45 protein-coding genes and 1 pseudogene (2 of these 46 only partly in view) are annotated in these 57,671 nt (G+C 70.0%); 30 read left to right on the top strand and 16 right to left on the bottom strand.

Features of this window, described 5'->3' with window-relative positions; genetic code table 11:
- The 4 genes from OHA03_RS24585 to OHA03_RS24600 form a co-directional block, all read left to right on the top strand.
- Nucleotides 1–664 carry the 3' portion of an NtaA/DmoA family FMN-dependent monooxygenase gene (locus tag OHA03_RS24585; RefSeq protein WP_267005949.1) on the top strand. It extends 641 nt beyond the left edge of the window, so 664 of the gene's 1,305 nt are visible here — the last part of the coding sequence; its start codon lies off the left edge, out of view; the stop codon is at nucleotides 662–664.
- A gap of 4 nt (nucleotides 665–668) precedes the next feature.
- Entirely contained in the window at nucleotides 669–1,484 is an 816-nt protein-coding gene (locus tag OHA03_RS24590) for a DUF1684 domain-containing protein (RefSeq protein WP_267005950.1), read from the top strand.
- 274 nt (nucleotides 1,485–1,758) lie between these two features.
- The gene (locus OHA03_RS24595; protein ID WP_267005951.1) at nucleotides 1,759–2,658 is read left to right on the top strand and encodes a S1 family peptidase; all 900 of its coding nucleotides are present in this window, start codon (nucleotides 1,759–1,761) and stop codon (nucleotides 2,656–2,658) included.
- A 208-nt stretch (nucleotides 2,659–2,866) separates the two neighbouring features.
- A complete protein-coding gene (locus tag OHA03_RS24600; protein WP_030977230.1) occupies nucleotides 2,867–3,346 on the top strand; it encodes a hypothetical protein in 480 nt (159 codons plus the stop codon).
- Between the two features lie 52 nt (nucleotides 3,347–3,398).
- On the opposite strand, the gene OHA03_RS24605 is transcribed toward OHA03_RS24600, so the two are convergent.
- Nucleotides 3,399–4,325 (bottom strand): DUF4231 domain-containing protein, encoded by a 927-nt coding sequence (locus OHA03_RS24605; RefSeq protein WP_267005952.1) that lies wholly within the window; start codon nucleotides 4,323–4,325, stop codon nucleotides 3,399–3,401.
- A gap of 212 nt (nucleotides 4,326–4,537) precedes the next feature.
- Between OHA03_RS24605 and fxsA the strand changes: the two genes are divergently transcribed.
- From fxsA to fxsT, 4 genes are all read left to right on the top strand, one after another.
- On the top strand, nucleotides 4,538–4,705 hold the full coding sequence (gene fxsA, locus OHA03_RS24610; protein WP_267005953.1) for an FxSxx-COOH cyclophane-containing RiPP peptide: 168 nt from the start codon (nucleotides 4,538–4,540) through the stop codon (nucleotides 4,703–4,705).
- Between the two features lie 30 nt (nucleotides 4,706–4,735).
- Entirely contained in the window at nucleotides 4,736–7,009 is a 2,274-nt protein-coding gene (fxsB, locus tag OHA03_RS24615; RefSeq protein WP_267005954.1) for a radical SAM/SPASM protein FxsB, inactivated metallohydrolase extension form, read from the top strand.
- 212 nt (nucleotides 7,010–7,221) lie between these two features.
- Nucleotides 7,222–8,577, top strand: coding sequence for an FxsC protein (gene fsxC, locus OHA03_RS24620; protein WP_267008147.1), 1,356 nt, complete (start codon nucleotides 7,222–7,224; stop codon nucleotides 8,575–8,577).
- On the top strand, nucleotides 8,561–12,496 hold the full coding sequence (gene fxsT, locus OHA03_RS24625; RefSeq protein ID WP_267005955.1) for an FxSxx-COOH system tetratricopeptide repeat protein: 3,936 nt from the start codon (nucleotides 8,561–8,563) through the stop codon (nucleotides 12,494–12,496). The genes fsxC and fxsT overlap by 17 nt, the downstream gene beginning before the upstream one ends.
- A gap of 54 nt (nucleotides 12,497–12,550) precedes the next feature.
- Here fxsT and OHA03_RS24630 read toward each other — a convergent pair whose 3' ends face one another.
- Nucleotides 12,551–13,426 (bottom strand): alpha/beta fold hydrolase, encoded by an 876-nt coding sequence (locus OHA03_RS24630; protein ID WP_030918025.1) that lies wholly within the window; start codon nucleotides 13,424–13,426, stop codon nucleotides 12,551–12,553.
- 391 nt (nucleotides 13,427–13,817) lie between these two features.
- Here OHA03_RS24630 and OHA03_RS24635 point away from each other — a divergent pair, with 391 nt between their 5' ends.
- Nucleotides 13,818–14,903: a S1 family peptidase gene (locus OHA03_RS24635; protein WP_267005956.1), complete on the top strand. Its 1,086-nt coding sequence runs from the start codon at nucleotides 13,818–13,820 to the stop codon at nucleotides 14,901–14,903.
- A 128-nt stretch (nucleotides 14,904–15,031) separates the two neighbouring features.
- Here OHA03_RS24635 and OHA03_RS24640 read toward each other — a convergent pair whose 3' ends face one another.
- The gene (locus OHA03_RS24640; protein ID WP_267005957.1) at nucleotides 15,032–15,544 is read right to left on the bottom strand and encodes a hypothetical protein; all 513 of its coding nucleotides are present in this window, start codon (nucleotides 15,542–15,544) and stop codon (nucleotides 15,032–15,034) included.
- A gap of 268 nt (nucleotides 15,545–15,812) precedes the next feature.
- Nucleotides 15,813–15,950, bottom strand: a complete 138-nt coding sequence (locus tag OHA03_RS24645) for a hypothetical protein (protein WP_267005958.1) — start codon at nucleotides 15,948–15,950, stop codon at nucleotides 15,813–15,815.
- A 544-nt stretch (nucleotides 15,951–16,494) separates the two neighbouring features.
- Here OHA03_RS24645 and OHA03_RS24650 point away from each other — a divergent pair.
- From OHA03_RS24650 to OHA03_RS24665, 4 genes are all read left to right on the top strand, one after another.
- Nucleotides 16,495–16,848, top strand: a complete 354-nt coding sequence (locus OHA03_RS24650) for a hypothetical protein (RefSeq protein ID WP_267005959.1) — start codon at nucleotides 16,495–16,497, stop codon at nucleotides 16,846–16,848.
- Nucleotides 16,849–17,423: 575 nt separating this feature from the next.
- Nucleotides 17,424–20,921 (top strand): DNA polymerase III subunit alpha, encoded by a 3,498-nt coding sequence (locus OHA03_RS24655; RefSeq protein ID WP_267005960.1) that lies wholly within the window; start codon nucleotides 17,424–17,426, stop codon nucleotides 20,919–20,921.
- The gene (locus OHA03_RS24660) at nucleotides 20,918–21,925 is read left to right on the top strand and encodes a hypothetical protein (RefSeq protein WP_267005961.1); all 1,008 of its coding nucleotides are present in this window, start codon (nucleotides 20,918–20,920) and stop codon (nucleotides 21,923–21,925) included. Before OHA03_RS24655 ends, OHA03_RS24660 begins: the two co-directional genes overlap by 4 nt.
- Before the next feature lie 190 nt (nucleotides 21,926–22,115).
- Nucleotides 22,116–23,009, top strand: coding sequence for a triacylglycerol lipase (locus OHA03_RS24665; RefSeq protein WP_267005962.1), 894 nt, complete (start codon nucleotides 22,116–22,118; stop codon nucleotides 23,007–23,009).
- Between the two features lie 19 nt (nucleotides 23,010–23,028).
- Here OHA03_RS24665 and OHA03_RS24670 read toward each other — a convergent pair whose 3' ends face one another.
- A complete protein-coding gene (locus tag OHA03_RS24670) occupies nucleotides 23,029–24,063 on the bottom strand; it encodes a lytic polysaccharide monooxygenase (protein ID WP_267005963.1) in 1,035 nt (344 codons plus the stop codon).
- Between the two features lie 245 nt (nucleotides 24,064–24,308).
- Between OHA03_RS24670 and OHA03_RS24675 the strand changes: the two genes are divergently transcribed.
- The 4 genes from OHA03_RS24675 (at nucleotide 24,309) to OHA03_RS24690 (ending at nucleotide 30,841) form a co-directional block, all read left to right on the top strand.
- Entirely contained in the window at nucleotides 24,309–25,700 is a 1,392-nt protein-coding gene (locus OHA03_RS24675) for an IS1380 family transposase (protein WP_266999817.1), read from the top strand.
- 1,069 nt (nucleotides 25,701–26,769) lie between these two features.
- Complete coding sequence (locus OHA03_RS24680; protein WP_267005964.1) at nucleotides 26,770–27,195, top strand: hypothetical protein; 426 nt, start codon at nucleotides 26,770–26,772, stop codon at nucleotides 27,193–27,195.
- A gap of 742 nt (nucleotides 27,196–27,937) precedes the next feature.
- Complete coding sequence (locus OHA03_RS24685) at nucleotides 27,938–28,705, top strand: hypothetical protein (RefSeq protein WP_267005965.1); 768 nt, start codon at nucleotides 27,938–27,940, stop codon at nucleotides 28,703–28,705.
- 657 nt (nucleotides 28,706–29,362) lie between these two features.
- Complete coding sequence (locus OHA03_RS24690) at nucleotides 29,363–30,841, top strand: trifunctional class I SAM-dependent methyltransferase/NUDIX hydrolase/VOC family protein (RefSeq protein WP_267005966.1); 1,479 nt, start codon at nucleotides 29,363–29,365, stop codon at nucleotides 30,839–30,841.
- Here the strand turns inward: OHA03_RS24690 and OHA03_RS24695 are convergent.
- Nucleotides 30,838–31,347: a DUF402 domain-containing protein gene (locus OHA03_RS24695; protein WP_267005967.1), complete on the bottom strand. Its 510-nt coding sequence runs from the start codon at nucleotides 31,345–31,347 to the stop codon at nucleotides 30,838–30,840. The two genes, OHA03_RS24690 and OHA03_RS24695, sit on opposite strands and share 4 nt — an antisense overlap.
- Nucleotides 31,328–32,248: a GNAT family N-acetyltransferase gene (locus OHA03_RS24700; RefSeq protein WP_267005968.1), complete on the bottom strand. Its 921-nt coding sequence runs from the start codon at nucleotides 32,246–32,248 to the stop codon at nucleotides 31,328–31,330. The genes OHA03_RS24695 and OHA03_RS24700 overlap by 20 nt, the downstream gene beginning before the upstream one ends.
- A 69-nt stretch (nucleotides 32,249–32,317) precedes the next feature.
- On the opposite strand from OHA03_RS24700, the gene OHA03_RS24705 reads away from it, so the two are divergent.
- Complete coding sequence (locus OHA03_RS24705) at nucleotides 32,318–32,692, top strand: GntR family transcriptional regulator (protein ID WP_267005969.1); 375 nt, start codon at nucleotides 32,318–32,320, stop codon at nucleotides 32,690–32,692.
- Between the two features lie 152 nt (nucleotides 32,693–32,844).
- On the opposite strand, the gene OHA03_RS24710 is transcribed toward OHA03_RS24705, so the two are convergent.
- A complete protein-coding gene (locus tag OHA03_RS24710) occupies nucleotides 32,845–33,948 on the bottom strand; it encodes a DUF5925 domain-containing protein (RefSeq protein ID WP_267005970.1) in 1,104 nt (367 codons plus the stop codon).
- A 255-nt stretch (nucleotides 33,949–34,203) separates the two neighbouring features.
- Here OHA03_RS24710 and OHA03_RS24715 point away from each other — a divergent pair, with 255 nt between their 5' ends.
- Nucleotides 34,204–35,013: an SGNH/GDSL hydrolase family protein gene (locus tag OHA03_RS24715; RefSeq protein WP_267005971.1), complete on the top strand. Its 810-nt coding sequence runs from the start codon at nucleotides 34,204–34,206 to the stop codon at nucleotides 35,011–35,013.
- 19 nt (nucleotides 35,014–35,032) lie between these two features.
- Here OHA03_RS24715 and OHA03_RS24720 read toward each other — a convergent pair whose 3' ends face one another.
- Nucleotides 35,033–36,676, bottom strand: a complete 1,644-nt coding sequence (locus OHA03_RS24720) for a serine/threonine-protein kinase (RefSeq protein WP_267005972.1) — start codon at nucleotides 36,674–36,676, stop codon at nucleotides 35,033–35,035.
- A 278-nt stretch (nucleotides 36,677–36,954) separates the two neighbouring features.
- Between OHA03_RS24720 and OHA03_RS24725 the strand changes: the two genes are divergently transcribed.
- The gene (locus OHA03_RS24725) at nucleotides 36,955–37,218 is read left to right on the top strand and encodes a hypothetical protein (RefSeq protein WP_267005973.1); all 264 of its coding nucleotides are present in this window, start codon (nucleotides 36,955–36,957) and stop codon (nucleotides 37,216–37,218) included.
- Nucleotides 37,219–37,296: 78 nt separating this feature from the next.
- On the opposite strand, the pseudogene OHA03_RS24730 reads toward OHA03_RS24725, so the two are convergent.
- Nucleotides 37,297–37,463 (bottom strand): annotated as a pseudogene (locus OHA03_RS24730) (CoA transferase); the annotation flags it as partial.
- A 220-nt stretch (nucleotides 37,464–37,683) separates the two neighbouring features.
- Here OHA03_RS24730 and OHA03_RS24735 point away from each other — a divergent pair.
- On the top strand, nucleotides 37,684–39,429 hold the full coding sequence (locus tag OHA03_RS24735; RefSeq protein WP_267005974.1) for an amidohydrolase: 1,746 nt from the start codon (nucleotides 37,684–37,686) through the stop codon (nucleotides 39,427–39,429).
- Between the two features lie 98 nt (nucleotides 39,430–39,527).
- Here the strand turns inward: OHA03_RS24735 and OHA03_RS24740 are convergent, their stop codons facing one another.
- Nucleotides 39,528–40,355, bottom strand: a complete 828-nt coding sequence (locus tag OHA03_RS24740; protein WP_267005975.1) for an ABC transporter permease — start codon at nucleotides 40,353–40,355, stop codon at nucleotides 39,528–39,530.
- Nucleotides 40,352–41,329 carry an ATP-binding cassette domain-containing protein gene (locus tag OHA03_RS24745; protein WP_267005976.1) on the bottom strand — a complete coding sequence of 326 codons (978 nt, stop codon included), beginning with the start codon at nucleotides 41,327–41,329 and terminating at the stop codon, nucleotides 40,352–40,354. Before OHA03_RS24745 ends, OHA03_RS24740 begins: the two co-directional genes overlap by 4 nt.
- Nucleotides 41,330–41,393: 64 nt before the next feature.
- Between OHA03_RS24745 and OHA03_RS24750 the strand changes: the two genes are divergently transcribed.
- On the top strand, nucleotides 41,394–42,101 hold the full coding sequence (locus tag OHA03_RS24750; protein WP_267005977.1) for a TetR/AcrR family transcriptional regulator: 708 nt from the start codon (nucleotides 41,394–41,396) through the stop codon (nucleotides 42,099–42,101).
- Nucleotides 42,102–42,122: 21 nt separating this feature from the next.
- Here OHA03_RS24750 and OHA03_RS24755 read toward each other — a convergent pair whose 3' ends face one another.
- From OHA03_RS24755 to hmgA, 3 genes are all read right to left on the bottom strand, one after another.
- Nucleotides 42,123–43,340 carry a type ISP restriction/modification enzyme gene (locus OHA03_RS24755; RefSeq protein ID WP_267005978.1) on the bottom strand — a complete coding sequence of 406 codons (1,218 nt, stop codon included), beginning with the start codon at nucleotides 43,338–43,340 and terminating at the stop codon, nucleotides 42,123–42,125.
- Between the two features lie 72 nt (nucleotides 43,341–43,412).
- The gene (locus OHA03_RS24760; RefSeq protein WP_267005979.1) at nucleotides 43,413–44,180 is read right to left on the bottom strand and encodes a GntR family transcriptional regulator; all 768 of its coding nucleotides are present in this window, start codon (nucleotides 44,178–44,180) and stop codon (nucleotides 43,413–43,415) included.
- A gap of 63 nt (nucleotides 44,181–44,243) precedes the next feature.
- A complete protein-coding gene (hmgA, locus tag OHA03_RS24765) occupies nucleotides 44,244–45,581 on the bottom strand; it encodes a homogentisate 1,2-dioxygenase (RefSeq protein ID WP_267005980.1) in 1,338 nt (445 codons plus the stop codon).
- A 177-nt stretch (nucleotides 45,582–45,758) separates the two neighbouring features.
- Here hmgA and OHA03_RS24770 point away from each other — a divergent pair, with 177 nt between their 5' ends.
- The 8 genes from OHA03_RS24770 (at nucleotide 45,759) to OHA03_RS24805 (ending at nucleotide 57,552) form a co-directional block, all read left to right on the top strand.
- A complete protein-coding gene (locus tag OHA03_RS24770; RefSeq protein WP_267005981.1) occupies nucleotides 45,759–47,933 on the top strand; it encodes a right-handed parallel beta-helix repeat-containing protein in 2,175 nt (724 codons plus the stop codon).
- On the top strand, nucleotides 47,930–48,796 hold the full coding sequence (locus OHA03_RS24775; RefSeq protein WP_267005982.1) for a hypothetical protein: 867 nt from the start codon (nucleotides 47,930–47,932) through the stop codon (nucleotides 48,794–48,796). The genes OHA03_RS24770 and OHA03_RS24775 overlap by 4 nt, the downstream gene beginning before the upstream one ends.
- A complete protein-coding gene (locus OHA03_RS24780) occupies nucleotides 48,793–50,076 on the top strand; it encodes a hypothetical protein (RefSeq protein WP_267005983.1) in 1,284 nt (427 codons plus the stop codon). The genes OHA03_RS24775 and OHA03_RS24780 overlap by 4 nt, the downstream gene beginning before the upstream one ends.
- Before the next feature lie 46 nt (nucleotides 50,077–50,122).
- Entirely contained in the window at nucleotides 50,123–50,743 is a 621-nt protein-coding gene (locus OHA03_RS24785) for a TetR/AcrR family transcriptional regulator (RefSeq protein WP_267005984.1), read from the top strand.
- 202 nt (nucleotides 50,744–50,945) lie between these two features.
- A complete protein-coding gene (locus tag OHA03_RS24790; RefSeq protein WP_267005985.1) occupies nucleotides 50,946–53,225 on the top strand; it encodes a molybdopterin oxidoreductase family protein in 2,280 nt (759 codons plus the stop codon).
- 121 nt (nucleotides 53,226–53,346) lie between these two features.
- On the top strand, nucleotides 53,347–54,771 hold the full coding sequence (locus tag OHA03_RS24795; RefSeq protein WP_267005986.1) for a CitMHS family transporter: 1,425 nt from the start codon (nucleotides 53,347–53,349) through the stop codon (nucleotides 54,769–54,771).
- 3 nt (nucleotides 54,772–54,774) lie between these two features.
- On the top strand, nucleotides 54,775–56,040 hold the full coding sequence (locus OHA03_RS24800) for an MFS transporter (RefSeq protein ID WP_267005987.1): 1,266 nt from the start codon (nucleotides 54,775–54,777) through the stop codon (nucleotides 56,038–56,040).
- A 138-nt stretch (nucleotides 56,041–56,178) separates the two neighbouring features.
- Nucleotides 56,179–57,552, top strand: coding sequence for an ABC transporter ATP-binding protein (locus OHA03_RS24805; protein WP_267005988.1), 1,374 nt, complete (start codon nucleotides 56,179–56,181; stop codon nucleotides 57,550–57,552).
- Between the two features lie 37 nt (nucleotides 57,553–57,589).
- Here the strand turns inward: OHA03_RS24805 and OHA03_RS24810 are convergent, their stop codons facing one another.
- A protein-coding gene (locus OHA03_RS24810) for an IS1182 family transposase (RefSeq protein ID WP_267004641.1) crosses the window boundary here: on the bottom strand, nucleotides 57,590–57,671 show its 3' end. 1,487 nt of this gene lie beyond the right edge of the window; the window shows 82 of its 1,569 coding nt (coding positions 1,488–1,569); its start codon lies beyond the right edge, outside the window — the gene reads right to left on this strand; its stop codon occupies nucleotides 57,590–57,592.

Consider the following 57,671-nt stretch of genomic DNA (forward strand, 5'->3'; position numbering starts at 1 on the left):
GTTCGCCGCGTCCGCCGCCGACGTCATCTTCACCCGGCACGGCACCCTGGAGGCAGGCCGCACCTTCTACTCCGACGTCAAGGCGCGGCTGGCGAAGTACGGCCGGCAACCCGACGATCTGAAGATCATGCCCGGGGTCACCTTCGTCCTCGGCGACAGCGACGCCGAGGCCCAGGAGCGGGCGGCCGAGATCCGCCGCCAGCAGATCTCCCCGCAGAACGCGATCCTTGCCCTGGAACAGGTCTGGGGCCGCGACCTCTCCTCGTACGATCCGGACGGGCCGCTCCCCGAGATCGACCCGGACCCCGATTCCGGGCTGGTCCAGGGCCGGGTCAGGATCGGTGACCCGCTCGCCGTCGCGGCTCGCTGGCGCGCGCTGTCCGAGGCCAAGGGGTTGTCCATCCGGCAGACGGTCATCGAGACGACGGGGCGGCAGTCGTTCATCGGCAGCCCGGAGACGGTCGCCTCGGAGCTCGTCGAGTTCGTCTCGACCGACGCGGCCGACGGCTTCATCCTCGTACCGCATCTCACCCCGGGCGGCCTCGACGACTTCGTCGACCGGGTCGTCCCGCTGCTCCAGGAACGCGGAGCCTTCCGCTCCGAATACACCGGTCTCACTCTCCGGTCCCATCTCGGGCTGGCCGATCCAGTAGGGAAGGATTGATCGCATGAGCATGGACACGCAGCAGGCGCAACAAGTGGGACAGGCGGAGCAGGAATGGATCCGCTGGCACGAGGAGCGCACCGCCACGGTCTCGGCACCGCACGGACCGCTCTCCCTCACCGGCACGCACTGGCTGTCCGACCACCCGGAGGGTCGAATTCCGGCCGTCCCCGGGCAGTGGCGGGAGGACGGCGACGAGGTGGTGCTCACAGCCGTGGCCGAGGACGGGCTCACCGTCGACGGGAAGCCCTTCACCGGCGAGGTGCGGCTCACCGCGGACGGCGGTGCGATCGAAACCTCCCGCGTCGCACACGGCGAGCGGCGACTGGTTGTGCTGAGCCGTGAAGGGCTGTGGGCGGTACGGGACTTCGACCCGGACTCCGCGGCGCGAAAAACCTTCCGGGCCATCGAGGCGACGCCGTACGACGCCCGCTGGGCGCTGACGGGCACCTTCCGTCCGTACGACACCACCCGCTCGGTCCGGGTCGGGAACGCCGACGGAGTCGAGCGCGGACTCGGTCTCGGCGGTGAGATCGCCTTCGAGGTGGACGGAACGGAGCGCACCCTCCAGGTCACGGTCGAGCAGGACGGCTCGCTCTGGGCGGTCTTCGCCGACGCCACCAGCGGGAAGAGCAGCTTTCGCTTCCGCTTCCTGCGGCCCGCGGCGCCGGCCGAGGACGGCGGTGTGACGGTCGACCTCAACCGCGCCGTGCTGCCGCCGTGCGCCTTCGCCGACCACTTCATCTGCCCCTTCCCGCCCCCCGGCAACGCCCTTCCCGTCGCCGTCGAGGCGGGGGAGCGGAACCGGATCGACAACTGACGTACCGCTGACGTACCGGCGACACACCCTCGTATTTCATCCGGGCGGGCCCCGGCAGCTCACGTGCTGCCGGGGCCTGCCGCAGGCGCAGGGCGACGACCTCAGGCCAAAAGGCCCTCTTGCGCCAGAAGTTGACGCCTTGAATACTCCCGAGCAGCGCTTGTCAGGGGCACGTCGTATCCGGAATGCGGACCACGGCCGTGCGCCCGACTGCGCCTCACGGGTCCGACCACCCCACGGGCGGACCCCCGTTTCCCCTTGGGAGGAATCAGAAGTGAGGATCAAGCGCACTACCCCCCTCAGCGGCATGGCGAGACGAAGCAGGGTCGTCGCGATCTCCGCAGGCCTTGTCGCTGTCGCCGCTCTCGCGGTGCCCAGCGCCCACGCCAACTCCACCGGGACGTTCAGCGCCAACCAGCTCACCGCCGCGAGCGACGCCGTGCTCGGCGCGGACATAGCCGGAACCGCCTGGAACGTCGACCCGGCGACCAAGACCCTGCGGGTCACGGTCGACAGTACGGTCTCCCAGGCCGAGATCAAGCAGATCAAGAAGTCCGCCGGAGCCAACGCCGGCGCACTGCGGATCGAGCGCACGTCCGGCACCTTCAACAAGCTGCTCTCCGGCGGCGACGCCATCTACGCGCCCGGCTGGCGCTGTTCGCTGGGCTTCAACGTCCGCAGCGGCAGCACCTACTACTTCCTGACCGCCGGTCACTGCACCGACGGCAACCCGCCGTGGTACACCAACTCGTCGAACTCCACGAGCATCGGGCCGACGGTCGGATCGAGCTTCCCGACCAACGACTACGGCATCGTGCGGTACGACAACGCCTCGGTCGCCCATGCGGGCACCGTCGGCAGCCAGGACATCACCAGCGCGGCCAACGCCACGGTCGGTATGTCCGTCACCCGCCGCGGCTCCACCACCGGCATCCACAGCGGAACCGTCACCGCTCTCAACGCCACGGTCAACTACGGCGGCGGCGACATCGTCTACGGCATGATCCAGACAAACGTGTGTGCGGAGCCCGGCGACTCGGGTGGCCCGCTCTACTCCGGCACCAGGGCGATCGGACTCACCTCGGGCGGCAGCGGCAACTGCAGCTCCGGTGGTACGACGTTCTTCCAGCCGGTCACCGAGGCGCTCAGCGCATACGGCGTCAGCGTCTACTGACGCCCGGCACTCCACGCACCCTCTCGAAACCGCGTTCGGCAACGCCAGAGCCCCCGCCCGAATTCCGGGCGGGGGCTCCCGTTCACCCCGCGGCTTTTGAGAGGATGTGGGGAAGGATGGTCGCGCAGGAGCAACGGGGGCGGATGCTGTGCCTTCCGGAGGGATGCCCTCCGGGACCCCCGGCAGACACCCCAGGGGGTTCCAGTCCGTGAAACGCATCGGAGTGACCGGACATCGCAGCATCCCCGAGGAAGCGCATGCCCATGTGATGGCCGGGATACGAGCGGTGCTCTGCGGCTTCGACGGCTCCCTGGAGGCCCTCTCCAGCCTGGCTGTGGGAGCGGACCAGCTCTTCGCCGACCTGGCACTCGCCTGCGGGGCGGAACTGACCGTGGTCATCCCCAGCGGTGACTACGAGGCCTGCTTCGCCGACGGGCCCGAACTGGCCCGCTACCGAAGCCTCAAGGGCCGCGCGGCCCGCGAGGTCCGGCTGGACTTCCCGCACTCCACCGACGAGGCGTACTACGCGGCGGGCGCCTACATCGCCGACCACTGCGACCGGCTGCTCGCGGTGTGGGACGGCCGGCCGGCCCGCGGCTTCGGCGGCACGGGCGACATCGTGACGTACGCCCGGACGCTCGGCCGCCCGGTGACGGTGATCTGGCGCGACGGAGTCGAGCGCGCCTGACCGGTCGTCGCGAACCGCTTCGTATACGGGCGGGCCACTACGGACGGTTCCGTCACATCTGGTGTCGGGCGAGCCAGTCGGTGTGCTGCGGGGAGACGATGCGCTCGGTCTCGAAAACCGCCCGGGGCCACTGCCGTTCGGTGAGTGTGGTCTCCATCGCGACCTGCATCGACTCCAGATCCTTCTCCACCAGTGAATGGGCGGAGATCAGGGGATGGTGGCGGCGCATCTCGCTCCATGCCAGACAGGCCGCGGCAGCCGCGGACAGCGCTCCGGTCGTGGCGAAGGACTGTCCGACGGAGAACATCCTCAACAGGGCAAGGACCAGAGCGAAGGCGGTCAGCGCGGCGATCGTGGTCGACCAGACCAGGGTGGCGCGCCGGGACACCTCCTGACGGCGGCGGTACCAACTGCGCTGTTCGATCAGCCGATCCCGTACATATGTCTCCTTGCGTACGGTGAACGCTTTGTCCCGTAACTCGCGCATGGAATCCGTGATGAGTCCGCCCGAATCTGTCATACGCTCACGGGGGTCCGGCCACCCCACCTTCCGGAGCTCCTGCAGTCCCTCTTCGAGACGATTTGCGAACACTGCTTCGGGGTGCTGGGTGCCGGTGTCGAAAGGGGAACCGTGCACCGAGTAACGCCAGCACATCGACTTGATGAACTCTGCCGCGGAGCGGTTTAATTGCCAATGCGACTTTGCTTTGCGGCGGGATGAGAGGTAGGTCGTGATCAGGACACCCAGGTAGGCCAACACGCCGACGGAGTCGGTCAGTTGGAACGTGTCAGCAACCTCCCAGTGCCAGGGAAGCGCTGCCGGTATCGCGCCCGCGACCAGCAGGATCAGCTGCCAGCGGGTGGTATTCACCGCCTCCCGCTGCCGTGCGATCGCGATGGCGTCCGTGTGGTGAAAGAGCGCCGGTAGATCAGCGTTCCGGAAGACCAGGCTCTGCAGTGGTCCGGGAATCGCCGTCATCTTCACTCCCGTCTGCGGTTTTGTCTTCACTCATATGGCGGAATGGGTGGTTCCGTTGTGTTCGGGGCGGTCCCACGTGACGCTCGCGTTGCAAGAGGGCGTCCTCAGTTGCCAACCGAGGCCATGAGAGTAAAGTCGTGCCGCCGGACACTGCAATGGTGCAGCTGGCCGGTGCAGTTTCCGTGTCCGGAACAATCCCCTCAAGGACGGCCGTGAAAAACTCTGAATTCTCCCTCTCCTTCGCCGTTGCGAAGAAGAGCCGTGTGCCGCTCGCCGAGATCGACGCGCGTGGCAAGGAAGCCGCCAGCAAGCTCGGGCGGGTGTTTGCCGCGTCCACCGGTCGCCCGACCCAGGCATCGACCTTCAACTCGGCTCTCTAGTCGCCCCTCCGGGCTGGCTAGACTGGTGGAATGACTGGACCCCTGGTCCCTTTCCGCGAAATCGTTCTCAAGGTTCACAGCAGGTGCGATCTTGCCTGCGACCATTGCTATGTCTATGAACATGCAGATCAGAGCTGGCGTACCCGTCCGAAAACTCTCTCTGACGAAGTCATCTTCCGGACTGCTCAGCGCCTGGCTGAGCATGCCAAGACACATGCACTGCCCTCCGTGTCAGTGATCCTGCACGGAGGGGAGCCTCTGCTGGCGGGGCCCGCGCGACTGAGGCGCATCTGCGAAGAGCTCACCGCCGCCTTCGACGGCGTCGCCGAGCTCGACCTCCGTATCCATACCAACGGTCTGCAGCTCAGCCCCCGCTATCTCGACCTCTTCAGCGAGTACGACGTCAAGGTGGGCATCTCCCTCGACGGTGACCGCGAAGCAAACGACCGGCACCGCCGGTTCGCCGACGGACGCAGCAGCCACCCCCTGGTCCTCAAGGCCGTCGAGCTGCTCCGTCAGGAGCGGTACCGCCACCTGAACCTCGGTCTCCTGTGCACGATCGACATCGAGAACGACCCGCGCGCGGTACTCGACGCCCTTGTCGAGCTCGATCCGCCGCTCATCGACTTCCTTCTTCCGCACGCCACCTGGGACGAGCCCCCGCCGCGCCCGGACGGCTCGCGCACCGCCTACGCCGACTGGCTCCTCGCGGTATTCGACCGCTGGCAGGAGCAGGGGCGCCCGGTGCCTGTGCGGCTCTTCTCCTCGGTCCTGTCCACACTGAGCGGTGGTCCCAGCCTCACCGAGTCCCTCGGGCTCGCCCCCACCGACCTCGTCGTCGTCGAGACTGACGGCCAGTTGGAGCAGGTCGACTCACTCAAGAGCGCCTACGAGGGCGCGGCGGCCACCGGGTTCGACGTCTTCACGCACGCCTTCGACGAGGTCGCGGCCCATCCCGGGGTCCGCGCCCGGCAGCTCGGGCTGGACGGCGTCAGCGAGACCTGCCGCAGCTGCCCCGTCGTGCGTTCGTGCGGCGGCGGTCTGTACACCCATCGCTACAAGTCGGTGGATGCCGTGGATCCCGCCCGGGCGTTCGACCACCCTTCCGTGTACTGCGACGATCTCGAGGCGCTGGTGCGCGGCATCGAGGAGCGGACGTCGGCCGCCGCCGTACCGGCCGCGGTGGCGGACCCCGCCGAGCTGGGCGCCGAACAGCGGGACCTCACCCGCACCGCGCTCGCCGTGCTCCACAGCGACCTGGACGGACACGGCGGCGACCACTGGGCGGCCGCCTGGGAGCTGGCGTCGACGGTCGAAGGCTCCGAGGGCGGATCGCGAGGCCTGGACGAGGCGCTCGCGCACCCCTACGCCCGCAGCTGGCTGCATGACGCACTCTCCGCCGTGCACGAGGAGAGGCCGGGCGCCGGGAGGGTCGCGTGGCGGCTGTCGTCGTACGTCGCGGCCGCCGCGGTCCGCGCCGGGCTCGATCTGACCGTACCGGTCGCCTACCGGGACGGCATGCTCGCCCTGCCCGGCCTCGGCTCGCTGCGGATCGACGGGCCGCAGGACGGCACGGCCCAGGTCCGCGTCACCGACGACGGCTTCCTGGTGCGCCGCGCGAGTGACGGCCGTCAGGGTGCTTTCGAACGGCGGATCGTGCGGGACGGGGCGGCCGGTCGGGACTGGTTTCCGGTACGCCGGCTCGGTGGCGGAGACGCGCCCGGTGCGGCGCCCGGTTCGGCTCCCCGTTGGGTGCTCGACGACCTGGACCCGTACCGCGACTGCTTCCCAGCCCGCCCGGCCGCCCGGCTCCGGCAGGACGAGGCCGACCGCCTCGGCGCCGGACTGGACCGGGCCTGGGCACAGATCGCGAAGCGCGCTCCGCGGCACGCCGCGGAGATGGCCGAAAGTCTGACCACGGTGACGCCACTGACCGGCCCGGCGCCGGGGGAGCCCTCGGTGGGACGGCACGGGTACGGCGCGCTGGGCATCCGACCGGACGGCAGCGCCGAGCAGTTGCCGCACGCTCTGCTGCGTGGCTTTCGCCGGGCCAAGCTCCGGGCGCTGCTCGATGTCACGGATCTTTACGCGGCGGACGGCGCCTGGGAACATCGGACGCCGTGGCAGGAGGAACTGGTTCCGTTTTCCCGGCTGCTGGCTGAAACGTACGAACGGGTGGCGCTCGGGGCATTCGAGCCGCATTATCTCGACGGCGTACCGCAGGCCATCGAAACGCTGGAGCGCGCGGCCGAGCTCACCGTCAGCGGAAAGCAGCTGCTCGACCTGATGAGAAAAGAGGTCTGAGGCGAGGATTCCGGTTCAGGCCGGACTCCGGCACACACACGGGACAACCGGGAGGGGATGACCCACGAGCGAATTCGATCAAGGACGCGATCGATGGCGTCGGGCACGGATGACTGAAAAGGGGCGTTGAATGACCGAACGCCATGGGGGTGGAGCAAGGTCCGCTCCGGAATGATGAATTCGCTCGCATTCTTTTCACTCCTCGGGTGCGGGTGCTCACACAGGACGGGGGTCGTGTGCACGCAACAACGCAGCAGCGAGCGGCGGACCATCGGCCGTACTTCTTCTTGAGTTACGCACATACACCGGGGTACGGCGGTGGAACGGACCCCGATATGTGGGTCGAACGGCTCTTCCAGGATCTCTGTGGCCATGTGATGGCCATGACCGACCTGCCCGCGGGCGCGCCCGCCGGCTTCATGGACCGCGAGATACGCTCCGGCGAGGGCTGGTCGGAACGGCTCGGCGAGGTGCTCGCCACCTGCCGGGTGTTTGTCCCGCTGTTCTCGCCCCGCTACTTCGCCAGCGAGATGTGCGGCAAGGAGTGGTACGCCTTCGCCCAGCGAGCCATCCACTACCGGGCCCGCCACAACCAGCCCGCCGAGGCCATCGTCCCGGCCCTGTGGGTGCCGGTGCCGCCCAGCCAACTGCCTGGCCCCGCCGAGCGGTTACAGTTCAACCACCGCGACTTCGGGGACCGTTACGTCAGTGACGGGCTGTATGGGCTGATCAAGCTCAGACTCTTCGCCGAGGAGTACGAGCGGGCGGTGTACGAACTCGCCAAACGCATAGTCAACGTCGCCGACACCATGCGGATCGGCACCGGCCGTCCCGTCGACTACCGCCTCGCCCCCAGCGCCTTCGGCTCACCGAGCAGCGGAGTGACCGGCCCCCGCCCCATGCAGGTGACTATTGCGGCGGCCACCCGCCACGACCTCCCCGAAGGGCGCAGCGTCGACTACTACGGCGACAACCCGCAGGACTGGAACCCTTACCACCCCGCCTCGGCACGGCCCCTGGCCTATGTCGCCGAGGACCTGGTGCGCTCCCTCAACTACCAGGCCACCATCGCCTCCTTCGACGAGGAGTCCGGGCCCCCGGAAGGCAAACAGCCGCCCAGCAGACCGGAGATCCTGCTCGTCGACCGCTGGGCCCTGCAGGACGAGGACCGGCGCCGGCGGCTCGCCGCCTTCGACGCCGAGAATCGCCCGTGGGTGACGATGGTCGTGCCGTGGAACCGCGAGGACCCCCAGAGCAGAGCCGCCGAGGCCGAGCTGACCGCGAAGCTCGAACAGACGATGCCGACCAAGATGCGCCAGGGTCGGGCCTACTGCCGCGCCGCCGCCCGGGGCGTACCGAGCATGGAGGCTTTCGGCCAGGTCCTGCCGCAGGTGGTCGAGGCGGCGGCCCAGCAGTACCTGAGACATGCCGCGGTCTACCCACCCGCGACGGGTGGCGGACACACCGAACGGACCCGGCTGACCGGGCCGATGGCACAGACGCACTTCATACCGGAGACACACCACCCTGCGACGGATGCGGAGGACACGGATGACGGCCAGTCGTGACGGGCGCATCGTCACCTTCTACTCGTACAAGGGCGGTACGGGGCGCACCATGGCCCTGGCCAACACCGCCTGGATACTCGCCGCCAACGGCAAACGGGTACTGGCCGTCGACTGGGACCTGGAGGCGCCGGGACTCCACCGGTTCTTCCACCCGTTCCTCGACCCCTCGACCCTCGGCGCCACCACCGGCGTCATCGATCTGATCACCGAGTACGCCTGGGCCGCGACCAGCCCGGTCCAGCGGGCCGACGACTGGCACCGCGACTACGCCCGGATCCAGCCGCACGCGGTCTCCCTCACGCCCGAGACGCTCGGCTGGGAGTTCCCACAGGGCGGAACGCTCGACTTCGTCTCCGCCGGACGGCAGAACCGCGAGTACTCCGCGACCGTCTCCACCTTCGACTGGGACAACTTCTACGACCGGCTCGGCGGCGGCCACTTCTTCGACGCCCTGCGTGATGACATGAAGGCCAACTACGACTACGTCCTCATCGACAGCCGTACCGGCCTCAGCGACATCGCCGACATCTGCACCGTTCATCTGCCCGACGTCCTCGTCGACTGCTTCACCCTCAGCGACCAGTCCATCGACGGTGCCGCTTCCGTCGCCCGGCAGATCTCCGAGCGCTACACCGGCCGCCCCATCTCGATCTTCCCCGTCCCCATGCGTATCGACGAGGGCGAGAAGGAGAAGGCCGACGCAGGACGGGCGCTGGCCCGGCTGAAATTCGACCGGCTGCCGCGCGATCTGTCCGGCGACGAACTCACCGCCTACTGGGGTGCGGTGGAGATTCCGTACCGTCCCTACTATGCCTACGAGGAGACCCTGGCCACCTTCGGCGACGAGGCCGGTCTCACCAACTCGCTGCTCTCCGCCTTCGAACGGCTCACCTCCGTCATCACCGACCAGCAGATCACCTCGATGCCGCCGGTCGGCGAAGAGGTACGGCTGCGCATCCGCGACGCGTTCACCCGGCGCAGGCCCGCGCTGCCCGCCGACCTGTTCCTCAGTTATGTGGCGGAGAACCGGATGTGGGCCGACTGGATCGAATCAGTCCTCACCCGGGCCGGGTTCCGTGTTGTACCGCGCGACGTGTCCGCCGAGCGGGAGGCCCTGGAACCGGTGTCCTCGGTCGCCGAGAACGCGACCCGTACCGTGGTGCTGCTCTCCAGCGCCTACCTCAAGTCGCAGCGTGCGGTGACCCTCTGGGACCGGGCCGTCGCCGATGACCCCGGCGCCGCCCGGCGCCAGTTGCTGCCGCTCAGGGTCGGTGACGTACGGCTGTCGGCGCCGTACATCGACCGCAACCCGGTCGACCTCTTCCGGCTCGACGAGGTGCACGCCACGACCGCGCTGCTGCGCGCCCTGGACCGGCCCGTCCAGCTCACCGACGGTGTCTCGCCCGGACCGCGCTTCCCCGGGACCGTCCCGAGGATCTGGAACGCACCCCCGCGCAACCCCGGCTTCACCGGCCGCTCGCTGGTCCTGGAGCGGATGCGCGACCAGCTCGGCGGCGGGATGGCCGTCGTACTGCCCCAACCGCAGACCCTGTACGGGCTCGGCGGCGTCGGCAAGACCCAGGTGGCCCTGGAGTACGTGCACCGCTTCATGGCCGACTACGACCTGGTGTGGTGGATATCGTCCGAGCAGATCGACGACGTGGTGGCCGGGCTCGCCGAGCTCGCCGTCCGCCTCGGCGCCCAGGGCGGCGATGACATGGCGGCCGCCTCCCAGGAGGCCGTCGATCTGCTGCGGCGCGGGGTTCCCTCGGACCGCTGGCTGCTGGTCTTCGACAACGCGGACGACCCCGAACGGCTGCGGCGCTACTTCCCGCAGGGCGGCTCCGGCCACATCCTGGTCACCTCCCGGAACCAGGCATGGTCCCAGCACGGCGATGCGCTACCCGTCGATGTCTTCCTGCGGGAGGAGTCCATCGAGCACCTCCAGCGCCGCGCCCCCGGGCTGAGCGACGAGGACGCCGCCCAGGTGGCCACCGCCGTCGGTGACCTGCCGCTCGCCGTCGAACAGGCGGCCGCCTGGATTGCGGAGACCGCCACCCCGATCGACACCTATCTGGAGCAGCTGGCCCAGCAGGCCCCCGAGGTCCTGGCGCTCAACCAGCCCGCCGGCTACCCGGAGCCGGTCGCCGCGACCTGGAACATCTCCATCGAACGTCTCAAGGAGCGTTCACCGGCCGCGGTGCGGCTGCTGCAGCTCTGTGCCTTCTTCGCCCCAGAGCCGATCTCGGGGAACCTCCTGTACAGCAAGGAGATGATCGAGGCGCTCAAGCCGTACGACGCCTCGCTCCAGGAGAAGCTGGTGCTGGGCCGGGTCATCCGGGAGATCGGCCGGTTCGCCCTCGCCAAGGTGGACCAGGTCTCCAACTCGATCCAGGTGCACCGTCTGGTGCAGGCCGTCATCCGGGCGCAGCTCAGCGAGGAGGAGCAGCAGGATGCCCGGCATGTCGTGCATCGCATTCTGGCGGGCGCCCGGCCCGATGACGACGAGCCGATCGATAACCCGTCGACCTGGCCGCAGTTCGCCACCATCTGGCCGCACCTCGGCCCGTCCGACGCGCGCAACTGCAAGGAGCCCGAAGCCCGCAGGCTCCTGATCGACCGGGTCCGCTATCTGTGGAAGCGCGGTGACTTCAGGACGGCCACCACCCTCTGCGAGGAGCTGCGCGCCCTCTGGAAGGAGACGCTGGGGCAGCGGGACATCCAGTACCTCTACCTCTGCTTCCACCTCTCCAACATCTACCGCTCGCGCGGCCGTTACGTGGAGGCGAGGGAGCTCGACGAGATCACCCTCAGCCGGCAGCGGGAGATGCTGGGACCCGAGCACCCGCACACGTATATGAGCACCAGCAGCCTCGCGACGGACCTCGGCACGCTGGGGGAGTACACCAGGGCGATCGAGCTGGCGACCGAGGCCACCGAGGGATTCAGCCAGATCTTCCACGATTCGCACCCGAGGACGCTGGCCGCGGCCAACAACCTGGCGTTCACCCTGCGGGTCGTCGGCCAGTACGCCAGGGCCCGCGAGATCGACCAGGACGTGTACGACCGGCGCGTGGAGGTGCTCGGCGCGGAGCATCCGTACAGCTTGTCCTCCGCAATGAACCTGGCCCGCGATCTGCGTGACGTCGGACGGTACGAGGACTCCGTCTCCATCCTCAGCCGTACATACGACAGCTACAAGGCGACCCTCGGGCGCGCCTTCCCCGGCACGCTGAGCGCGGCGAAGAGCCTCGCGGTGTCACTGCGCAGGGCGGGCAGACTGGAGGATGCCCGCAGGCTCACGGTGGCCACCCGTGCCAGGTACCGGGCCAAATACACCTCGGCCAACCCCGAATCGCTGGCCTGCGACCTCAATATGGCGGCCGACCTGTTCGCGGCGGGCGAGGCGACCGAGGCCAGGGACGCTGCGCAGGAGGTCGTCGACCAGTACATGAAGGTGCCGGGGGAGAGGCACCCGTACACCCTGGCCGCTCTGAACAACCTCGGCGTCTACCACTCGGGGGCCGGAGCGGCGGAGGAGTCGGAGAGAGTGCTGACCCGGGTGGTCGCCACGATGCGGGAGGTGTACGGACGCGAGCACCCCAACACGCTGTTCTGTGTGATGAACCTGGCCAACGCGACGGCCGAACGGGGTGATCTCGAACTTGTGCTGGAGACCGAACGGCGGGTGGCCGGACAGCTCCGGGACGTGCTCGGGGCGCACCACCCGGAGACCCTCGCGATGATGTCGAACATGGCGGTGACGCTCGACGCGCTGGGACGCAAGGACGAGGCGCTGCGGGTCAGGTCGGAGACCGTCGAGGAACTGTCCCGGCAGCTCGGTGACGACCATCCGCTGACCCGGATCGCCCGGGAGGAGGAACGCTTCCAGCGCGAACTGGAGCCGCTCGCGGTGTGAGCCGTGGGAGCGTCCGGCCACCGCCGGACGCTCCCGGTCTCCCGGTCCCGCCTCTCACTCGGCGGGTGTGTCCAGCAGCCAGGTGAGGATCCGGGGGAGCGCGTGCAGCGCGTCGAAGTGCGCGGCCGCCGGTTCCAGCACGACGGTGGCGTGCGGGATGCGTTCAGCCAGCCAGCGTGAGTGACCGACCGGTGAGAACACGTCCTTCTCACCGTGCCACAGCAGCACCGGACCCGTGATGTCCGCCGGGTCGAACCCCCACGGGCGGCTGAACGCGATCGCGTCGTCGATCCAGCCGTACGCCGAAGTGCGCAGTCCTTCACGGTAGTTGTTCAGCAGCATGGAGCGGACCCCGGCGTCGTTCACCACCATCCGGTCGGAATCCGTCAGCTCCCGGCGCAGATCGTCGATGAGCCGAACCGGATTCTGTCTGATCACCGCGGACCGGGAGATGAACGACTCCGCCAGTCCGTCCGGGTCGGCCGCCGCCGTGGAGTACGCCAGCACATTGGAGGCGGCCATCCCGTCGAACCAGTCGAGGCCGTCCGCGCCCCAGGGGGCCAGCCCGACCAGTGCGGCGGTACGGGTGACCCGCTCGGGCATCAGCGCGGCGCAGGCCAGCGCGTGCGAGGCGCCGCCGGAGCGGCCCACCACGGCGAACTTCTCCAGCCCGATATGGTCAGCGATGGCCCGTACGTCCTCCACGACATCGGCGACACGGCGGCCCGGCAGCCGGTCGGAGCCGCCGTATCCGGGCCGGTCGTAGGTGATCAGCTGTGTCTTGCGCTGGTACAGCACCATGCCGCGTGGAGCCGGACCGAGCCGGCTGCCGGGTGTTCCGTGCAGCAGAAAGACCGGTCTGCCCCGCGGATCCCCCAGACGTTCCACCAGCAGATGCCGCCCGTCCGCCGCGCGCACCCGACTGCGCACTCCGTGCCTCCTCAGCTCGGTGCGGGCACCGCGTGCCCGGCTTTTCCTGACGATTCGATGATTACCCATCAGTGGCCTTATAGAGGCCCCCTGTTGAGGTAAACCCTGGGCGCCTGTCCGGCGGTGGCGTGAACCGGACGCACAGGGGCCAATACCGGACAGGTCCAGTCCTCACCCGCTGCCGACCGGCTGGTTGCACGCGGTGTTCGCAAACGGAACCGACATGGTGTGGCATCGGGTAAGTGAACACGACGCGGCGAAACGGTGGTGTCGTGTGTGCGTCCTGAAGTCGACCTTGTGTGCTATCGGCCCGGTCGGAATAGTGGGCGGCTCCATCCTCCGTACACAGGCACCCCACTTGTTTGTGTGCGGCCCCCACAGGAGGTCGAAGTTGAAGCATCGGCGCATATCCAGGAAGCGTGCGGTGATGGCCGGATCGGCCGTTGTCGCCCTGGTCGCAGCGGGAGTCACGTTCCAGAGTGCGAACGCCAGTGACGACGTACCGCAGTTCACCGCCCGGACCCTGACGGCGAACGCGGCCGGAAAGCTCGCCACCGCTCTCGGGCAGGATCTGGGCGGCGACGCGGCCGGCTCGTACTACGACGCCAAGTCGAAGAACCTGATCGTGAACGTGGTCGACCGGGCCGCCGCCGAGCAGGTGCGGCAGGCGGGCGGCAGGGCCAGGGTCGTGACGAACTCGCTCGCCGAGCTGACGTCGGCCCGGCAGGCCCTCACTGCCAAGGCCACGATCCCCGGCACCTCATGGGCCGTCGACCCGGTCAGCAACAAGGTGGTCGTCACTGCCGACCGTACGGTTGACGGTGCGGCCTGGGACAGACTCGGCGCGGTCGTCGACGGGCTGGGCGGCAAGGCCGAACTCAAGAAAACCGCCGGGGAGTTCAAGCCGTTCATCGCGGGCGGCGACGCGATCTGGGGCAACGGCGGGCGCTGTTCGCTCGGCTTCAACGTGGTCAAGGACGGTGAGCCGTACTTCCTGACCGCGGGACACTGCACCGAGGCGATCAGCAGTTGGTCCGACTCGCAGGGCGGCGCGGAGATCGGTACGAACGCGGGATCCGAATTCCCGGGCAACGACTTCGGGCTGGTGAAGTACACCTCCGACGCGCCGCACCCCAGCGAGGTCGACCTCTACAACGGCTCCACCCAGCCGATCACCAAGGCGGGCGAGGCGACCGTCGGCATGACGGTGACCCGCAGCGGTTCCACCACCCAGGTGCACGACGGCCAGGTCACCGGCCTGGACGCCACGGTGAACTACGGCAACGGCGACATCGTCGAAGGCCTCATCCAGACGACGGTCTGCGCGGAGCCGGGCGACAGCGGCGGCTCGCTCTTCGCGGGCGACACCGCGATCGGCCTGACCTCCGGCGGCAGCGGCGACTGCTCCTCGGGCGGCGAGACGTTCTTCCAGCCGGTGCCCGAGGCGCTGGCGGCATTCGGGGCCGAGATCGGCTGATCGGTCGGTCCTCGGGGCGCCGTCCCCTGTTCGTCGGCCGGGTCCGATTCCGGACCCGGCCGACGAACGAGTCCGGGCATGCCGCAGAACGCCAGGCCGGCGCCGGACTGCTCGCAGAGCGGCCCTGATCAGGAGGCCGTTGACTCCAGGTGGTAGGTCGTGTCGACCCAGAAGCCGTTCGCGGCCCTGGCCTTGATCTCCAGCACGTACTGGCCGGGAGTCAGCGGCGCGATGCTGCCCCAGATGCCCCACGCGTAGCGCTGGGTCAGCCCCGTCCTGAACGGTGCGGAGAACTCCTGCAGCGGCAACGGAATGCTGTTGAGCGACGCCGTGGCCTCTGCCACCGTCATGGACCGAGGGATCCTCGAGTACGACCTGGTGTGCTGCATATTGAGCACCGGGAAGAAGACCGGCCGGTCCGAGGGAATCGCGCAGCGCCGCACCACGTGGCCGCCGTAGGTACCGGCCAGGAACCAGAGGTCGTCCGGCTGGTTCCAGGCGGCGTGCTCACCTGTTGTGTCCTCGACCGGGCTGCGGTCGTCAGGGGCGGACAGCGCCCATTTCCACCAGCGGCCCGCGAGGTCTCCGCCCTCTTCGTTGCTCAGCTTCCGGACACTGTCGACCGATTCCGCACCACTCATGACGCTCCTCCCGCGTGCAGCCCCTGGCTCGGGGCTCGATTCGAACAAGCGGACAGTACCCGGGACGGATGAAGGGCTCGAAGGCGACCTTTGAGGCCGGTGGCGCCGGCTCGCTGGGACCCGGGTCGCCGCGTCGCACGCGAGGACGGTGACCAGGTCGCGACGGCCGCCCACGGCACGGGAGACCGCGGCAACTTCGAGGAGCGCACTGCGCAGTTCGGCGTGACCGACCGATCCGGACGTGTCGACGACCGCGGCCCGCTCGAGCTCAGCTCACCGTACTGAAGAGGGCCGGCCCCTCCTGCGCGCGGGCACGCGAGATCTCGATCACGGCGACCGACGCGTGCTCGCACTCAAGGGTGTTCTTCTGCTTGTGCCCGTCCGGACCGTTGGTCTGCGCACGCAACACCGAAGGTGACAACGACCCATCTGCAACCCGGCGACTTCGTAACGGGCCAGGTGGAGTGCTTCCGGGCAGCGATTCGGATGAGAGGGGGCTGTTAGATTCCAACTCCCGTCTGACCGCGGGAGCATAGACATCATGGGGGGAAGAGCTTCGTGCTCACCAAACGAAGATTTCGTGCTGCCCTCATAGCCGCCTGCGCTATGAGTCTCATCGGCACCACAGTATCTGCCGCCACCGTCCGGGCCGAGCGGAACGCGACCGACCACGCGCCCGCGACCGTGCCCGTCGACGGTCTGGCCGAGGCACAGCAAGCCGCAGCCCGGTCCGGCCACCAGGTCGAGGCCGTCAGCGAGCGGACCGAAACCACCACCACCTGGGCGAACGGTGACGGCACCGTGACGGTGGACTACCACGCCGCCCCGATCCGTCTGCCCGGCGAGGACGCAGCGGACGGCTGGCGGACCGTGGACGCCGATCTGGTGCGCGCGGCCGCGGGATCGTACGCGGCCAAGGCCCAACCATCCCCGCTCAGTCTGGATTGCCCATGTCACTCCGCGTTGGTAAGCGGGCCGCCACCCTCACCGGGGTGGCAGCGGCCCTTGTCGTCCTGTGCGCGACCTCCTTCTGGTGGTTCCACCGCACGGACGACACCCCGTACTCCGTCGCAGCCGAGCCGAAGGTGAGCGTCACCTACAAGGGCGAGTCCCCGTCCAAGGAGATGCGTACCTTCCTGACCGTGTTCGTCCAGCGTCTGGCAGACGGTGACGTGAAGGGCATCGACGCGCTGTCCGACGGTTACCCCGACGGTGCGGCGGCGGCCAGGGAGTCCTCGGACTTCCTGCGCCCGCTCGCACCGCGGCCGGTGGTGGCCCGGTCATGGCACACGCCGGACCGGTGAGCGACAGCCGTTCATTCCTGCAGCGCATCGAGGCACCGCAGGGCGGTACGGCCGAGGCCGAACTCACTTTGTCCAACGGTAAGCATGTGCACATCCAACTGGCCAGGTAGCACGGTGTGTGGTGGGGCTACGCACTCGCTCCGGCCGACTGATACCGGTCACGGCCCGGGGCCGGATGCTCGTACGGCGCGAGCGTCCGGCCCTTCCGTCTGCGTACGCGTGATCGATGCGCCACTCCCCAGGAGGTTTTCATCTGCACCGTGGCTCACGCGAAGAGCACCGGGGCGGTCGCCGCTCCCTCGGTGTCGTCCGGCACGCCGACGCAGGAGGCGATGGACAGCAGCTGCAGTGCCTGCGCCGACGACCAGCAGCGCCGCCCGTGCGGTGACGGCGTTCCTCACCTCGTCGGCGAAAGTCATGCCCCCGCGGTCCGAGGAGTCCGGCATTCGCGCAGGCGGGGGCGGGTCGAACGGCGGAGGAGTGGGCGCCGCCTCGATTATCGTACGCATGTTCGAAACTTGGTCTATGGTGGAGAGCGAGGGGGTGGTGAGTACGGATCGGTCCAGGAGGTGCGGGTGCCCGGGTTCACGCATCTGCACACCGTTTCCGGGTTCTCCCTGCGCTATGGGGCCTCGCACCCGGAGCGGCTGGCGGAGCGCGCTGCCGAGCGGGGGATGGATGCCCTCGCGCTGACCGACCGCGACACCCTCGCAGGCACGGTCCGCTTCGCCAAGGCCTGCGACAGGGCCGGGGTGCGGCCGCTCTTCGGGGTGGGGCTCGCGGTGGGGGCGGAGGGTGCGGAGCGCACGCCGGAGGGCGGGCGTACGCAGCGGCCGCGGACCCCGGTCCGTGGTGGCGCCTTCGTCGATGAGTCGGCGCCCCGGGTCACCTTCCTCGCCCGGGACGGCGCACGCGGCTGGGCGGAGCTGTGCCGCCTCGTCACCGCCGCGCATGCCGTGACCGGCGACCTGCGGACCGGTGCCGGGCAGCCCCTGGTCGAGCGGTCCGCGCTGCCCGCCGAAGGGCTCACCGTGCTGCTCGGGCCGGCCTCCGAGGTCGGCAGGGCGCTGGCCGCCGGACGCCCCGACCGGGCCGCCGCGCTGCTCGCGCCCTGGCGGGAGATCTACGGCGACGACCTGCGCCTCGAAGCCGTCCACCACGGGCGTGAAGGCACCGGCCCCGGGTCGCTGCGGCTCGCCGCCCGTACCGTCGGCTTCGCTGCCGAACAAGGGGTACGGGCCGTGCTGACCAATGCCGTCCGGTATGCCGATGCCGGGCAGGGCCCGGTCGCCGATGTGCTCGACGCCGCCCGCAGGCTCGTCCCCGTCGATCCGCGCCGTGCCCCGCTCGACAGCGGTGAGCGCTGGCTCAAGGACGACCGTGCGATGCGGGAGACCGCCGAGCGGATCACTTCCGCCGCCGGACTCGGCCGCGATGCCGGAGCGCGGCTGCTCGCGGAGACCCGGCGCACCGCCGACGCCTGCGTCGTCGACCCCGAACGCGACCTCGGCCTCGGCACCGTCCACTTCCCCGAGCCGCATCTCGTCGGTGCGGGCCGCCGCACCGCCCAGCGCGTACTGGCCTCCCGCGCCGCCGCGGGCATGGTGCTGCGCGGCTACGACCGCAGGCGCGACTACTGGGAGCGGATGCATCACGAGCTGGACATCATCGACTACCACGGCTTCGCCTCCTACTTCCTGACGGTCGCCCAAGTCGTCGATGACGTAAGGGAGATGAAGGTCAGGGTGGCTGCGCGTGGCTCGGGGGCCGGCTCGCTGGTCAACCACCTCCTGGGCATCGCCCACGCCGACCCCGTCGAGCACGGGCTGCTGATGGAGCGCTTTCTCTCCAAGCGGCGCTTCGTTCTGCCCGACATCGACATCGACGTCGAGTCCGCCCGCCGCCTCGACGTCTACCGCGCGATCATCGAACGGTTCGGCGCCGAGCGGGTCGCGACCGTCGCCATGCCCGAGACCTATCGGGTGCGCCATGCCATCCGGGACGTCGGCGCCGCGCTCTCCATGAACCCGGCCGAGACCGACCGGCTCGCCAAGGCCTTCCCGCACATCCGGGCCCGCGACGCCCGCGCGGCCATGGAGGAGCTGCCCGAACTGCGCGAGGTGGCGCGGGAGAAGGGGAAATACGGGCGGTTCTGGGAGCTGGTGGAGGCGCTGGACGCCCTGCCGCGCGGCATCGCCATGCACCCGTGCGGGGTGCTCCTCTCGGACGCCTCGCTGCTGCGCCGTACGCCCGTCATGCCCACCAGCGGCGAAGGCTTCCCGATGGCGCAGTTCGACAAGGACGACGTGGAGGACCTCGGGCTGCTCAAGCTCGATGTGCTGGGCGTGCGGATGCAGTCGGCGATGGCGCACGCGGTCATGGAGGTGAAGCGGGCCTCGGGTCAGGAGGTCGACCTGGACGCCGTGCCGCCCGGCGACCCGGAGACGTACCGGCTGATCAGGACCGCCGAGACGCTGGGCTGCTTCCAGATCGAATCGCCGGGTCAGCGCGATCTGGTCGGCAGGCTGCAGCCCGCCACCTTCCACGATCTGGTGGTCGACATCTCGCTGTTCCGGCCGGGGCCGGTCGCCGCCGACATGGTGCGTCCGTTCATCGAGGCCCGGCACGGCCGGGCGCCCGTCCGCTACCCCCACCCCGACCTGGAGGGACCGCTGCGCGAGACATATGGCGTGGTCGTCTTCCACGAGCAGATCATCGAGATGGTCGACATCATGACCGGCTGCGGCCGGGACGAGGCCGACCGGGTGCGGCGCGGGCTCTCCGACCCCGAGCTGCAGGGCCGGATCAAGGACGGGTTCGCGCAGCGGGCGGCGGCGAAGGGCTACAGCACCGAAGTGATCGCCCGGACCTGGGAGATCATCGAGGCGTTCGGCTCGTACGGCTTCTGCAAGGCGCACGCGGTCGCCTTCGCCGTACCGACGTACCAGTCGGCGTGGCTCAAGGCGCACCACCCGGCGGCTTTTTACGCCGGGCTGCTCACCCATGACCCGGGGATGTACCCGAAGCGGCTGCTGCTCGCGGACGCACGGCGGCGCGGTGTGCCGGTGCTGCCGCTGGATGTGAACCGGTCGGCGGCCGCCCATCGAATCGAACTGGTGTCCGGTGAGGAGGGGGATTCCGAGGTGTGGGGGCTGCGGCTGGCGCTCTCGGACGTCCATGGCATCAGCAAGGCCGAGGTCGCCCGGATCGAGGCCGGGCAGCCCTACACCTCGCTGCTGGACTTCTGGCAGCGGGCCCGACCGGGCAAGCCGGCCGCCGAACGACTGGCCCAGGTCGGCGCGTTGGACGCCTTCGGTGCCAACCGCCGTGATCTGCTGCTGCATCTCTCCGAGCTCCACCGCGCCCAGCGGGGAACCGGGACGAGGTCCGGATCCGGTGGCGCGCAACTCCCGCTCGACGACGGCCGGAAGACCGGCTCCATCGGCCTGCCCGACCTCAATGACGCGGAACGTCTCAGTGCCGAGCTCGGCGTTCTGAGCATGGACGTCTCCCGCCATCTGATGGGTGATCACCACGCGTTCCTGAAGGAGCTCGGTGCGGTCTCAGCCAAACGGCTGCGCGAGGCGCGGCACGGGGAGACCGTGCTGGTCGCGGGCGCCAAGGCGGCCACTCAGACCCCGCCGATCCGGTCCGGCCGCCGGGTCATCTTCACCACCCTGGACGACGGTACGGGCCTGGTCGACCTGGCCTTCTTCGACGACAGTCACGCCGCCTGCGCGCACACCGTCTTCCACTCCTGGCTGCTGCTCGTGCGTGGAGTGGTGCAGCGGCGCGGGCCGCAGAGTCTCAGCGTGGTCGGCGAGGTCGCCTGGAACCTGGCGGAACTGGCCGAACTGCGGCGTACCGGCGGACTCGAAGCGGTCGCGGCCCGGCTGGCGGAGGACGCCGCAGCGGAGGAGGAGCCCCCGGGCGACCGGGTGGCCGACGACGGCCGCCGCATCCATCTGCCGACCGGATACGAGATGAACCCCTGGTCCGACCTCCAGCCGCCCGGCGAAGGCGTCGCCACCGGAAGGAAGCTGTGGCACCAGTCCCCGGGGAGTGCGGGATGAGCGACACGTACGAGGAGCCGGGGATCCTGTACCTGCGGTTCCGCAAGGTCGGCGGTGGCCTTCCGGACAGTGCCGGTTACGCCGGGCTGCTCGCTCTCCTCGGCGCATTCACCCCGGTCGTCGAGGCGGCGCCGCCGGACGGGGCGCTCGCCGATGTGCGCGGTGCGCTGCGCTACTTCGGGCGGGACGCGGCAGGGCTGGCGGCGGTGATCCGGGTCCGTGCGCTCGCCCTGCACGGGGTGGACTGCGCGATCGGGGCGGCCGAGAACCCGATGCTGGCCCGGATGGCGGCGCGGCGGGCCGCGCCCGGGGCGACTTCTGTGGTGCCCGGCGGCGGGGGCGCCGCATTCCTCGCGGCCGAGCCGGTCGTCGCACTGGACGGTGTCGGGGCGGCGACCGCCCGCACACTGTGCGGATACGGGCTCGACTCCGTCGGCCGGATCGCGGCGGCTCCGCTCGCCACCCTGCAACGGATCACCGGTGTACGGACCGGGCGCGAACTGTGGGAGCGGGCGCGCGGCATCGACCGTACGAAGGTCGTGCCGAACGCCGCCGCCCGGTCGGTCGCCGCCGAGCGGTCCTTCCCGCGCGACGAGCTGGACCCGGAGCGACAGCGCCGCGCGCTCATGTCGCTCGCCGAGGAGCTGGGGGCCCGGATGCGCGGGGACGGCCAGGTGTGCCGGGCGCTCGCGGTCTCCGTGCGCTACGCCGACCGGACCGGCTACTCGACGCTGACCCGCAGCCGTACGCTCCGTGAGCCCACCGCCCACTCCGCGGCGCTCACCGGACTCGCCTACCGGATCCATGACTCGTTCGGGCTGCAGCGGGCCCGGGTGCGGGGGATCGGGCTGCGCGCCGAGGGGCTCACGGACCGCGAACGGGCCGCCCATCAGCTGTCGTTCGACCCGGTGGACGAGCGGGCGCGGCGGATCGAGGCGGTGGCGGACCGGCTGCGGGCCAGGTTCGGTCCGCAGGCCGTGATGCCGGGCCGACTCGCTGCCTGACCTGCCGTCATGTCGATCGACCTGGATCTTGGGTGATGCTGCGTCAGTTTTTACCGACGCGTAACTTCCCCCGCTACCTTACTCGCGCGTAATTTGGCATGAGCACATAGAACGTCGGTACAGAACTTGTGGTCCGGGCCGCAGGGCGCAGTGACATCGCAACTCCCTTGAGCCGCAAGGAGACCACACGATGCTGCCCTGGACACGTGCACCGCGCACCCCACGTGCGCGGAGAGGACTCGCCGCACTGCTCCTCGCCGTCGCCGCGTTCGCCACCCCCACGGCGACCGCCACCGCAGCCACCCCCGCCGCCGCCACAGCCCCCTCCCGTGGCTGGAACGACTTCTCCTGCAAACCCTCCGCAGCCCACCCCCGCCCCGTCGTCCTGGTCCACGGAACCTTCGGGAACTCGGTCGACAACTGGCTCGTCCTCGCCCCGTACCTGGTCGGCCGGGGCTACTGCGTCTACTCGCTCGACTACGGGCAGCTGCCCGGCGTGCCGTTCTTCAACGGCCTCGGCCCGATCGACAAATCGGCCGGCCAGCTCGACACCTTCGTCGACAAGGTGCTCGCCGCCACCGGAGCGCCCAAGGCCGACATCGTCGGTCACTCCCAGGGCGGCATGATGCCCAACTACTACCTGAAGTTCCTCGGTGGCGCCGCCAAGGTGAACGCCCTGATCGGACTCGCCCCCGACAACCACGGCACCACCCTCCTCGGGCTGACCAACCTGCTCCCGTACTTCCCGGGCGCCGAGGACCTGCTGAACGCCCACACGCCCGGCCTCGCCGACCAGATGGCCGGATCCCCCTTCATCACCAAGCTCAACGCGGGCGGCGACACCGTGCCCGGCGTGCGGTACACGGTCATCGCGACCAGGTACGACGAGGTGGTGACCCCGTACCGCACGCAGTACCTGGACGGGCCGAACGTACGCAACGTCCTGCTCCAGGACCTGTGCCCGGTCGACCTGTCCGAGCATGTGGCGATCGGGACCGTGGACCTGATCGCCTACCACGAGGTGGCGAACGCCCTGGACCCGGCGCACGCCACCCCGACCACCTGCGCCTCCGTCCTCGGCTAGGCCAGGCTCGAACCGCCTCTCAGTGTCCGCGTCGGGCCGCACCGCCGGCCCGGCGACGGACCGAGGCGAACAGGGCGGCCGCGCCGACGGCGAGCGCGGCCGCACCGCCGACCGCAAGGTACGGGGTACTGCCGTCGCCCCCCGTCTCGGCGAGGCTCTCGCCCGCCGGGGCGGGGCCGGTGGCGCTGTCCGGCTCGGGTGCGTTCGCCTCGGACGGGCCGGCCGACGCCTCGGCGGCCGGAGCCGCCTGGGTGACCTTCGCGCCCGTACCGGCGTCGTCGTCACCATGACCGCCGTGCTCCACCGACGACTTGTCGGCGCCCCCGGCGATCTCCTGCTCGGACGGCGCGGACGCGGTCGGCGCAGGGACCGCGCCCACCGAACCACCGCCACCGGCACCGCCGTCGGCGCCCCCGAAGACCACATCGGAACAGGCGTAGAACGCCTCGGGGGAGTCCGAGCGCTGCCAGACGGTGTAGATCAGCTGCCGTCCCGAACGCCTCGGCACGGTCCCGTCGAACACATACGATCCGTTCTCCAGCTTCGGATCGGTGGCCGTGGCGAACGGCTCGGACTCCAGGTCCGACCACTTCAGCGGCTTCGTCGGGTCGTAACCGGCCTTGGTGAGATACAGCTCGAACGAGCCCTTGTGCGGCGCGGTGGCGCGGAAGCGGAAGGTGTGGCTGCCGGCCGCCATCTTGGTCGACGGCCAGTCGGCGCGCGGCAGATCGAGCCCCTTGAACTTGTCGTTGCCGGCGCTGCACAGCTTGCCGTCCGGGATCAACTGCCGGTGATTTCCTGCCGCATTGGCGATGTTGACCCCGTTCCAGTCGTACAGCGCCTGTGTCCCGCCCGCCGCGACCGCGGCCACGCACGCCGCCGACTTCGGATGTTCGGGCCCCTCCGCGAAGCAGGCGGAGACCCGGCTGACCGGATCCGTCAGCGAGCCATGTGCGGCGGCCGGAGTCGCGGACAGACCGGTCAGCGCGAGCGGTGCCACACCGAGCGCGACGATTGCGGCGGCCTTGCGGCGAGCGGTCCTGATCACGGTCATGGCGCGTCTCTCCTTCGGCGGTTCACGTCTGCGTCGAGGAGAAGCTAGCCGCCCGCCGGCCCGGAAACGGCTGCTGGAAGGGGTGCTCGGCGATCTTTATGGCGGGCTTAAGGAGCGTCTAAGCCTTGATCCACCGATCTGATGGCTGTGGATGACTCTTCGGGAAACAAGGAAGTGCCTTGTGACCTGCGATGATGGGAGTTCTTGAGGCTTCCAGCACGCACGATCGGCAAGGCACTTCCGAGATGCAAGTTTCCCATACTCCAGCGGCGGTCTCCGCTGCGTTCGATGACCCGAATCTGGTCGCGCTTGCCGGGCTGGTTCCGGTGATGCGGCTGGCCGAACGGTGTGGGCTGTCGGGCCTGGTGACGCAGAAGGTGGAGCTGAGCGGGACGACGAACGGCGCGGGTGCGTCGGCGGGCGCCAAGGTCAGCAGCATCGTGGCCGGCATGGCGGCGGGCGCGGACAGCATCGACGACCTCCACGTGCTGCGGCACGGCGCGATGCCCGCCCTGTTCCGAGGGGTTCGTGCGCCGTCCACGCTGGGCACGTTCCTTCGCGCGTTCACCCACGGTCACGCACTCCAACTCCACGCTGTCCACCGCAGGTTCCTCGGTCAACTGGCCGCGCACACCCCGCTGCTTCCCGGCGCCGATCAGATGGTGTTCATTGATGTCGACTCCACCCACAAGCGGGTCTACGGCCGGGCCAAGCAGGGCGCCGAGTACGGCCGGTTCAAGGGCATCCGCACCCTGCACCCCCTGCTTGCCACGATCTGCACCCCCACCTCCCGGCCGGTGATCGCAACAGTACGGATGCGCCGCGGCAAGGCAGCCGATTCCCGTGGGGCCCCGAAATTCGTCAGTGAGGCGCTGGCCACCGCCGTCGAGGCGGGCTGCACCGGCACCCGGATCCTGCGAGCGGACTCGCAGTTCTACAACGCCGGGGTGATCGCCGCCTGCCGCCGGGCCGGAGCCCACTTCTCGATCACCTGCGGGATGAACCCCTCCATCAAACGGGCCATCCACACCCTCCCCGACCAGGCCTGGCAGCAGATCACGTACCCGACCGCGGTGCCCGATCCCGCAACCGGTGAACTCATCTCGGACGCCGAAGTCGCCGAGATCCCCGCCTACACCGCGTTCGCCAGCCGCACAAAAGCAGAGCGGGTCACCGCGCGGCTGATCGTGCGCCGGGTCCGCGACCTGGCCAAACCCGCCGTTGTGGGTGAGCAGGGCGAGTTGTTTCCCGTCTGGCGCTACCACCCGTTCTTCACCGACCAGCCCGCACAGACCCTCCAGGCCGAACGCGAACACCGTCACCACGCGGTCATCGAGCAGGTCATCGCCGACAGCAAAGCCTCTGCCCTGGCCCACCTGCCCTCCGCACACTTCCACGCCAACGCCGCATGGCTCACCCTGTGGGCGATGACCTACAACCTGCTGCGGGCCACCGGCGCACAGGCCTCCGCCTTCCACGCCAGGGCCACCACCGCCACGATCCGCACCCACCTGGTCCACGTTCCGGCCCGGATCGCCCGCTCCGGCCGCCGCATCACCCTGCACCTACCGCACAACTGGCCCTGGCAGCACGCCTGGACACACCTGTTCTCCACCGCCCACGGACCGGCCGGCTGATACGAACAGCCCCTGCCCGCCCCGCCCGCAAGGGCCCGACCGGAACCGAACCGTGGAAATGCTGGGCAGACCAGCGGACACAAGCTGCCCTCACCCGGCCACCCGACCCGAAGCCGATCAAAAGACCACTCTCAAACCACCTCGGTGGATCAAGGCTAAGAAGGGGCTCAGGAAAGTGCACCAGTGAACCCCTGCGAACAGCCTTGATGCTGGATGGGCTGTCCGTGGTCGTCCGGGGCAGACCGTCTGATGTCGTGCTGGGTGGCTCCCAATCTGGCTCCCAGCAGCCACCCAGCGGCCCAGACTCCCCTGAGAACCAGACCAGACTCCACCAGAGGCTGGAGCGTCGGGCGTCACGCCAAGAAGGTCCGCGGCTGCTTCTTGTTGCGCAGGAACTTACGCGACTGCCAGGCGACCTCGGAGAATGCGAGCTGAGGGTGCAATGACCAGCGACTTCAGGGCAGTTCATGGTCGTCGTTGGCCAGTGTGGGCCGACCTCAGACGGCCCGGCACAGGTGCGCGAGACGTAGGGTGAGCAGCTTTACAGAGGGCTCCCCTTAACGCCTCTCACCTGCAGCTTCTCCGTTGCAAGACACTCCTGGGGCACACCTGGGGGAAGGGGCCCCGAGAACACCGCTTCAGGAGTTCGATCCGACGACCTCAGTGCCACCTGAACCGCGGCGCGTTGGCGCCACCGTAGGTCGCTCGCGTTCCCCTTCGTTCAGCGCCGTCGATGTCAGCCGTAGATGTCATCCGCGCCGCTTCTCACTGCCGTCAGCGCTCGCGGTGCCGCTTCACGCACTCCAGGGGGACTGTCGACAGGGCGGTCGGCGCTGTGCTCCCCGGGACGCACGCGGCGACGTGGATCAAGCCACGGCGGCGGCCAAGCAGGACCTCGGCGAGGCCGTCTTCTCGGCGGAATTGAAGCTGGGCACCGGCCTGGGGCGGGCGACTGTCATGCGCTGATCATCTCGAAGTGGTCACAGAGCGGCGCAAGCCTTCCGCGCGTTCCTCTGCAGCGGCAAGATCCACCTCCATAACCCTACGCAGTGACGGAGAAGTCAACTACATGCGAACCCTGAGCAATTACATGCGAACCCTGAGCAAACTCGCGCTCGTCGGTGCCCTCAGCGCCAGCTTCGTCGGTCTGATGCCCGCAAACGCCTTGGCCCTCGAAGCGAACTGCTATAGCGCAGCACCCGCGGATCCGGACGGCGTCTCCTGCGTGATCTACCACGAGAACGCGGCCGGGTCTCACGTGGACCGGGTCTACTTCGAGGCATACGGCGAGGTGCTGCACCTCAGCGATTACTGGGCCAACGGCGAGGGTGTGGTTGCTTACGTCAACGGCGTGTCTTACTACCTGACCACGGGCGCCGACACGACGAAAGACGTGAACCTCAGCTTTACGGAAGGCGCCAGGGTCCAGATCACGTCCTGCCAGACCGACAAGGGCACTGAGTACGACTGCCACACGGAGTACGCCACGGCCTGATCCAGGCCGCTGGATCCAGCACTGACATGGGCCTTCCCGGGACCGGCGAGCACGAGGCGCTGGCACCGAGGGGCCGCGTGCATTCCAAACGGAACCGCCAAGCATCAAGCGATGCAGGACAGAGGTGCTGCGGCCGGCTCAGATTCACGAATCCGCCGGCACTCGCCAACGGCACCCCGTCCATCCCGGAGTCTGAGCGCCCCCGCCGGAGGCATGTCCTTGATCCGCGGATTGGTTCTCGACTCAGGGCCGTAGCAGTTGCTGCGGCCCCAGGAGCCCGGCCTGGGCGCCGAAGGCGCGGAGGACCGGGCACCAGGGGCCAGCCCGCGCTTGCGCGGGCACTTGATGAAGTAGGGAAAGTTCTACCGCGCTCGTACAGTGACGGTTTTCAGGACCGTTCTGTGAAGCGTCCCTGCAAGCCTGTGCCCTCGACGTGCGAGCCGGGCCGGGCCTCCATGCTGGCCTCCTGGCCGCAGGTTGGCCGAACGTACCTGTCGGCGACCTCTTCGTCCCGAACGCGATCGCGGGCCCAAGTGTCCTTGTCCGTCTGCTGTTTCACCTGGACGGAGCCGCAAGGTTCCGTCCGTAGTCGTCCCATGGGGGTACGAGGAAGGCTGCCGCGGTTGGCCCCCGGCCGATCACCGGCTTGGTTGGTGCACCCCTCCAACTTCATGGCACGGAAGGCCTGTTGTCAGTGCCAGCCTCTATGGTTCCTAGCAGGCTGCCGAGCGGAGGAGGACACATGACCGAGGAGCCTCACAGGAGGTACGACAACACCACCATTGCCGCGCTGATGACCTTAGCGCGGGGCGGCTGCTACGCCCCCCGCTGCGGAGCACCGACGGTGCGCATTATCGACGGCAAGCCCGTTCTTAACCTGGACATCGCCCACATTCGTGCGCTGAAGGCGGGCGGGAAGCGGTACGACCTCTCGTGGAGCGTGGAAGAGAGGAACAGCTTCGCCAACCTGCTGTTGTTGTGCAATGTGCACCATAAGCGCGTGGACGGTGTGGACGGCGAGAAGTACACCGTTGCCATCCTTGAGGGGTGGAAGCGTGTTCGCGAAGCCGAGGGGCAGGATGCCCTAGCAGGGCTGAGCGGACTGACCGAAGCCCGACTGGTCACGATGATCCAAGAAGCACAGGCACAGTACGTCGATCGGCTTGCTCCGGTGCTGGGCACTGTCGCGGACCGAGTACCAGAGTTGTCGTCCCTCCTCAAGGTCCTCAAGTCAGATCTTGAGCGCATGCAGGGACGTGCGCCCGGCATTTCGGAGGACACAGCCTGGATGGCTTACGAGGCCAGCCGAAACCTGGCGCATCTCCAGGACAACGCGCCTTTGCTGATGGAGGCGGGGGACGACCTCGCGCACCTGCAAGACAACGTCCACTTGCTGGCCTCCGCCGCTCGGGCCTTGATGCGCGTGGCAGACCTGCCGGCAGCCCTCAATAACGCAGCCGACAACATGCGGAGTGCTGCGGCTTCCCTCTGGGACGCGAGGAGGCGCTGAGTAAGGCAAGCGCCAGATCACAGCCACAGAGACACCTGCATTTTCCAGACGTTGTCCTTCGAAGCTTCGTCCGCGGACCTGCACGAACGGTTGAGGCGCGGAGTCGTCGGGCGCGGCTTCCTTCATGGTGATTCCCCGCTGATCCACGCCAGATCTAGTGCGCTTGTGGTGCGAGTGATGGTCACCTAAGACGATGTCCTATGTGGTGAGGCGGACGAGTCGCTTGTAGCAACACAGAGCGGCGGCGAGGCCGAGAAAGGCCAGGAAGTGGCTCAGGAAACTCCACCGGTGGGCCCCTGCCAGGGGCCTTGATGCGGCTGGGCCGTCCCGTCCGCGGTCGTCGGGGGGAGACCGTCTGCGCGACGCCTCTTGTTGCGCAGGAAGTTGCGCACAGCGGAAGCCACCTCGGCCCAGGCGCACGTCAGGCCCTGTGATCTGTATGCCAGCGGTGGGAATTGGTCGTTGCCGGCAGACATCAGCCGCCCCTTGACGGCCCGGACACGGCCCACCGACAGCCTCAAGAGAGCGATTCCCGCAGGGTCGCAGGTGAGGCCCGGCCCGGGAGTGCCGGCGCCCTACCGACACCCACCCCTTCCACCACCGCGAGCGGTCGGTCTGCTGATCGACTGTGTCGGTGGTGGCTGGGACGATCGGCGCATGACGACGATCGACTGGGACTCCGCCGCCGACTCCTTCGACGAGGAGCCCGACCACGGGCTGCTCGATCCGGTGGTCCGGCACGCATGGGCGCAGCGGCTGGAGAGCTGGCTGCCCGGCGAGCGCTCCGATGTGCTCGACCTGGGATGCGGCACCGGAAGTCTGGCCCTGCTCGTCACCGGGCAGGGTCACCGCGTCACCGCCGTCGACCGGTCGCCGCGCATGGTCGAGCAGGCGCGGGCCAAGCTCGTCGGGACGGGCGCCGAGGTGCTGGTCGGGGATGCGGCCCGACCGCCCGTCGGGAAGCAGCAGTTCGACGTGATCATGGTCCGTCATGTGGTGTGGCTGCTGCCCGACCCCGCGGCGGCCCTGCGCCACTGGTTCGGACTGCTGCGGCCCGGCGGGCGGCTGCTGATGATCGAAGGGGTGTGGGGCGGGGTGGGTCTCTCCGCCGAGCAGCTGACCGGGCTCCTCGCCCCGTTCACCGAGCGCATCCACCACGAGCGGCTCTCCGACGACCCGGACCTGTGGGGCAAGCACGTCGACGACGACCGCTACGCCCTGCTGGCGCGCGCCGAACCGCCGCACCGGCACACCGAGATCGTCGATGTGCATCTGATCCTCCGTCGCGGACCCGACGTCCTGCTCGCCCGCCGCGCCCGTACGGGATACGCGGACGGGCTGTTCAACGGCCCGTCCGGACACGTGGAGGACGGCGAGGACGTCCGCGAGGCGATGGTCCGCGAGGCCGCCGAGGAGATCGGTGTCGAACTGGACCCGGACGAGCTGCGGGTTGCCCTGGTCATGCAGCACCGCGGCCCCGGCGGCGCCCCCCGGACCGGCTGGTTCTTCGAGGCGGAGTACGACCCCGCCCGCCCGCCGTACAACCGTGAACCGGAGAAGTGCTCCGGACTCGCCTGGTTCCCGCTGGACGCCCTGCCCGACGACATCGTCGCGTACTGCCGTGCGGGGCTGGACGGATACCGGGCGGGGGAGCGCTTCCTGATCCACTGGCACGAGGACGGCGACACCGTGGCCTACCAGCCGCACGGCATCCGCCGCGCGGTCCCGCTGCCGTCGGGCGGGGCCCGCACCGGCGGGGTGCACCACATCGAGTTGTGGGTGCCCGACCTGGCGGCGGCCGAGGCGGGATGGGGCTGGCTGCTCGGCGAGCTGGGTCATGTGCCGTACCAGAGCTGGGAGCGCGGCCGCAGCTGGCGGCGCGGCGACAGTTATCTGGTGATCGAGCAGTCGGCCGATCTGACCCCGGGACCGCACGACCGGCTCCGCCCGGGGCTGAACCACCTGGCGTTCCATGTCCGGGACCGGGCCACGCTGGACGCACTGGTGGCGCGGGCCCCGGACCACGGCTGGCGACTGCTGTTCCCGGACCGCCATCCGTACGCGGGCGGCGAGGGGCACTGCGCCGCGTATCTGGAGGACGCGGCGGGGTTCGAGGTGGAGCTGGTGGTGCGTTAGGGGGTGTCGGCGGACGGGCTCGGCGGTGCCAGCAGTCCTGCGAGCCCGCCCGCCAGGGCCAGGCGTTCCAGTTCGTCCAGCGCCCGGCGGGCCGCATCCGCAGCCGCCGGATCGCGTGCGGCCAGGCCGCTCTCCTCGAACTCGTCCTCGTCCAGTCGCAGTACGGAGGAGCCGTCCGCCGACACCCACAGGTCGAGATCCAGGTCCTCCACGAGCAGTTCCCCGTCGCGCAGCACGGCGGGCCGGGTGATGTCGCAGTACCAGCCCTTCAGCGTCCCCCCGCCGGTACGGACCTCCTTCACCGCGAACCACCGGTCGCGCCAGTAGTGCTCGGTGAAGACATCGCCCGGCTCGAACCGTACGAAGCCGAAGTCGCGCACGCCCGGCGCGGCCCACGGGGCCGTCACCGTCACCTGGATGCCGTCGTCGCGTACGACGTCCGCCGGGTAGCGGATCTTCGTCCGGCCCGCCTTCACCAGGGCGACCTCAACCGAGCTTGCGTACATGCCGTACCTCCGTGGCGCAGATCCTGTAGCCGAACCATGTGTTGATCGCCAGCATCGGGCCGTTGTCCGCGTCGTTGCCGGTGTACGCGTCCGTGTAGCCGGCCGCGCGTGCCCGGTGCAGCGAGTCGTTCTTGGCGAGCTTTGCCAGGCCCCGGTTGCGGTACGCCCTGCGGGTGCCCGTCATCCCCGACCAGTAGCGGGTCAGACCGTCGGTGTTCGCCGCGCTGAACGCCGCCACCTGGCCGTCCACCACCGCGACCGAGGTGAGCTCCCGGTCGAGACCGGGGTTGTTCCACGTGTGCTGCAGCCAGTCCTCGTAGTCCGTGAGCTCGGCCGGGGTGTCGCTCGGCTCGTCCGCCGTGGACTCGGCGTCCGCCTCGAACAGCGGCCTCGGGTCGTCGGCGAAGTCGGCGGCCGTGCGCAGCTCCACACCGTCCGGGAGTTTTTGACGGGGCGGCAGGGAGCCGTGGGCCAGGTCGAGATGGAGGAGGTGCGCCGGGCGGCTCGGCGTATAGCCGCGCTTCTCGGCGAAGACCCGGTTCGCCGGTTCGTCGAGCACCCAGGTGTAGACGGCGACGGCCCCCGCACCGGCCAGATACTCCTCGGCGGTGCGCACCAGCAGCGAGCCCGCCCCGCGGCCCGCGCGCTGGGGGAGCGTGTAGGGATTGCAGAAGCCCTGGCCGGGCTCCGGGCTGTCATAGGCGATACCGACCTGCGCGGTGCCGATGATCTCCCCGTCCTCCTCGGCGATCAGCAGCCGGTACCGCTTGTCGGGGTGGGCGGTCGCCTGCTCGAACACGACCTGCTCGGGCGTGGTCACCATGTACGGGAGTGCGGCTCGCCGCACCCGTACCCAGGCCTCGGCATCGGTGGGCAGGAAGTCGCGCACGATGACTGTCATGCGCCGGACGGTACGCGGCGGTCCGGCCCGGTCGCCTCCGAATTTCCGCCGGTGGGGGAGAATCGGTGCGTGACCTTGAAGATCGCCCTTGATCCGGACGCCGGCACCGCCCCGTACGAGCAACTGCGCACGCAGATCTCCGAACTGGCCCGGTCCGGCGAACTGCCCGTCGGCTACAGACTTCCGACCGTACGCGGCTTCGCCGAGGAGCTCGGCCTCGCCGCGAACACCGTCGCCAAGGCGTACCGGGCGCTGGAGTCGGACGGGGTGATCGAGACCCGCGGGCGCAACGGTACGTTCATCGCCGCCGCGGGCGATACAGCGGACCGCAAGGCGGCAGCGGCGGCGCGGGAGTACGCGGAGCAGGCGAGGCGGCTCGGGCTGTCCCGCGCCCGGGCGGCGTCGCTGGTGGAGGATGCGGTGCGGGTGGCGTACGAGGGATGACAAGGCGAACCGGAGCCGTCCGGTAGCCGTTCCGACATCGAGAGCCGGACGGGGCTTCCAAGATGTCCTCAGGCACCGGACGGGCTCAACGGTTGTGCCCAAGTGCCGGACGGGCCTGATGTCGACCCTGTCCGGCGATTGAGGACCACACCTCAGAGGTACAGTCCCGCGTCCGCTCCCACGTCCTGCTTCGGTACCGACGCCGGCCCGGTGCCGCGCCGCAGTGCGTACAGCTCGGCCAGCGTCGCGCCCTCCCGGCCGAGCCCCTCCTCCGTACCCAGCCAGGACACCGCCTCCCGGCGGCTCAGTGGGCCCACCTCGATCCGGGCCAGGCAGCGGCCGGGCCTGACCACCGCCGGATGGAGCCGTTCCAGGTCCTCATTGGTCGTCACCCCCACCAGCACATTGCGGCCCTGGCCCAGCAGCCCGTCGGTGAGGTTCAGCAGCCGCGACAGTGCCTGACCCGCCGTGTGCTTGGCCTCACCGCGGATCAGTTCGTCGCAGTCCTCCAGGAGCAGCAGCCGCCACCGGCCCTTCGCCGTGCCGTCGTCCTCGCCGATCGCGATGTCCATGAGATAGCCGACGTCGTTGAAGAGCCGCTCCGGATCGAGTACGCAGTCGACCTGGCACCAGTCCCGCCAGGACCGCGCCAGCGTGCGCAGCGCCGATGTCTTGCCGGTGCCGGGTGGACCGTGCAGCAGGAGCAGCCGGCCCGCGATGTCGTCCGGGGTCACCTTCATCAGCCGGTCCATGGCATCGGCCACCGGTGCCGTGTAGTTGTTGCGCACCTCGTCCCATGTGCCGGCGGCGATCTGCCGGGTGGTGCGGTGCGGGCCCCGGCGCGGGGAGACGTACCAGAAGCCCATCGTCACATTCTCGGGCTGCGGTTCCGGTTCGTCCTGGGCGCCGTCCGTCGCCTGATCGAGGATCTGCTGCGCCAGCTCGGGGGTGGTCGCGGTGACGGTGACGTCGGCGCCGCGGTTCCACCGCGAGATGAGGAGTGTCCAGCCGTCGCCCTCGGCGAGTGTGGCGCTGCGGTCGTCGTCGCGGGCGGCGCGCAGCACCTTGGCGGCGGGCGGCAGCAGCGTCGCCCCGGACTTCACCCGGTCGAGGGAGGAACTGTGCGAGTACGGCTGCTCGCCCGTCGCGAAGCGGCCGAGGAACAGCGCGTCGACGACGTCGGCAGGGGAATCGCTGTCGTCGACGGTGAGCCGGATCGGCAGAGCGGCCTCAGGGTTGGCAGACATGGCGCCCATGATCCGGCACGGAGGCACCCGACGCACCCAGGTTTCGCCACCTCCCGTCAACCGGCCCGCACATGGACCGTTCACTCCGCGGCAGCGGCTTTGTCCGCCGGTGCGAAGGATGCCGAATTTCGATGTGACGCAACCTCAGGAGGGCTTCAGGAAGCGCTCATCCGATCGACTTGGCATGGACACTTCCGGACCAACGATGCTGCTGCTACCACTGAGTAGGCAGAGATCCTGCCGGTTCGGTCCAAGGGAGGTTCCATGAAAATGTCCAGACTTGTGGCGTTCTCGTCCTCGCTTCTGCTCGGTGCCGTACTCGCCCTCACCGGGGCAGCCACCGCGAACGCCGCATCGTCCGTCCAGGCCATCGACTACGTTGCCCTCGGCGACTCGTACTCCTCCGGGGTCGGGTCCGGCAGCTATGACAGTGCCAGTGGTGACTGCAAGCGCAGCACCAAGGCCTACCCCAAGCTCTGGGCGAACGCCAACTCGCCCGCGTCGTTCGCCTTCACCGCCTGCTCGGGTGCCCGCACCGATGATGTGACGGCCGGACAGCTCTCCCCGCTCACCTCCTCGACCGACCTCGTCTCGATCTCCATCGGCGGCAATGACGCAGGCTTCGCCGATGTCATGACCACCTGTGTGCTCCAGTCGGAGTCCACCTGCCTCAGCCGTATCGCCGCAGCCCGCAGCTACGTCGACACCACCCTGCCCGGCAAGCTCAACTCGGTGTACACCGCGATCAGGTCCAAGGCGCCGTCCGCCCGTGTCGTCGTCCTCGGCTACCCCCGCTTCTACAAGCTCGGCGGCAGCTGCATCGCCGGTCTGAGCGAGACCGAGCGCTCCGCCATCAACAGCGCGTCCGACTACCTCAACGCGGCCACCGCCAAGCGCGCGGCCGACCACGGCTTCACCTTCAGCGATGTCGCCGGGAGGTTCACCGGGCACGAGATCTGCTCGGGAAGCGCGTGGCTGCACAGCGTCAACTGGCTCAACATCGGTGAGTCGTACCACCCCACCGCAGCCGGACAGTCGGGCGGCTACCTGCCCGCCTTCAGCTCGGCCGCCTGACCGGGCGGACCGCCCGGGTTCAGTCCTCCGCCGGGTAGGAGGCCCCGTTCGACGGGGTCTCCGTCCGGCAGGTCACCGAGAACTCCACCCCGTTCGAGGTGACCGCGACCGGACTCCTGACCTCCAGCGTGATCGTTCCGTGGTACGTGGTGTCCTGCTGATACGTCAGTTCCGTGTGCGACACCTGCTTCGCGCGCCCGTCACCGGAACCGAAGGACAGCGACTGCCAGCCGGGATCGGAACTCGTACCGTCCTTCAGTACCCACCGGTACTCGACCTCAGCCGGTGTACGCCCCACCGTGACGGTCGCCTCGACCGCAGGCGCCGATGCGTGAGGGGGAGGACAGCTGCCCTCGTAACTGCCGCGCACCGAGGTGAGATAGACCGTCACGGTCTGCGGCGGCGGCTTGCTCGTACTGCTGTGGCTGCTTCCGCCGTTTCCCGCCTTGCCCGCGGTGTCTCCGTCGTCGGTGGAGCCGCTGCCGCCCTGCGCTCCGGCGGATCCGGGTGCCTCCTGCGCGGCGGGCGTCGTGTGCGGAGCACTGCTGCTGGTCGCACCCTGGCCGCTGCCCGTGGCACCTCCCGTGTCGCCTTCGTCGCCCCGGTCCGCGAGCGTCCAGACGATCCCGCCGACCGCCAGGAGCAGCACCGCCAGGCCCACGGCGAGCAGCGTGACCGCCCGGCGCGGCGTCCCGGCGGGAGCGACTTCGGCCGTCGTGGACGGGTCCGGGGCGGGCGGCGGGGGTACCGGAAGAGGCGCCCGGGGCGTGAGGGTGTCGGCCGTCATCGTCGGACCGTACGGATCCGGCGCACCCGCCGCGGTGGTGCGTGGCGCCCCGCCCGCCGCGATGATGCGCAGTTGATGCTCGGCCTGTTCGGCGGAGAGCCGCTCGGTGGGATCCTTGCGCAACAGCCCCTCGATGACCGGGGCGAGCGGGCCGGCCCGCCGGGGCGACGGCAGCTCTTCGTCGACCACCGCCCGGAGGGTGTTCAGCGGTGTGTTCTGACGGAACGGCGAATTGCCCTCGGTCGCGGCGTACAGAAGCACGCCGAGTGACCACAGATCCGACTCGGGCCCCGGCGTGCGCCCCAGTGCGCGTTCCGGTGCGAGGAACTCCGGCGAGCCGATCAGCTCACCCGTCATGGTGAGCGCGGACGTCCCCTCGACCATGGCGATACCGAAGTCCGTCAGCACCACCCGACCGTCGTTGGCGAGGAGCACATTGCCGGGCTTCACATCACGGTGCAGCACCCCGGAGGCATGGGCGCTGCGCAGCGCGGCCAGCACCTCCGCGCCGATGCGCGCGGCCCGCTGAGGGGTCATCGGGCCCTCGGTGTCGAGCACTTCGGAGAGAGCGAGCCCCCGGACCAGCTCCATCACGATCCATGGACGGGAGTCCTCGGTCGCCACGTCGTAGACGGTCACCACATTGCGGTGCGAGACCCGGGCCGCCGCCCACGCCTCCCGCTCCAGGCGCGCGTACAGCCTTTGTACGTCGGAGGAGGCGAGCCCCGACGGGGCGCGTACCTCCTTCACGGCGACCTCGCGCCCCAGCACCTCGTCGCGCGCCCGCCACACGACCCCCATCCCGCCCTGGCCCAGGGGGCCCAGCAGGCGGTAGCGGCCCGCGATCAGTCGGTCGTCGCCCGGCACTTCGCTCACGGTGATCCCCCATCCGCAGGAGTGGCGGCAGCACGGCGGAAACCTCTCCACGCTAGCTCAGACCGGCCCGTTCCAGACCCCCTTGCGCAACAATCCGCCCCTGCGGTGCAACCGCTCCCGATCTGTCCAACTCGCCCTGGAATCGGGCGAATTATGAGCCCGATCGTCAACCTCCGTATATGTGTGCTCAATCCGACGACCGGGATACACGAGTGTCATAGTGGGGGGATAGGGTTAACCTGCCCGGGCCGGGTGCCCTCGTACGGGTGGGGAGTGACATGGAACAGATAGCGATGCGCAGCAGGCCGCGTGTGCCTGCCATCACATGTGGGAGCAGCGCGACCAGTTCGCGACTCGACCGCCATCTCGCAGTGCTCGGCGGTCCCGCCGTCCCGCAGCGCGAGAGTGCGGAAGCGACGCTGCTGATGCTCGAGCTCACCTCGCGCGACGCCGCGCACACCCGCCGGAGCAGGAGCGCGCGTGTCTCGCTCTTCGCGCCGCTGCGGCGACTGCGGCGCTCGCTCTTCGGCGGCCGCCACTGACCCGACGGCCCGTCACCACCGGTCCGGCCCCTGACCGATCGCTCGTCCCTGACTGAACCGGCCCACCGCTCGGGCCGCTCAGGCGATCACACCGTCCCGGCGCAGCGCTGCTCCCTGCTCGTCCGTCATCCCCGCGGCCCGCAGCAGCGCTTCGGTGTGCTCGCCGAGCGTCGGTACGGCTCCCGTTCCCGGCTCCCGCCCCTGGTGCCGCGCCGCCCCGGCGCGGTGATCGGCGGCAGCACGGCCGGCGGCGCCTGCCCGGATCGCCTGCCAACTCCGGCCACCCCGGCGTCTGTTCGCCGAGTCGGTGCCACTCCCGTCGTGCGTCGTGCGGACCCATGGCGGGTGCGGGCGAGCCCGTGTACGTAACAACTTTTTCATCACGAGATGTTGACGTCGAAAACTTCCCGGGCCAGGGTGCTGATCGTTTGGCACGTACACGGCACCTCACCCCCGGAGGCGTACATGTGTGACCTGCACGATCAGCACGAGCACGCGCACGAAGCCGCCATGGCGGCCGGTCCGGTCCTCAGCCGGAGACGGATCATGCAGATGCTCGGCGCGGCAGGGGTGACCACCGCAGTGATGGCGGCCGACGCCGACCCGGCGATGGCCGCGGCCTCCGAGGCGGCCGACGTCGCGACGGACGACGGTTACGCGGCTCCGAAGGGACTGGCGCAGGACAGCCCGGCCAAGCAGGCGGCGATGGGCTGGATCGACGGCAACAGCGGCCGGATCACCGCGCTCAACGCGGAGATCTGGGACCACGCCGAGCTCAGCCTGCGCGAGTGGAACTCCTCACTGGCCGAGGCGGGGTTCCTGGAGAAGGCGGGCTTCGACGTCGAGTTCGGCACCGCGGGCTTCCCGACCGCGTTCACCGCCACGTTCCGTTACGGCAGCGGCGGCCCGGTACTCGGCTTCAGCGGGGAGTACGACGCGCTGCCCGGGCTCTCGCAGAACAAGGGCGTCGGCCACCACGACCCGCGCGAGTACATCCACGATCCGTTTGCGCCCGGTTACGGCCCCGGACACGGTTGCGGGCACAGTGCGCTGGGAACGGCCGCGGCGGCCGCCGCGGCCGCTGTCGCCCAGGCCGCGAAGAAGCACCGGCTTCCGGTCACCGTGAAGTTCTTCGGTTCGACGGCCGAGGAGGCACTGATAGGCAAGACGTACGCCGTCAGCAAGGGCGTGTACGACGGCCTGGACGCCTTCCTGGACTGGCATCCGTCCACGGCCAACGCCACCGGCTGGGGCACCACCACCGCGATGACGGCGGTGACGTTCACCTTCCTGGGGGTCGCCGGACACGGCGGCACCCCGCTCGGCAACAAGAGTGCGCTGGACGCCGCAGTGATGATGGCGACGATGTCGGAGTTCCTGCGCGAGGAGAACCTCGCCCCGTCGGGCCGGCTCCACTGGGTGATCAACAACGGTGGTGACATCCCCAATGTCACCCCGGAGATCGCCGAGATCTCGTACTACGTACGAGAAGGCAGCCCGGCCCGCGTGCAGGTGCTGCTCGACAAGGTGATCGCGGTCTCTGAAGCGGCGGCGAAGGCCAGCCGGACCACGGTCGGACACCGGATCACCTCGGCCTGCTGGAACCAGCTGCCGTCGAAGTCCTTCGCCGAACTGCTGCACGAGAACATGACGCAGATCGGTCCGCCCGCGTTCACCGACGAGGCGCACGCGTTGGCGAAGGAACTCCAGGAGTCACTCGGACTGCCGGCCGCCGGCATGCACGACAAGGTGGGCGCGCTCACCCCGCCCAACCCGGTCTTCATGGGCGGCGGTTCGACCGATGTCGCGGACATCAGCTGGAATGTGCCGACCGTGTCGATGGGCGCGGCCCTGGCCCCGATCGGCACCAAGATGCACACCTGGTCCACGGCCGCGTGCGCGGCCGCCGCTCCCGGTCAGGCGGCGGTGCTCGCGGCGGCGAAGTATCTGGCGGCGACCGCGGTCGATCTGGTCACGCAGCCGGAGCGGCTGAAGGCGATCAAGGCCGAGTTCGCGGAACGCACCAAGGGGCTGGAGTGGAAGACGGCGCTGCCGGAAGGCTATGAGCCGCCGATGTACGAGCCGCCGGCCTGGTTCCTGAAGAAGACCGGACAGAAGTGGCCGCCGGACAACATCACCTGGCCGCCGAAGCGGGTCGTGTCGCACGAGAAGTTCTCCTCGCTGGGACCGGAGCTGACACCTCAGAAGTAGAGGGCGGGCGCCGGGGTGTGCGCGTGGCATGCCCCGGCGCCGGGTGACGCCCGCCTGGTGGCGGAATCGGTGCTCAGGGCCGCCGGAGCCGGCCCGGGTCACTCGCCGCCGCGCGCATGACGCCGTACGGCCAGTGGTACGAAGACCGCGAGCAGCACCGCCGACCAGGCGAGTGTGCCCGCCACCGGGTGGGCGACCGGCCAGGCGACGTCGGCGGGCGGTGATGCGTTGCCGAACAGGTCGCGGGTGGCGGTGGCCATGGCGCTGATCGGGTTCCACTCCGCGACCGTCCGCAGCCAGCCCGGCAGGTTGTCGGTCGGGATGTAGGCGCTGGACAGCAGCGGCAGGATGAAGGTGGCACTGCCCAGTTGGCCGGCCACCTCCTCGTTGCGGATCAGCAGGCCCAGCCAGCAGCCCATCCATGACGTGGCGAACCGGAGGAGCAGCAGCAGCCCGAAGGCGCCCAGGGCGGCGAGCGGGCCGCCCTCGATCCGCCAGCCGACCGCGAGTCCCACCAGGATCAGCGGGACCATGCCGATGGCCGTGGTCAGCAGATCGGCGGCGGTCTGGCCGAACGGTACGGCGGGCCGGCTCATCGGCAGTGTGCGGAACCGGTCCATCACCCCGCGGTGGCAGTCCTGCGCGGACTGGAACATCCCGGTCATGATGCCGTTGGCCGCCGTCGACGCGAGCAGGCCCGGAACCAGGAACGCGCGGTACTCCTGGCCGGGCATGGCCAGGGCGCTGCCGAACACGTAGCCGAAGAACAGCAGCATCGTGATCGGCATGGTCTGGGTCAGGATCACTACGCCCGGGGCTGCTTTGATCCGCTGCAGATGGCGGCCCAGTACGGCCAGGCTGTCGGCGATCGGGGTGCCCTTGGCGGGTCCGGTGCGCTGCTCGTGGGCCAGTACGGTGCTGCTCATGCTGCCGTCTCCTTCAGGGGCGGGGAGGTGCGGCCGTCGCCGCGGCCGGTCAGGCGGAGGAAGACCTCGTCGAGCGTCGGCGGGCGCAGGCTCACATCGATCAGCGGTACGTCGGCCGCGTCGAGTTCGCGGACGATACGGGGGAGGGTGAGCGTGGTGTCGGTCGCGACGGCGCCCACGGTGCGGCGCTCGTGGTCGATCACCGGTTCGGCGCCGGTGAGTTGGTCGAGGACGGCCGCCGCCGGGATGAGCGCCGACGCTCGGGGGACGACCACCTCGGCGTACGAACCGATGAGGGCCTTCAGCTCGGCGGGGGTGCCGCGGTGGGCGGTCCGGCCCCGGTCGATCAGCACGATGTCGTCGGCCAGCTGATCGGCCTCCTCCAGATACTGCGTGGTGAGCAGGACGGTCGTGCCCCGGTCGGCCAGTTCGCGTACCGCCGCCCAGATCTGGTTGCGGCTGTGCGGGTCGAGTCCGGTGGTCGGCTCGTCCAGGAAAAGCACCCTCGGCCGGGTCAGCAGACTGGCGGCGAGGTCGAGGCGGCGGTGCATGCCGCCGGAGTAGGTGCGGGCCGGGCGGTCGGCGACGTCGGTCAGCTCGAAGCGTTCCAGGAGCTCGTCGGCGCGGCTGCGCGCGGCCTCGCCGCGGAACCGTAGGAGCTTGGCGAAGAGCCGCAGGTTCTGCCGGCCGGTGAGCTCGCCGTCGACCGAGGCGTTCTGCCCGGTGACGCCGATCGCCGCGCGTACCGAGCCCGCCTCGCGCACCACGTCGTGCCCCGCGACCCTGGCGCTTCCGCCGTCCGGGGCCGTCAATGTGGTGAGCACCCGGACAGCGGTGGTCTTGCCCGCGCCGTTCGGCCCCAACACTCCGCAGACGGCACCCTCGGCGACTGCGAGATCGAGTCCGCGCAGCGCATGGACATCGCCGTAGTACTTCTCCAGACTTTCACTAAGTACGGCGTACGTAGTTGTCATGTGGCCCACCGTAGCGCACTACGTACGGTGTACGTAACTAGGATGGTGAGAGAGGTGATGATCGATGGTGGGGCGACCCGCTGTACCCGAAGTGATCTGGGCGCGCCCCGAGCGTGCGGGCCGCGGCCCCAGGCCCGCGTTCAGCCGCGCCGACATCGCGGCAGCCGCCGTCCGTATCGCCGATGCGGAGGGCTTCGACGCGGTGTCCATGCGGAAGGTCGCGGCGGAGCTCGGCTGCGGCACGATGTCGCTCTACAACTACGTGCCCCGCAAGGAGGACCTGTACGAGCTGATGCTCGACGCGGTCAGCGGCGGGTACGAGTTCCCGGAGCCGTCCGGCGACTGGCGTGCCGATCTCGTCGCGCTGGCCCATCAGGCCCGCGAGATGATGCACCGCCACACCTGGGTGCCGCGGCTCATGTCACCCGTGTACGGCTTCAGCCCGAACGCGCTGCGGTATCTGGAGTACACGCTCAGCTGCCTGGACGGGGTCGACGCACGGTTCGGCGAGAAGATGGAACTCATCGCCATGGTCAACGGCGTGGTGACCACCTATGTGGCCAACGAGATCGCCACGGCGGAGCGCAGCCGGTCGCTGCCCTGGTCCGAGGAGCAGGAGCACGCCGCGCGCACCGGCTATCTGATCAGCCAGATCGCGACCGGGAAGTATCCGCGGATGGCGGCGGGATTCGCCGAGGACCCCGGGCCGATCGATCTGGACGGGGTCTTCGACCGGGCGCTGCACCGGGTACTGGACTCGTTCGACCGTTAGCGCGGATGCGCCCCGATGCCGTCACAGCAGTGCGAACTGCCCGTCCGGCCCCTCCTCCTGGTGGTCGAGCACCGACGCGGGCCGCCGGGCCGTCGCCGTGACCGGCAGGACACCGGCCGCCCGCAGGTCGCCGGTGGTGAGCTGGGGGCCGTCGGTCAACGCCTGCTGTCGGGGCCGGAGTTCGGCGAGCAGCGCCAGCACGGTGATCAGTTCCAGCAGCTCCGAGGTCCACTCCTGGGGCCAGTCACGGGGCCGTATCGCTTCCAGACCGTCGGCCCCGTCCGTCGCTGCCCGCCGCTCGAACCACAGCTCGAGCATCCGCACCCCGCCCACCCGGAACTCCCAGGCCCCCGCCGGTACCGGCGCAATGCGTCCCGTACCCAGCAGGAGCGCCTCGTCGTCGGAGTCGTACTCCAGCGTGCCCGGCGCGGCCGGTACCGCGGCCCGCACATAGGGGCGCCGCCCGCCGGGCAGCCGAGGGCGCTCCCCGCCACGGGCGCCGCGCAGCTGCAGCCGCGACAGTTCCCGGCCCAGCTCCACCCCGGCCCACCATCGATCGGTGTCGGCGGGCAGGGGGACGACACACCCTGCGGGGGAGTGGCGGGCCGCCGTGACGATCCACGCCAGCACGGACTCCGCGCTGACCGCGTCCCCGTGCCGGGCGCGCAGCAGCCCGAGCAGACCGGGCGCCAGATTCGGTTCCAGTCCACCGGGCCGCCGGAAGAGCGGCCGGATCCGGCCGGGGCGGCCCGCCGGGGAGTGACCGTCGGGCAGCAGCGCCGTCACGGATAGGGCCGGACCGGCGTCCTGCGGTACGTACCCGTGCTCGACGGCGAAAAGTTGGTGACCGTCGGCGACGCGCCACAGCTCCGGGCGGGCGGCGTCGATCAGCCGGTGGTCGGGGATCAGCCACTGCTCGTCGAACGGGCCGTGCAGGATCCGTACTGGCTCGGGGCACGGGCCGGACTCCCGGGCGAACCGGGCGGTGGAGGTGGACTGTCCGGGCAGCGCCGCGACCGGAGTCTGCGGGGTACGGGAACGGGTGGGCCGGAAGAGCAGTTCGCGCTCGGCTCCCTCGGCGCGCACCAGCCGCGCCCAACGGGCCTTGAGGGAAGCGGCGTCCGGAGCCGTCACCCACTGGCGCCCGGTGCGCAGAGGTCGTACGGACCATGGCATGAGGTCGTCGAGCAACGGGACGTCGTCGTCCCCGCCGGCTCCGGCGCCCGCCCGTGCTGCCACCGTGTGGTCCTCCCCGTCGCCACGTCTGCCCGCCCCCGGCATCGTAACGGCGTGACGCGGGAGGGTGGCGGGTCAGTGCGCTTCCACCGTCACCGAGAAGGAGAACCGGTCCCCCCGGTACCGGATCTGCGCCACGTCCACCACCCGGCCGCTCTCGTCGTACGTCACCCCCGTGTAGAAGAGGATCGGGCTGAGCAGCGGGACCTGGAGGAGCTCGGCGGTGGCCGGGTCGGCGAGCCGCGCCTCGACCGTGTCCGTGATCCGTGCGATCCGGACGCCGACGCGGTCGCGCAGCACCTTGGTCATCGGCCAGCGTTCGAGATCGGCGGCATCGAGCCGGGCCGCGACCTCGGGATGCACGGCGTTCTCCGCCCAGTTGGTGGGCTCACCGCTGTCGCCGTCGCAGCGCAGCCGCCGGTAGCCGACCACCTCCGTGCACTCCGGGAAGTACTCCACGAGATCGCCTGTCAGCGCCAGCGGACCATGGCCGAGAACCGTGGTCCGCTCGCCCGACTGCTGGGCGACGATCGCATCGATCGAGCCGAGCAGCCGCACCGGCGACACCCGCCGGGCGCGCGGCTCGATGAAGGTGCCGCGCCGCCGGTGCCTGCTGATCAGCCCCTCCGTCTCCAGCTCCTTGAGCGCCTGCCGCATCGTGAGGACGCTGACGCCGTAGTGCGCGGCGAGCTGTTCCTCGGTCGGCAGCCGCAGCGAGGCGTCCTGGGCGCGGCCGAGTATGGAGGCGCGCAGGGACTGCGAGACCTGGTACCACAGCGGCAGTTTGCGGTTCAGGACCAGCGAGTCGGGGGCGAAGGCCGTCACCTGGGGCACCTGGGTCACTGGACTCTCCGTACTGCGACACTGCGGACGCGACGAGCGGGGGCTGGGAAGGGCGGGCTTCGCCTATGGCCGGAAGTTGCGTTCGAGACCCTGCCATACGTCGTCGTACCCGCGCTGCAGATGGTCGGCGGTTGCCGCCTGCCCGGTCGCCGTGACCGGCCAGCGGGTCTCGAACATGAAGGCAAGACCGTCGTCGATCTTCTGCGGCTTCAGCTCGGCCGCGCTCGCCCGGTCGAAGGTCTCCCGGTCCGGGCCGTGCGCCGACATCATGTTGTGGAGCGAGCCGCCGCCCGGCACGAAGCCGCCCTTGCCGGCCGTCTTCGCGTCGTAGGCACCCTCGATCAGCCCCATGTACTCGCTCATCACATTGCGGTGGAAGTACGGCGGGCGGAACGTGTCCTCGCCGACCAGCCAGCGCGGGGCGAAGACGACGAAGTCCACACCGGCCAGACCGGGGGTGTCGGACGGCGAGGTCAGCACCGTGAAGATCGACGGGTCGGGGTGGTCGTAGCTGATGGAGCCGATGACATTGAAGCGGTGCAGGTCGTAGACGTACGGGGTGTGGTTGCCGTGCCAGGCGACCACATCGAGCGGCGAGTGGTCGTAGGACGCGGACCAGAGGTTGCCGCAGAACTTGTTGATCACCTGGACCGGGCGGTCCTCGTCCTCGTACGCGGCGACCGGGGCGAGGAAGTCCCGGGCATTGGCAAGGCCGTTGGCGCCGATCGGACCGAGGTCGGGCAGGGTGAACGGCTGGCCGTAGTTCTCGCAGACGTAACCGCGCGCGGAGTCGTCGAGGAGCTCCACGCGGAAGCGGACGCCGCGGGGGATCAGCGCGACGTGGCCGGGGTCGGCGCGCAGCAGGCCCAGTTCGGTACGGAGCAGCAGACCGCCACGCTCCGGGACGATCAGCAGCTCGCCGTCCGAGTCGCTGAACACCCGGTCGGTCATGGCCGTGTTGGCGTGGTAGAGGTGCACCGCCATCCCCGTGCGCTGGGTGACGTCGCCGTTGCCGCCGAGGGTCCACAGGCCTGCCAGGAAATCCGTACCGGGCGCGGGCTCGGGCAGCGGGTCCCAGCGCAGCCGGTTCGGATCGGGGACGGACTCGGTGAAGGGGGCGGTGCGCACCGCGCCGTTGTCGATCCGGACGAACGGCGGGTGGGCGGCCGAGGGGCGGATCCGGTAGAGCCATGAACGGCGGTTGTGGGCGCGCGGTTCGGTGAAGGCCGAGCCGCTCAGCTGCTCGGCGTAGAGCCCGAGGGGCGCTCGCTGCGGCGAGTTACGGCCGTGCGGCAGCGCCCCCGGGACCGCCTCGGAGCTGTGCTCATTGCCGAAACCGGCGGAGTGCGCAAGCGCTTCCGCCGTCTTCCTCGCCTGCTCGATGCCGCTGGTGCCGCCCATGCCGCGCTCCCGGTGCCGAAGAAATCCTATGGGTCACCGTAGGAATCAGATCGGGGCACGTCAACGGTGCGGGGCGCCGGCGCGCCGCGGATCCGGGGCGGGGCCGTGCCGGAAATCTTCTGGTCCGTCGCGCACAAGGGGGTTCCAAAAGTTGAACAATGCTCTACTCTCCCGCACATGTCGTGGACACGAAGACTTCTGGTGGTCCTGGTGGCACTGGCTGCCGCACTCCTCGCGGCCCCGGCCGCCCAGGCGCACGAGGAACGACCGGTCACCCTGCCCGACGGTTCCGGCAGTGTCCCGGTCCACCGCGCCGGCGAACCCGATCTGCTGGTCTGCAAGAGCGACCGGGCCGACTTCGGACGCCGGATATCCGGCTTTCCGGCGAAGCTCCGGGCACGCAACCTCGAACTCTTCGAACGGTGCCGGAAGTCCGGCTACCGCCATCTGCAACAGGCCGTCGACAAGGTCGACAAACCCGGCATGAACATCGCGATCCTGCCCGGCCTGTACGAGGAGGAGCCCTCGCTGCCCAGGCCGACGGGGGAGTGCGCGAGGCTCAAGGCGCCCAACTCTCAGCTCGGCTACCAGATCCTGTCGTACGCGCAGCAGAAGCAGTGTCCGCACAACCAGAACCTGGTGGCGATCCTCGGCAAGAAGCGGCTCCAGATCGAGGGGACCGGGGCGGAGCGGACCGACGTCGTCATCGACGCCAAGTACCAGAAGCTCAACGCGATCCGCGCGGACGGCTCCGACGGCATCTACTTCAAGAACTTCACCGCCCAGCGCACCACGTTCAACTCGCTGTACGTGCTGGCACAGGACGGCTTCGTCATCGACGACGTCCTCACCCGGTGGAACGACGAGTACGGCTTCCTCACCTTCGCCAGTGACCACGGGCTGTACAAGAACTGCGAGTCGTACGGCAACGGCGACTCCGGCATCTATCCCGGCAGTGCGTCGGACATCAACGACGGATACGGCTACGACGTGCCGCGCTACTCCATCGAGATCACCGGCTGCCGGAGCCACCACAACATGGTCGGCTACTCCGGCACCGCGGGCGATTCCGTTTACGTCCACGACAACGAGTTCGACCACAACATGGGCGGCGCCTCTATGGACAGCGCCTTCCCGGGCCACCCCGGCCTCCCGCAGAACCACGCACGCTTCGAACGCAACCTGATCCACGACAACAACGCCGACTACTATCCGTACGTCGCCGACGGCACCTGCGCCAAACCGCCGGTGGAGCGCGGCTACGAGGACGGTGTCGTCTGCCCGCAGATCTCCATGCCGCCGGGCACCGGCATCATCACCGCGGGCGGCAACTGGAACATCTACGAGAACAACTGGATCTACGGACAGCAGCGCGCCGCCTTTTTCCTGAGTGCCGTCCCCGCCTTCATTCGCGGCGAGAACGCCCTGGCGAAGCAGGTCGACACCTCGCACCACAATCGGTACGCGGGCAACCACCTCGGCACGGACAAGGCGGGCCGTTCCCGGCCCAACCTCACCGATGTGTGGTGGGACGGCCAGGGCGACGGCAACTGCTGGCAGTCGGACACCGGGCCGTCCACACCGCGCTCGCTGCCCGAGTGCGGGGAGGCGCGCGGCGCGGTCTCCGGGCGCACTGATCGACTGGTGGGCGAACCGGTCAAACTCGCTCAATTGCTGGTCTGTGCCGACTACAACGTGCAGGCGCGGCGGCTGCCGGCCGGCTGCGACTGGTACGGCGCACGCGGCATCGAGCGCATCGAGGTACAGATCGCGCTGGGTGTCGCCCTGGTGCTCGTGCTGGTCGGCGGGGTGCTGTGGTGGCGCCGTCTGCGGCACAACCGGCTCGCCACAGCGGCCACGCTGCTCGGCTCGATCGGCCTCGGGCTGGATGTGGCCGGCGCGACGACGGGCTTTGCGTCCTCCTGTCTGCCCGCGGTGGCGCTGCTGCTGACCGGGGCGTGGTGGACCGGCATCGGGTTCGTACTGCGCGGCGAGCGACCCGGACTGGGCTGGACCACGATGGTGCTGGGCGTCCTGACCCTGCTCGACGCCTTCGACAAGGCCGTCCTGATGATCCCGTGGATCCCGATCGGCCCGGCCTGGGTGCGCGGCCTCCTCGGCGTCATCTGGGTGGTGTGGGCGGTGGTGGCCGCGGCGCGGCACGGTGAACGGGCGGTGCGGAGGAGGGCGGACCCGGGGCCGGGCGCGGACGCGGATGCCGATGCCGCGGACAGACAGGGTGGCGACGGGACGGGAGCCGGTGCGCATGCGGGGTCCGGATCGGCGGATTCCGGGCCGGACACGCACTCCGGGTCCGACCGGTCCGCCGCACCGGATCGGGACCGATCATGAAGCGAAGCCCCAGCCCTCTGCGGCACAACAGGTTCAGCACGCTCAACAGGCGGACGGCACGCACGGCTTCCCTCCGGCTCACCGTCGCCCTCCTCACCGCAGGCGCCCTCGTGGGCGGTGCGAGTGCCTGTGGCGGACGGGCGACCACCCACCACCGACCCGGTACCAGTCATGAACAGGCCAGCGGCAGCGTCGGCCGGCTCCTTGCCGCCGACGACGGATCCGGTCACCGGCTCCGTCAGGTCGACGCCGACGGCGCCCCTGCGGTGACCGTCGCCGTACGGCCGGACTCCGAGGACGGGTGGAACGTCCATCTCTCCGTACGGAACTTCAGGTTCACCCCGGACAGCGTCGGTGGCGCGGCGCTCCCCGGACGCGGCCACGCCCTGCTCCTCCTCGACGGTCACCCACTGGCCCGGCTCTACGGCCCCTGGTACCACCTCCCCGGCTCGCTCGTCCGCGGTGCGGGCGGCGGCCGCACCCTCACGGCCCGGCTGTACGCCGACGATCACACCGCCTGGGCCGTGCACTCCACACCGATCCAGGCCACCACTCCGCTCACCACCGATACTCCCGTCGGCACGCCCGCCGAACCCCGCCCCGACCGGACTCTGGAGATCGTCATCTCTCAGGGCAAGGTCAGCCCCGCCCCCGGCCGCATCGAGATCAAGAAGGGGCAGCGCATCGAACTGAGCGTCCGCACCGACCACGCCGACACCCTCCACGTCCACGGCTACGACAGGGAAGCGCGCCTGCCCGCCGGACGGACCACCACGCTCACCCTCACCGCCGATCGCACCGGGCTCTTCGAGGTCGAGACCCATGAGTCCGCACTGCTCCTGACCCAGCTCGTCGTGCGGTGAGCGTCCTCGCCCACGGCATCGGCTCCCAGCACGACCTGCCGCTGTCCCCCTTCCATGCGTTCGCCGGCGCGTTCGCCGCCCTCTTCGTCTCGTTTCTCGCCCTCGGCCTGCTCTGGTCCGCCTCCCGATTCCGCGGGGACCGGGCGGGCCGCCCGCTCCCGGTCGCCCTCCAGCGCCTTGCCGACGCCCGCCCGACCCGTACGGTCGCGCGCGTCGTGGGCCTGGCCGCCGCCCTGTTCGTCCTCCTCCACCTCCTCCTCGGCCCGAACGGGCCGGAGCGCAACCCGGCCGCGGGCACCGTCTATGTGCTCCTCTGGGTCGGGCTCGTCCCCGCCTCGCTCCTGCTCGGTCCCGTCTGGCGACTCCTCAATCCCCTGCGCACGCTCCACCTCCTCGTCTGCCGCGCACTCGGCCGCGACCCGGCCGCAGGCCGCCCCCTCCCCGTACGTCTCGGCCTGTGGCCCGCTGCGGCCGGACTGCTCGCCTTCACCTGGCTCGAACTCGTCGCCCCCGACCCCGCGTCGTCCACCGCCCTCCTTCTCTTCTTCGTGCTTCACGGCGTTGTCCACCTCGCGGGCGCCGCCCGATACGGCGCCCGCTGGTTCGACCAAGCCGACGCCTTCGAGGTCTACTCCGGCCTGCTCGCCCGGCTCTCCCCCCTCGGCCGCCGGCCCGCCGATCGCCGACTCGTCCTGCGCTCCCCGTTCAACGGACTCGATGCCGTCCCCCAGGTCCCCGGTCTCGTCGCCACCGTCTGCGTCATGCTCGGCTCCACCGCCTACGACGGCTTCTCCGACGCCCCCTCCTGGATCACCACCGTCCAGACCTCACCCCTGGGCCGCACCACCGCGGCCACGCTCGGACTGCTTGCCGCCGTCGCCCTCGTTGCCACCCTGTATGCCCTCTGCACCGGTGCCACCCGGCTGATCTCCGGTCAACTCCGCCACCCCCTCACCGCCTTCGCGCACTCGCTCGTCCCGATCGCCCTCGGCTACCTCGTCGCCCACTACTTCACACTCTTCGTCACCGAAGGTCCACACACAGTCATGGTGGCACTCGGCACTGACAACCCGGTCCCGCCCGAACCGCCCCTGGCCCCCGGCGGCATCGCCACGCTCCAGGTCGTCGCGATCGTCATCGGGCACGTCCTCGGCGTGGTCGCCGCCCACGACCGGTCCGTCCGCCTCTTCCCGCCCGCTCGCGCCGTCGCGGGACAACTCCCCCTGCTGGCCCTGATGATCGCGTACACCATCGGCGGACTGACCCTCCTCCTCGCCTGACCGCAGGTGTGCACCCGCCCCTCCCACAGAGGAGAGCCACGGCATCATGGAGCCCGTGCCCCATGCGAATACGAACCTCCGCCGCGCACCCGTGCAGCAGCGCAGTGCCGAACGCCTCTCCCGGATACTCGACGCCTGTGCCGAACTCCTCGACGAGACGGGTTACGAGCAGCTCTCCACCCGGGCCGTCGCGGCCCGCGCGGAAGTCCCGATCGGATCCGTCTACCGGTTCTTCTCCAACAAGCGCGCCCTCGCCGACGCCCTGGCCCGGCGCAACCTGGACAGTTACGCGGAGCGCATCATCGGCCGTCTGGCCACCATCCCGGCCGCCGACTGGCGCAGCGCCATCGACGCCGTGCTCGACGAATACCTCGAGATGAAGCGCTCCGTCCCCGGCTTCGCACTCGTCGACTTCGGCGCTCCGGCCCCCGTGGACGACCCGGCCTCCGATGCCAACCACCGCGTCGCGGACCGGCTCGCCCATCTGCTTTCCGGCCATCTGGGGCGTACCCCTGACGAAGATCTGCTCCGGACGATCCTGGTATGCGTCGAAGCCGCCGACGCGCTCCTCCAACTGGCCTTCCGTGCCGAGCCGTCGGGCGATCAGGCCATCGTTGCCGAGACCCGCGTCCTGATCCAGGCGTACCTGGCCCGGGTCCTGGACTGAACCCGGCGCCGCACGGCACCCCACGGCAGCGCGACCCACCGCGCGGCACCGCACCCTGCTTTGCGGAAATCCGCCGCGACCCCTGTCCCCGCCCTGCAACATCGTCGCGACAACACCTCCCCACCATGCGTACCGGTCGGTATGCTCGGCTGTGCTTGCCCACGTCTCCGCGCCACCGCTGTTGCCGCCCCGGGGAGGGCCCATGCCGCACGACTCCAGCAGTTCCCGCGAGTCCCGCACCGCCCTGCGCATCTGCCCCCTGTGCGAAGCCACCTGCGGACTGACCCTCACCATCGAGGGGACACGGGTCACCGGCGCCCGCGGCGACCGTGACGACGTCTTCAGCCGGGGCTTCATCTGCCCCAAGGGCGCGTCCTTCGGCGGGCTCGACGCCGACCCCGACCGGCTCCGCACCCCCCTCGTGCGCAAGGACGGCGTGCTGCAGGAGGCCAGTTGGAGCGAGGCGTTCGACGTGATCGCGGCAGCCCTGCCCGCACTGACCGAGCGGCACGGGCAGCAGTCCGTCGGTGTCGTCCTCGGCAACCCGAACGTGCACACCATGGCCGGCGCGCTCTACCCGCCGACCCTGCTCGCCACGCTCCGCACCCGGGCCCTCTTCACCGCGAGCACCCTCGACCAGATGCCCAAGCATGTCTCCAGCGGACTGCTCTTCGGCGACCCGAACGCCATCCCGGTGCCGGACATCGACCGCACCGACCATCTGCTGCTCCTCGGCGCCAACCCGCTCGAATCCAACGGCAGCCTCTGCACGGCCCCCGACTTCCCCGGCAGGCTCAAGGCGCTGCGTCGACGCGGCGGCACCCTCACCGTCGTCGACCCCCGCCGCACCCGGACCGCCCGCCTCGCCGACCGGCATGTCGCCATCCGCCCCGGCGCCGACGCACTCCTGCTCGCCGCAGTCACCCACGTACTCTTCGAGGAGAAGCTCACCGACCCCGGTACGCTCGCCGGCCATCTCGAAGGGCTCGACGACGTAGCCGACGCGGTACGGGAGTTCACCCCCGAGGCGGTCGCCGAGTCGAGCGACGTGGACGCCGCGACCATCCGTACGATCGCCCGGGAGCTGGCCGCCGCCCCCACCGCCGCCGTCTACGGGCGCATCGGCAGCTGCACCGTGGCGCACGGCACCCTCGCCAGCTGGCTCGTCGACGTCCTCAACATCCTCACCGGCAACCTCGACCGTCCCGGTGGTGCCCTCTTCCCGCTCTCCGCCACCGCCCGCGCCCCCCGGCCCGCCGCCCCCGGTAAGGGCTTTGCCCTCGGACGCTGGACGAGCCGGGTCTCCGGGCACCCCGAGGCCAAGGGTGAACTGCCCGTCGCCGCACTCGCCGAGGAGATCGAGACCCCGGGGGACGACCGGATCCGCGCCCTGATCGTCCTCGCCGCCAATCCCGTGCTCTCCGCACCCGACGGCGACCGCCTGGACCGGGCCCTGGCCGGGCTGGACTTCATGGTCAGCGTCGACCCGTACCTCAACGAGACCTCGCGCCACGCCCATGTGGTGCTGCCCCCGCCGCCGCCGTCGCAGAGCGCCCACTTCGACTTCGCGTTCAACGCACTCGCCGTACGCAACCAGGTCCGCTACACCCGCCCCGCCGTCCCGCTCGACGACGGCCTCCTGGACGAGAGCGAGATCCTCGCCCGGCTCGTCCTCGCCGTCTCCGGGATGCACGGAGCCGACCGGTCCGCCGTGGCTGCCGTGGACGCCGTGATCATCGACCGGGTGCTGACCAAGGCCGTCGCCGATCCTCTCTCGCCCGTGCACGGCCGCACCCCCGCCGAACTGGCCGCCGCGCTCACCGGCCGCACCGGTCCGGAACGCCGCCTCGACCTGATGCTCCGCCTGGGCCCGTACGGCGAAGGCTTCGGCGCCGACCCCGACGGCCTCACCCTGGACCGGCTGCTCGCCCACCCGCACGGCATCGATCTCGGCCCGCTCCGGCCCCGCATCCCGCAGGTCCTGACCACCCGCAGCGGACGCATCGAGCTCCTTCCCGCGGCGATCGCCGCCGACCTGCCGAGGCTCCGCAGCGCCCTCGCCGACCGGCCGGGAGCCGAGTCGCTCGTCCTCGTCGGCCGCCGCCATCTGCGCTCCAACAACAGCTGGATGCACAACGTCGCCTCGCTCGGTGGCGGCTCGAATGTCTGCACCCTCCAGATGCACCCGGCCGACGCGGCCCGGCTCGGACTGGCGGACGGCACCCCCGCCACGATCACTGCGGCCGGCGGCGCGCTGACCGTACCCGTGGAGATCACCGAGGGCATCCGGGCCGGAGTGGTGAGCCTCCCGCACGGCTGGGGCCACGACCGGCCCGGCACCCGGACGTCTGTCGCGTCCGCTGTCCCCGGAGTCAACGTCAACCAGCTCCTCGACGGCACCCTGCTCGACCCGCTGTCCGGCACCGCCGTCCTCAACGGCATCCCCGTCGCGGTGGCGCCCAGCACCTCACCTGCTCACTGACCTGGGGTTTTGCTCGTATTGCTCACATGTCAACGTCTTGTTAACGCAGCAAGACGCGCCCTAACGTCATCCGGACCGCCGACTCCGGTGGGAGTTCAAGGGTGAACGATAGGTATCCCACATGCTGACAATCCTCGGCTTTGCCATGATTGCGACCTTCCTGGTCCTGATCATGATGAAGAAGATGTCGCCGATCGCGGCGCTGGTCCTGATCCCCGCACTTTTCTGTGTCGCCGTCGGACAGGGCGCCAAGCTCGGTGACTACGTGATCGACGGCGTGGGCAACCTGGCCCCGACCGCCGCGATGCTGATGTTCGCCATCGTCTACTTCGGTGTGATGATCGACGTCGGCCTCTTCGACCCGATCGTCCGGGGCATCCTGCGCTTCTGCAAGGCCGACCCGATGCGGATCGTCGTCGGTACGGCGGTGCTCGCCGCGATCGTCTCGCTGGACGGCGACGGCTCCACCACCTTCATGATCACCGTCTCGGCGATGTATCCGCTCTACAAGCGCCTCAAGATGAGCCTCGTCGTGATGACCGGTGTCGCCGCGACGGCCAACGGTGTCATGAACACCCTGCCCTGGGGCGGCCCCACCGCCCGCGCAGCCACCGCGCTCAAGCTGGACGCGGGCGACATCTTCGTCCCGATGATCCCGGCGCTCGGCGTCGGACTGCTCGCGGTCATCCTCCTGGCGGTCGTCCTCGGCCGGCGCGAGCGCAAGCGACTCGGCTTCCTCACCCTCGACGAGGTCGTGGTCCAGGAGCCGGAGACGGTCCTCGTCGGTGCGGGCGGCGCGGCCGGCGGCAGCGACGGTACCCGTAGGACCTCCGGCGGAGCCGGTGCGGGCGCGGACGCCGAGCCCACGGCAGCGGCCCACGGAGACGCGGACGACGACGAGGGCTTCAAGGGTCTCGACCCGAACCGTGCCACCCTGCGGCCCAAGCTCTACTGGTTCAACGCCGGGCTCACCGTCGCCCTCCTCACCGCGATGATCATGGAACTGATGCCGATCCCGGTTCTCTTCCTGATCGGTGCGGCCCTCGCCCTCACCGTCAACTTCCCCCACATGCCCGACCAGCGGGCCCGTATCGCGGCCCACGCGGACAACGTCCTCAACGTGTCCGGCATGGTCTTCGCCGCCGCCGTATTCACCGGCGTGCTCTCCGGCACCGGCATGGTCGAGCACATGGCGGACTGGCTCGTCGGCGCGATCCCGGACGGCATGGGCCCGCACATGGCGATCATCACCGGCATCCTGAGCATCCCGCTCACCTACTTCATGTCCAACGACGGCTTCTACTTCGGCGTCGTCCCCGTGCTCGCCGAGGCCGGTGCCGCCCACGGCGTCTCCCCGCTGGAGATCGCCCGCGCCTCCCTGGTCGGCCAGCCGCTCCACATGTCGTCCCCGCTGGTCCCCGCCGTCTATGTGCTCGTCGGCATGGCGAAGGTCGAATTCGGCGACCACACCAGGTTCACCGTCAAATGGGCCGCGCTCACCTCACTCGTGGTGCTCTGCGCCGGCCTCCTCTTCGGAATCATCTGATCCATGGCCGACACGGAAGAGCCCGGCAGGAGCTGGCTGCTGCGCCTCGTCATCGCCTTCGCCTTCGCGCAGGGGGCGGTGTCGATGGCGCGGCCCGCCGTCTCCTACCGGGCTCTCTCGCTCGGTGCGGACGAGCGCGCCATCGGCGTGATCACCGGGGTGTACGCACTCCTCCCGCTCTTCGCCGCCGTCCCGCTCGGCCGCCGGACGGACCACGGCCGGTGCGCACCCCTGCTGCCCCTCGGTGTCGTCCTGATCGCCGGCGGCTGCGCTCTCAGCGGCACGGCGGGCTCCCTCCCGGCGATGGCGGCGTGGAGCGGTGTGATGGGGCTCGGCCATCTCTGCTTCGTGATCGGCGCCCAGTCGATCGTCGCCCGTCAGTCCGCCCCCGCCGAACAGGACCGAAATTTCGGCCACTTCACCATCGGCGCCTCGCTCGGCCAGCTCATCGGGCCGATCGCCGCGGGGTACGTGATCTCCGAGCGGGACGGTGCCCTGGCCCGTACGAGCGCACTCGCCCTGGTCGTCTCGGCGGCCGTCGCCGCCGCGTCCTTCGTCTCGCTCTGGCGCATCGAACACCGCACGGCGCCGGACGCCCGCGCGGCGGCCCGGGCCGACAAGGTGCCCGTCGGCCGCATCCTGCGTAACCGAGGTGTTCCGGCCGGCATCTTCATCAGCCTCGCCGTGCTCTCCGCGACCGACATCCTCACCGCCTATCTGCCCGTCGTCGGCGAGCACCGCTCCATCGCCCCCGCCACCATCGGGCTGCTGCTCAGCCTGCGGGCCGCCGCCACCATCGCCTGCCGCCTGGTGATGACGCCGATGCTGCGCCTCCTGGGCCGTACGGCGCTGCTCACCACGACCTGTCTGCTGGCCGGGCTGCTCTGCGCGGGCATCGCCCTGCCGGTCCCCGTCTGGGCGCTGGCCACGATGCTCGCCGTGCTCGGCTTCTGTCTCGGGGTCGGCCAGCCCCTGTCGATGACCACAGTCGTCCAGGCGGCCCCGGCGGAGGCCCGCTCCACCGCGCTCGCGCTCCGGCTGACCGGCAACCGGCTCGGTCAGGTCGCGGCCCCCGCGTCCGCCGGTGTGATCGCCGGAGTGGCGGGCACCGCCGCGCCGTTCGTGATGCTGGGTGCGCTTCTGCTCGCGGCGGCGGGGCTGGGGATGCGCGGAGGGCGCGCCCGGACCGCCGATGTGACCCCGGCCGTTCCCGCACCCTCACCCGTTCCCAGGTCCGAACTGCCCGCCGTGAACCAGAATCGCACCTGAAGCTTCCGACTCACCCGCACCAGTACTGCGCAACCTTTGCACGAGTCATTCCCAGCACCCCGGGTAGTGGGCTAATTTCAGCGCGTTGCAGCCGCTCCCCACCGCTCCACCTCACCATCCTCCCGGGCGGACCCACACATGACTCGCGCCATCTCCCTGCACAACGTCAGCAAGGCGTACGGACGGACCCAGCGTGCCGTCGACCGCTTCTCGCTCTCCATCGACCCGGGCGAGTTCGTCGTCCTGCTCGGCCCCTCGGGGTGCGGCAAGTCGACCGTGCTCCGCATGATCGCCGGCCTGGAGGAGATCACCGAGGGCGAGCTGCTGCTCGACGGCGAACCGGCCAACCACATAGCGCCCCGCGAGCGCGGCATGGCCATGGTGTTCCAGAACTTCGCGCTCTACCCGACCATGACCAACCGGGCCAACATCGGCTTCCCGCTGAAGCTGGAGAACCCCGGCCAGGACCACACCGCTCGCGTCGAGAACACGGCCAGGATGCTCGGCATCGAGAGCGTCCTCGACCGTTACCCGGGTCAGCTCTCCGGTGGTGAGCGCCAGCGCGTCGCCATGGGCCGGGCCATTTCGCGTCGGCCATCGGTATTTCTGATGGACGAGCCGCTCTCCAATCTCGACGCGAAGCTGCGCAACCATCTGCGGGCCGAAATATCGCAACTCACCCGGGAGTTGGGCGTCACCACCGTCTATGTGACGCATGATCAGGCCGAGGCGATGTCCCTCGGCGACCGGGTCGCCGTGATGCGCGGCGGACGGCTCCAGCAGGTCAGCCCGCCGCGCGAGGTCTACGCCCTGCCGGAGAACGTCTTCGTCGCCGCGTTCGTCGGTACCCCGCGCATCAACCTCCTCCAGGCCGTCGTCCACGCCCCCCTCGAAGGGCGCATGTCGATCGATCTGGGCCGCCAGCGGCTGCCACTGCCCGAGCCGCTCAGCCCCGACCACCAGTTGCTCCGCATCCAGCAGGGCCGCCAGATCATCGTCGGACTGCGCTCGGAGGCGGCGAGGATCGCTGCACCCAGCCAGGCCCGCCCCGGCGAGGTCGCGCTGAGCGGCATCGTCGAACACGTCGAGTACCAGGGGCACGAGGCACTGGTCCACCTCAACACGGGGTCGCAGCCCGCCGTGGTGCCCGACCTCGAATCGGCCCGACCCGACAGGATCGCCCAGCGCCGCCGCCGCGCCGCCGGCAGCAGTGGAACCGGCGGTGGGGTGGGCGTACTGGAACGGCTGAGGGAGCGCGCCACCGGCCATATCAGCGGCCCCGTCGTCGCCCTCGACGATCCGGAACCCGACCGTGGGCAGCCGGCCACCCGCACCCCCGACCGTCCCGCGATCACGGCCGGCGACCTGGTCGTCCGCACCGGCCCCGACATGCGGCTGCGCATCGGCGGGCAGGTCCCGCTCCTGGTCGACCTCGCGCATCTGTACGTCTTCGACCACTACGGCCGCCGGATCTGTCCCCTGCCGAAGGACATCCCCGGGCTCGACGTCTAGAAGCAACGCCGTGACTCTGTTGGTGATCTTGTGGGGGTCAGGTGACGGCGGTGCAGAGGGCGTGGAAGTGGCTGGGTGCTCGCCGGGGGCGCGTAGGGTCGGCGATCCAGTCGGTGATG

Origin of the sequence: Streptomyces sp. NBC_00154, from assembly GCF_026342835.1 — a bacterium.
GTDB lineage: Bacteria > Actinomycetota > Actinomycetes > Streptomycetales > Streptomycetaceae > Streptomyces.

Excerpts from the sequence above, each read along its gene's own strand:
- OHA03_RS24590 (WP_267005950.1), top strand. The coding sequence starts at position 669 with ATGAGCATGGACACGCAGCAGGCGCAACAAGTGGGACAGGCGGAGCAG.
- OHA03_RS24605 (WP_267005952.1), bottom strand. The coding sequence starts at position 4,325 with ATGACGGCGATTCCCGGACCACTGCAGAGCCTGGTCTTCCGGAACGCT.
- fxsB (WP_267005954.1), top strand. The coding sequence starts at position 4,736 with ATGACTGGACCCCTGGTCCCTTTCCGCGAAATCGTTCTCAAGGTTCAC.
- fxsT (WP_267005955.1), top strand. The coding sequence starts at position 8,561 with ATGACGGCCAGTCGTGACGGGCGCATCGTCACCTTCTACTCGTACAAG.
- OHA03_RS24640 (WP_267005957.1), bottom strand. The coding sequence starts at position 15,544 with ATGAGTGGTGCGGAATCGGTCGACAGTGTCCGGAAGCTGAGCAACGAA.
- OHA03_RS24650 (WP_267005959.1), top strand. The coding sequence starts at position 16,495 with ATGTCACTCCGCGTTGGTAAGCGGGCCGCCACCCTCACCGGGGTGGCA.
- OHA03_RS24660 (WP_267005961.1), top strand. The coding sequence starts at position 20,918 with ATGAGCGACACGTACGAGGAGCCGGGGATCCTGTACCTGCGGTTCCGC.
- OHA03_RS24665 (WP_267005962.1), top strand. The coding sequence starts at position 22,116 with ATGCTGCCCTGGACACGTGCACCGCGCACCCCACGTGCGCGGAGAGGA.
- OHA03_RS24670 (WP_267005963.1), bottom strand. The coding sequence starts at position 24,063 with ATGACCGTGATCAGGACCGCTCGCCGCAAGGCCGCCGCAATCGTCGCG.
- OHA03_RS24675 (WP_266999817.1), top strand. The coding sequence starts at position 24,309 with ATGCAAGTTTCCCATACTCCAGCGGCGGTCTCCGCTGCGTTCGATGAC.
- OHA03_RS24680 (WP_267005964.1), top strand. The coding sequence starts at position 26,770 with ATGCGAACCCTGAGCAATTACATGCGAACCCTGAGCAAACTCGCGCTC.
- OHA03_RS24685 (WP_267005965.1), top strand. The coding sequence starts at position 27,938 with ATGACCGAGGAGCCTCACAGGAGGTACGACAACACCACCATTGCCGCG.
- OHA03_RS24690 (WP_267005966.1), top strand. The coding sequence starts at position 29,363 with ATGACGACGATCGACTGGGACTCCGCCGCCGACTCCTTCGACGAGGAG.
- OHA03_RS24695 (WP_267005967.1), bottom strand. The coding sequence starts at position 31,347 with ATGTACGCAAGCTCGGTTGAGGTCGCCCTGGTGAAGGCGGGCCGGACG.
- OHA03_RS24700 (WP_267005968.1), bottom strand. The coding sequence starts at position 32,248 with ATGACAGTCATCGTGCGCGACTTCCTGCCCACCGATGCCGAGGCCTGG.
- OHA03_RS24710 (WP_267005970.1), bottom strand. The coding sequence starts at position 33,948 with ATGGGCGCCATGTCTGCCAACCCTGAGGCCGCTCTGCCGATCCGGCTC.
- OHA03_RS24715 (WP_267005971.1), top strand. The coding sequence starts at position 34,204 with ATGAAAATGTCCAGACTTGTGGCGTTCTCGTCCTCGCTTCTGCTCGGT.
- OHA03_RS24725 (WP_267005973.1), top strand. The coding sequence starts at position 36,955 with ATGGAACAGATAGCGATGCGCAGCAGGCCGCGTGTGCCTGCCATCACA.
- OHA03_RS24735 (WP_267005974.1), top strand. The coding sequence starts at position 37,684 with ATGTGTGACCTGCACGATCAGCACGAGCACGCGCACGAAGCCGCCATG.
- OHA03_RS24740 (WP_267005975.1), bottom strand. The coding sequence starts at position 40,355 with ATGAGCAGCACCGTACTGGCCCACGAGCAGCGCACCGGACCCGCCAAG.
- OHA03_RS24745 (WP_267005976.1), bottom strand. The coding sequence starts at position 41,329 with ATGACAACTACGTACGCCGTACTTAGTGAAAGTCTGGAGAAGTACTAC.
- OHA03_RS24750 (WP_267005977.1), top strand. The coding sequence starts at position 41,394 with ATGGTGGGGCGACCCGCTGTACCCGAAGTGATCTGGGCGCGCCCCGAG.
- hmgA (WP_267005980.1), bottom strand. The coding sequence starts at position 45,581 with ATGGGCGGCACCAGCGGCATCGAGCAGGCGAGGAAGACGGCGGAAGCG.
- OHA03_RS24770 (WP_267005981.1), top strand. The coding sequence starts at position 45,759 with ATGTCGTGGACACGAAGACTTCTGGTGGTCCTGGTGGCACTGGCTGCC.
- OHA03_RS24775 (WP_267005982.1), top strand. The coding sequence starts at position 47,930 with ATGAAGCGAAGCCCCAGCCCTCTGCGGCACAACAGGTTCAGCACGCTC.
- OHA03_RS24785 (WP_267005984.1), top strand. The coding sequence starts at position 50,123 with ATGGAGCCCGTGCCCCATGCGAATACGAACCTCCGCCGCGCACCCGTG.
- OHA03_RS24790 (WP_267005985.1), top strand. The coding sequence starts at position 50,946 with ATGCCGCACGACTCCAGCAGTTCCCGCGAGTCCCGCACCGCCCTGCGC.
- OHA03_RS24795 (WP_267005986.1), top strand. The coding sequence starts at position 53,347 with ATGCTGACAATCCTCGGCTTTGCCATGATTGCGACCTTCCTGGTCCTG.
- OHA03_RS24800 (WP_267005987.1), top strand. The coding sequence starts at position 54,775 with ATGGCCGACACGGAAGAGCCCGGCAGGAGCTGGCTGCTGCGCCTCGTC.
- OHA03_RS24805 (WP_267005988.1), top strand. The coding sequence starts at position 56,179 with ATGACTCGCGCCATCTCCCTGCACAACGTCAGCAAGGCGTACGGACGG.